A 57,658-nucleotide genomic window follows, 5' to 3' on the forward strand; every position below is an offset into this window, starting at 1 on the left:
CAATCGGGGGTCAGTGTACAAAGCCCTGTGGGATCTCTCCTGTCCTATCCTCCCATAGGAGTCTCGAAATTCCCCTGCCCTCTTATGATTATGGAGATAACGGAAATATCAAAGTTTCAGGGATATGCAAAAAGATGAGGTCAAAAGAAAACATCGGAACTCGTCTATCAAATAAGTCTGATGGTGAGAAAACAGTGCGCCATTTCCCATCCAGCCCTGACATATCAGGGAACGGACACTTATTAAGAGCAGTTCGAACGAATGAATAGCTTTTAAGGTGGATGTTTGCACTATCAAGAGATTATTTGCCACTCTTTATAGAAGGTGTGCAGCAGTTTTCGAGAAACTCAAAAAGGGCAAAGTTCGGAGGGGGACGGCGAGACTCCTGTGGGGGAAGCATGACAGGTGAGACCCCGGAAGACGAAGTCTGAGGAGGCTCAGCGCATGCCCACGGAAAGCGAGTCGCCCCCCGCAGGACTTTTTCACACAATAAAGTCTCGAAATAGCGTGCTTTAAGATCACTCCTCTGAAAAAGCGGAGAAAAACATAAAAATAAAAACCCCTGAAGCTTGTGATGACTGGCTTCAGGGGTAACCCGTTCGGTACTCTTATTGTTCAGCGTAGGCTTTCACTTCTTGTTGCCTGGGTTTATTGGGCACCTGATGATGATGACGACACCTAGGCTCATAGGACTCTGACGCCCCTACTAAAATAATCGGATCATCGTAGGACGCAGGATTCCCGTCAATTAATCGCTGTGTACGGCTTGCTGGAGAACCACAGACAGGACAAATCGCATTTAGCTTCGTTACCATTTCACTCAAAGCCATCAGCTCAGGGACTTTGCCAAAAGGCTCGCCGCGGAAATCCGTATCAAGACCAGCGACGATCACGCGAATTCCACGATCAGCTAAGCATTCAACGACTTCCAAAATATTTTCATCAAAAAACTGCACTTCATCAATCCCGACAATGTCGATGGTATCGTCCACGTTGTGGAGAATCTCAAGTGCTGCATCCACGGGTCTTGCCAGTACAGAGGTTCCGTTGTGAGACACGATGGAATCCTCTTTATAACGATTATCAAGGGCAGGTTTAAATACGCGAACTGTCAAATTTCCGTATGTAGCACGCCGGACTCTTCGAATTAACTCCTCAGATTTTCCACTAAACATACTTCCACAAATGACCTCAACCCAACCACTCTGTTTCATCACATACACGATTCCAGTCGCTCCCTTCCCATTCAAAAAAACAAATCATTAAAAGCGTAAGCGCCTTGAGCAGCCAGGCGCTGAAACCGGACAGGCACCCGGCAGACACGACAAGCATAAGACAAGCAGCATAGTGAAGGGAATCTCCTTCACAGAGCTGCTTGTCTTATGACCTCGAATGTCCAGGCGGCATGTCCTTCTTTGCAGCCCTCAGACTACAAAAAAACAGGCAAACCATAAAGACAATTTGCCTGTTTTTGCTCAAAATTATGAAGCTTTCATCCTAATGGACGTTGGCTCATTATTATGAAAGGTTATATTTTTTCTTAAAGCGATCCACACGGCCACCAGCTTTGTCAGCTTTCTGTTTACCTGTGTAGAACGGATGAGACGCAGAACTAATCTCTACGCGGATTAATGGATACGTGTTTCCATCTTCCCACTCAATCGTTTCTTCGGAATTTTTAGTAGATCCGGTTAGAAACTTAAAATTAGAACTTGTGTCAAGGAAAACGACATCGCGATATTCTGGATGAATTCCTGATTTCATGTTCTTCCACTCCTTTTTGCCCTGAATCCTTTAGATACAGAGTTATTGTAAGAGCCGTCGAAGGTTAGTAGTAACACCTTTTACTGAAACTCACATAGAAAGATTATAACAGGGTCAACCTCTCAATGCAAGATTGGGAGGGTAAATATTTCAGGTGATCAGCAAGACAATGATTACCGTCGATTGCCGACCCTGCCCTTCATATCTTTATCCATTAATTCGAAAAATTCTTCGTTATTTTTGGAGGATTTCAAGCGGCGCAGGAAGCGGTCCATAAAGTCATGAGATTCAGACATCGTTTGTCTGATGGCCCAGATTTTATCAAGGCTTGCTTTGGAGAGCAGCAGTTCTTCTTTTCTTGTACCTGAGCGGCGGATATCGATCGCCGGGAAGATTCTGCGTTCGGCAAGACTGCGGTCAAGGTGCAGTTCCATGTTTCCTGTTCCTTTAAATTCTTCATAGATGACGTCATCCATCCGGGAGCCAGTTTCTACTAGCGCTGTCGCTAGAATGGTCAGACTGCCGCCTTCTTCAATATTTCTTGCTGCACCGAAGAATCGTTTCGGACGGTGGAAAGCTGCCGGGTCAATCCCGCCGGATAACGTCCGTCCGCTTGGCGGGATCACCAGATTGTATGCCCGAGCCAGACGTGTAATGCTGTCCATTAAAACAATCACGTCACGCTTATGTTCGACCAGGCGCATCGCCCTCTCAAGCACAAGTTCTGATACTTTAATATGATTTTCCGGAACTTCATCAAAAGTGGAGCTGACTACATCCACATCCGGCGCAACAGAACGTTCAATGTCCGTCACTTCCTCCGGCCGCTCATCGACGAGCAGGATGATCAGCTTGGCATCAGGATGGTTCGTGGAAATACTGTGAGCCATCTGTTTTAACAGAACGGTTTTCCCTGCTTTAGGCGGGGCCACAATCAGTCCACGCTGCCCATATCCAACGGGAGCCATCAAATCCATAATCCGGGTAGATAACTGCTTGCTTTCTGTTTCCAGTTTCATCTGACGGTCAGGATATAAAGGTGTAAGCGCTGGAAAGTGAACGCGCTCTTTCGCTGAATCCGGGTCCTCCCCATTCACAGCGTCGACATGAAGCAAACCATAATATCGTTCATTTTCTTTAGGCGGACGTACCTTACCTGATACTTTGTCGCCATTTCTTAAGTCAAAACGGCGGATTTGCGAAGCGGAAATGTAGATATCCTCCGCACTAGGAGAATAGTTAATCGGGCGCAGGAAGCCAAATCCTTCTGAAGGGATGATTTCTAAAATCCCATCCATAAATAGAAAGCCATCTTTTTCTGCCTGAGCTTTTAAGATCGCAAAGATTAATTCGCGTTTGGTCAGCTTCGCATAATAAGATACTTTGTACTGCCGTGCTTTGGTGTACAAATTCTTTAGTGTCATCGTCTCTAAACTGGAAATTGTTAATTCTGCCACAAAATCACCACTTTTTTAATTTTTCTGTAGAGCCTGAAACAGGCGGGCGTAGTCCAAGGTAAGCTTTGGAAATTAAATTTTAAATCGTTGTTTGACTTCTCTAAGTGAATTTCATTCCGTGAAGGTATAGGGAAGCTTCGGAAGTTGGATGTTAGCAGCTTACGGAGGTTTACAACATTTTTCTTTGTTTTAAACATCATTCTATGAAACATACTTCATTGTACAACTAGTAATCGTCTGGATTCAATCATTATTTTGAATTTTTTTCAGGCAGGGCTGATGGGGAAAGGTAGATTAAGAGGAAGCCGGGGTTTCCGGCTTCCCTGGTAAATTGTAGTTACACCACAACTTCTGGCATTGTCTGCAGGGTGGGGTCTCCACATTTACCCTGCACAAGATCAAGATAGAACTTCATCGAATAAGAGGCCATAACAGCCTTTGACTCCGGGTTAAAGAGCAGCAAGTAGAGCAGCTTGACTGCTGCAGAAGGTGATCCCCAAGCAAGAAGCTGAGGAATTCTTCGTTGAATGGTACAAGCATGCCCATAATCTTACTGCCTAAACATGTGAATCAGAAGCGAATCGGCCATCAGAAATCAGCTTACGAGTTCTGGAACTGTTCCACTTCTTCCTCTGACATTTCCTCGTACCAGACTTTAGCTCCTAGCTCTACTAGCTTATTGGTAATATTTTCATACCCACGTTCGATATGCTCGACACCGGTAATTTCAGTAACACCTTTTGCCATTAAACCAGCGATCACAAGTGCTGCTCCGGCACGAAGATCTGTAGCCTTCACTTTAGCACCTTCCAAAGTCGATGGCCCCGACACAATCGCCGCTCCTCCTTCAACCTTAATCGAAGCGTTCATCCGGCGCAGTTCGTCGATATGCTTGAAGCGTGCCTGATAAATCGAATCGGTTACCACCCCGGTGCCTTCCGCTTTCGTTAACAGACTGGTAAACGGCTGCTGAAGATCTGTAGGAAAACCTGGGTACACGAGTGTCTTTATATCGACGCTTCGGAGCGCATTGCCCGGCTTCACATACAATTGTTCATCATTTTCCTCAATCGTAACGCCCATTTCCCGAAGCTTGGCAAGCAGCGACTCCAGGTGCTGGGGGATCACGTTATCAATAATCATTTCCTCGCCCTGAGCAGCGGCCATAATCGTATAGGTTCCCGCTTCAATCCGGTCAGGAATAATCGTATGAAGACAGCCGCTCAGCTGGTCGACTCCCTCAATCCGGATCACATCGGTACCTGCGCCTTTAATCTTCGCACCCATGCTCGTCAATAAAGTGGCAACGTCAATGATTTCAGGCTCTTTGGCCGCATTCTCAATCACGGTTTTCCCTTTGGCCCGAACAGCCGCCAGCATAATGTTAATCGTTGCTCCTACGCTGACAACATCGAGATAAATCCTTGCGCCGCGCAGTTCTTCTGCACGAAGATAAATGGCTCCTTGCTCATTGGTCACTTCGGCACCGAGGGCTTCAAATCCCTTAATATGCTGATCAATTGGACGGGGTCCTAAGTGACAGCCGCCAGGAAGCCCGATGACCGCTTTATTAAACCGGCCGAGCATGGCTCCCATAAAGTAATAGGAAGCTCGGAGCTTTTTCACTTTTCCGTTTGGCAGAGGCATAGAAATCATGTGCGATGGATCGATTTTGATCGTTCGTCCATCTTTTTCCACCTTTCCTCCAATTTCTGAAAGGAGATCGGATAATATGCCAACATCTGATATATTCGGCAGTCCTTCGATCGTGACTGGAGAATCAGCTAATATGGCTGCCGGCAATAATGCTACAGCACTATTTTTGGCACCGCTGACCCTCACTTGGCCGCGAAGTCGAGTACCGCCTTCAACTAATAGTTTTCGCATGAGAAACTCCTCGCTTTAAAGGTAAAGAATTTGCCTTTAGCATGTGCAATTTTTGCCAATTCAAACAAAATTTATTGCTGTTTATTCCAGTCATTTAAAAATTTCTCAATTCCCTGATCGGTCAGCGGGTGTTTAACCAGCTGATCAAACACTTTGAATGGAACAGTGGCAATATGAGCTCCTGCTAAGGCAGCTTCTGTAACATGGACAGGGTGACGAACAGACGCGGCAATGATTTCGGTATCAATTTGATGCGCATCAAAAATAGCGGAAATCTCGGAAATCAAATCCACACCGTTGTGGCCAATATCATCAAGACGGCCAAGGAATGGAGAGACATAAGAGGCTCCTGCACGCGCCGCAAGCAGCGCCTGATTAGAAGAGAAAACCAGCGTGACATTCGTTTTAATATTTAAATCACTAAAGGCTTTCACTGCTTTCAGACCTTCCATCGTCATCGGAACTTTCACGGTGATATTAGGTGCAATCGCCGCCAATTCTTTCCCTTCTCTAATCATTCCCTCTGAGTCCTCAGAAATAACTTCTGCACTAACTGATCCTTCGACTTCATCCGTAATTTCTTTCAAACGTTCGTGAAAAGAAACTCCTTCTTTAGCTACCAGGCTGGGATTCGTCGTAACTCCTGCCAGAATACCAAGTGAATTTGCCTCACGAATGTCCTCAATGTTCGCCGTATCAATGAAAAATTTCATAGAAAAAATTCCCCTCTCCAATTAGAAAATAGTAAGTATAATCATGCCCTTTGTAAAATGATGACGTTTTCACACATGCTGAAAAGGAAACCGCTACGATGTAACGGCTTCCTTCTTACTGATTTATTATGCTTTCTGAGAAGAACCAAAGTCGCGCATTTTGCCAATAACTGTTTCTTTAATAGCGTCGCGTCCAGGTCCAAGATATTTACGAGGGTCGTACTGTTCAGGCTGGTCTGCCAATACTTGACGTACGGCTTTGCCTTGAGCCATTTGGTTTTCAGTGTTTACGTTAATCTTCGCTGTTCCAAAAGAAATAGCTTTCTTAACATCTGAAGTTGGAATTCCTGTTCCTCCGTGAAGAACAAGCGGCTTGTCTACAATACCCATGATTTCTTCCATGCGGTCGAATCCTAGGTTTGGTTCACCTTTATAAGGACCGTGGACAGAACCAAGTGCTGGTGCGAATACATCAACATTTGTTTCGTCTACGAGTTGTTTACATTCAGCAGGAATCGCGTAAGCTGCCTCAGCATCTTCTACGATCAAGTCATCTTCTTGTCCGCCTACACGGCCAAGCTCTGCTTCTACGGAAACTCCGTGAATGTGAGCAAGCTCTACTACTTTTTTAGTAAGAGCGATATTTTCTTCCAGTGGATCATGAGAAGCGTCAATCATTACAGAAGTAAATCCGGCATGAATCGCTTCAGCACACTTTTCAAAGCTTGATCCGTGATCCAGGTGAATCGCAACCGGTACAGTTGTACCATAGGATTTCATCAATGCTTTAACCATATCAACAACAACGTTAAAGCCACCCATATAGCGTCCAGCACCTTCAGATACACCAAGGATAACTGGGGATTGCTCTTCTTCAGCAGCCTGAAGAATCGCTTGAGCGTATTCTAAATTATTAAGGTTGAACTGTCCTACTCCGTAACGTTCTTCCTTAGCTTTTTCTAGCATTTCTTTCATTGATACCAACGGCATGAAAGATCCTCCTTTAAATGAAAACTATAAACTAGTATGAATTCTGTGAATTAATACCGTATATTTTTAAGCTACAGTATTAGAATACCAATACCCATCTATCGGCGCAACAGCCATAACTAGAGTTAACGCTTTCATTTAAAAAAAAGCTGAACAAAGGATAAAATCAGCTTCGAACTAGAATATTTGTTACCATTTCTCTCATTTTATGGATATCGAAAGGTTTAGAAATAATTTCACGAACAAACGGATAACGCGTATGTTCGATTATCGATTCCTCCGATGATCCTGTAATAATTAAGACTGGATTATGAAAGCCTTTCTCGTTAAAATAACTCAGCACTTCTTTGCCATCCATTACTGGCAGGTGGTAGTCCATTATGGTTAAGTCGGGGTGTTCCGTCTCCATAATTTCGCACGCTTGTTTACCTGTCTTTGCAGAGAAGATTTCATAACCTTCCCCTTTCATGATCTCTCCCAGTAACATCCGGATACCTGGCTGGTCATCCACAATCAGGATCCTGTTTGTCATGTTTTTACCTGCCTTTCATTTGCATTTTTGCTATATATTTCTATCTATTCCTATCCTATATCTCTATACCTCACTATTCGATAGGGACGGTTCGATTTCCTTCCTTCAGCGCGTATCTATTCGCAACTTTTGCAACAATCGAGATTATGCTAGGCTATTAATTGATTAGCATTCGTAAGAAAAGAGGAGAGTTCTATGTTAAAAATGCTACAAACCCAATTAACTGGACAATTTCAGCAAATAGCCCAGACAGAGGAGTTTCATATTGAAGATGCAGCTCGCAGCTTATCTCAAGCTCTCGTCGGAGATGGCCATATTTACGTCAAAGGATTTGGAGAAATGCAGGCAATTGAAGCTGAGGCACTTCATGGTCCTGAGCCGCTGCCCAAAGCGAAGGTCTATGATGATGACATAGAACTGACGTCGATTGACCGGGTGCTTGTTGCTGCTCGCACGGCAGAGCACCAGGAAGCCTGTGAGTTTGTCCGCACGGTTAAAGATAAAGGCGCGGATGTCATTGCGCTTGCCGCGTTAACGAAGGATGCTGAGAATCCTTTGCAGCAGGAAGCGGACTTTTTTATTGATACGAAGATTACGCGGCCGCTACTGCCGTTTGATATGAGGCGGGTTGGGTTTCCTACCGTGATGACGATGTTTTATGCTTATTTCGTGCTGCGATTGACGGTGGAAGAATTTATGGCGGATTATGAGTGATTTCCTATAAAGATTTTGTTTCACCTCAAATACTCAGTTTCGATATTTTAGTGTGAGTTTAGGGGCTGCGGGAAAAGGATCGCTTTCCGTGGGGCGGGCGCTGAGCCTCCTCGAGCAAAGCTCTGCGGGGTCTCAGCTGTCCCGCAATTCCCACCGGAGTCTCACCGTTTCCCTCCGCCCCTTAACCATAAAAGAATCTCGAAACCCCTTCAAGAAAAAGGGAACATTCTGATGTTAGCATGGAAATTTCATTTACCACCGATTCTATCAAAAACAAGTAGATCCGGAATTCAATTATTGGAGATGCAGTGTTTTAAAAAGAGAATCTAGTTAATAGGAGCTCTTGTCTGCCCATGGAAAGGTTCGTTCATCCATCTATGGAAGGATAGCTAGGAAACGACGAGACTCCCGCGGGAGAAGGAGCTAGGCGAGACCCCGCAGAGAGTGAAAACGAGCGAGGAGGTTTGCCAGTTCCCCCGCAGGAAAGCGAGTTGTTTCCTAGCTATCCTTAATCCTCCAACCGCAACGAACCTCATTCATACATAACCCCTTACAATGGCAGCGGCTGATAAAATATGAATGAAAAAGGCGCAAGGACTCATAACTGTCCTTGCGCCTTTTCCTATTTAATAATTTTTTTATTTCATTGCCGCACCAATAAAACCATGGAACAATTGCTGCGGGCGGGTTGGACGAGATTTGAATTCCGGGTGGAACTGGCTCGCTACGAACCAAGGATGATCCTCCACCTCAATAATTTCAATCAGACGACCATCCGGGCTGGTACCGGAAAATTTGAAGCCGCGCGCTTCCATCTGTTCGCGATAATGATTGTTAAACTCAAAACGGTGACGGTGACGTTCATAAATCACTTCTTCACCATACGCCTCCATTGCCTTTGAGCCTGGCTCAAGTCTGGAAGGATACACGCCTAAACGCAGCGTACCTCCCAAGTCGGAAATTTCTTTCTGCTCAGGCAGTAGGTCAATAATTGGATGCGGTGTTGACGGATCAATTTCCGCTGAATGAGCGTCTTTCAGCCCAAGTTCATTTCTGGCAAATTCAACCGTTGCCAACTGCATACCTAAACAAATGCCAAGGAAAGGTACTTGTTTTTCACGGGCATAGCGAATCGCTTCAATTTTACCTTCGATTCCGCGATCACCAAAGCCGCCGGGCACAAGAATGCCATCCACGTTCTTCAGATGTTCATGGACATTTCCTTCGTTTACATCTTCAGAATCTACCCATTTCACATCAATATCGGCATTATAGCTGTAGCCTGCATGCTTAAGTGCTTCGACAACAGAAATATAAGCATCAGGTAGTTCTACGTATTTACCGACAAGGGCAATGGTGACTTTTTCTTGAAGATTCTGCACTTGCTCTACTAATTTATTCCATTCCGTCATATCTGGTTCTGGACAATCTAAACCAAAGTGCTGACAAGTAAGCTCATCTAACTTTTGTTCCTGCAGTGTTAACGGAACATTGTAAAGTGTCTCGGAGTCGCGCGCTTCGATGACTGCATGCTTATTAATGTCGCAGAAAAGAGCGATTTTTTCTTTCATATCTTCAGAAATCGCCTGTTCCGTACGCAGAACAATCACATCAGGCTGGATCCCAAGCGAACGTAATTCTTTCACGCTGTGCTGAGTAGGTTTTGTTTTCATTTCCCCTGCTGCCTTCAAATAAGGGACCAGCGTGCAGTGTAGATACATGACGTGCTCGCGGCCGATGTCACTTTTGATTTGACGGATCGCTTCAAGGAACGGCAGCGATTCAATATCCCCTACCGTACCGCCAATTTCTGTGATGACAACGTCGGCATTGGTTTCATGACCGGCACGAAAGACGCGTTCTTTAATTTCATTCGTGATATGAGGAATAACTTGAACCGTTCCTCCTAAATAATCACCGCGACGTTCTTTTTTAATCACATTGGAATACACTTTACCTGTCGTAACATTGCTGAATTTATTTAAATTAATATCAATAAACCGCTCGTAGTGCCCAAGATCCAAATCTGTCTCAGCACCATCATCCGTTACAAACACTTCCCCATGCTGGTAAGGACTCATCGTCCCCGGATCCACATTAATATAAGGATCGAACTTCTGAATGGTTACCTTTAATCCTCGATTCTTAAGCAAACGTCCTAATGAAGCAGCCGTAATCCCTTTTCCAAGAGAGGAAACTACTCCTCCTGTAACAAAAATATACTTCGTCGCCACGATCATCCCTCTTTCCCTGTTCGTCTTTTTCATCATTTGCCAAAAAGGCTTTTTGTATTAAGGACTATATAAAAAAATAAAAAACGCTCCCCGCCTCGGGGAGCGTTTCACGATCATTCGATAATTGAAGAGCCCAAATAAAATTGTACTGATTTGACTTTTGAAAGTCAACCTCAGGATAAAATTTACTCTTCTTCCTCGTCATCATCATCGTCGTCGCCGATGAAACTAATATCGTCTTCCACGATTTCCTCTTCCTCTTCGTCAAGGTCATCGTCTTCATAGTCTCCATCGTAATCATCATCGTCGTCATCCAGATCAAGATCCTCATCGGTCAATTCAACATCTTCCTCAAGATCTTCTGAATCTTCATCATCGAAACCAGATACGCCAAGCTCATCTTCAAGCAATTTGGAAGGTTTCTTTTTCTTCTTCTTCTTTTTCTTCTTGCGATTCTTCGGAAGGTTAGCAATTTCCTCTTCCATCTGCTCGACAGGATACCAGCGCTTCAGTCCCCACTGGTTTGTTCCAATCGTCATAAAACCGCCATCAATATTCATATCGGTATAGAATTGAGCGATATAATTTTCTTTTTCCTTATTAGTAAAGCCCTTAAGATCAGCAATTCGATTAAACATATCGTTAAAATCAAGAGCTTTCTTCTCATCTTCAAGAACCAATGTTGCTAGTTCAATCATCGAAATTTCACTAATCTGCTGTTCGCTAAGTTCTTTTAAACTCACAACCCTGCACCCCTTTAAGTTCAAAAAATTTATTATATGAATACAAAAACATACGCATCACATTTAATCATACCACTCATTATATGGTCACAAAAACCAAAAATCAAATAAAGAAATGCGAAAAGGCCCGGTTAGACCCGACAAGCATAAGACAAGCGGCGGAGAGAGGTGCCCTTTCCTCTCTCAGGCGATTGACTTATGACTCGAGGGTCTGGGCCTTGCAGCTGGACAATAGAAATGCGAAAGCGCCTTGGGCAGACGCGACAAGCATAAGCAAAACCATGACGTGGCGCTCTTTGCCACAGAATGGGATTGCTTATGTCTCGAGCGTCTAGGCGCTGCAGCTGGACAATAGAAATGCGGAAGCGAGCGTTTAGATCCCTCGGGCTAAGCGAGCGAGCTGCAGAGGTGCGCCTTTCACCTCTTCAGATTGATCGTGAGAACCTAGCCGCAAGCCGCCTCCCGGTTACCCGTCAGTATAGCTCAATCGTCCTTCCGGCATACCCGGAAAACGCGACACTTGGTGTTCCTGGAAATATATCGTAAAATTAGAAGTGCGAGCTTTACGGTAAAGGAGAGAGCCGAATGAAGAAACCCTCAAACTGGATAGGTGCCATAATCGGTGCAATTGTCATCGTCATATGGTTAGTAACCAACTACGGCATGATTCACTCGGAGAAGCTGAGTGAAGCTGTCATTTCGGATAAAATTCATAATAAGGAAGGCTACTATATCGTGGTGGAAGACCACAAGCTTCACGTCAAGGATCCGAGCACATGGATGCTGCTGGAGACCGGCGAGGCGTATGAAGTGACGTACGAATGGTATGGGAAGATTGCGCCTTATGTAACAAATATAAATCAGCCCCACGATGAAGATCAGGTGGGCGGTGAACATTAGAAAAGCCCTGACTTACTGCTTTTCTTTATTTAGTCAGGGCTTTTACAGCGGAGCATGCAGGATGTCTACTCCTTGCTTACGATAGTGGCAGGCTTGGTGGTACAGGGTGGCTGATTTCTTATAGTTTCCTTTTTCCAGGAAGACTTCAGCCAATAATTCCAGTGCTTCTAAACATTCCTCACGGTGATCATGTTCGTAAAAGTAAGGGAGGATTTCGTTTTCAATTTTATTCAAGCAGGCAAGGGAATCAATGGTCCCGCTTACGACCGCTTCCAGGATGTACAGGCGGTAGTTCTGCTTCATGTCTGCCGTGTAATCCAGGCCTTCCTGAATATTGATGGCTGCCTCCTCAAAATGATCCAGCCCCTGGTGAATTTTGGCGAGATGATAGCAGGCAGACACGTATTCTTCCCCTCTGCCATGCAAGTACTCAAGCGCCTGGTAAAGCAGGCTGAGAGCCTCCCTTGTGTTCCCTTTTTCTGCGGTCAGCAGTCCCAGTAAATAATAGGCCTTCCCAATCCATTCCTCTTCGACCCCTTTATCCTCAAGCGAAATGATCTTATTTAAATGGGCGAAAGCCAGTTCATCTTCTCCCAGTTTGTGATAGCAGCGGGCAAGCAGCAGTTTGCATTTCAGCACGCAGCGCTGGCTGAGGCTGTCCTGGTAGTACTTCAAGGCACCTTCCACATGAGAAATAGCTTTTACAGGAAGACCAATCTTCAAATAACACCGCCCTGTATAATAAAGCAGTTCAGGATCCTGTTCATCCAGGGTTCGGTCCGTTTGATTTTCTGCGGAAAGAAAATAGTCCAGTGCGCGCCGGTGTTCGTTGACCATGTCATAGTAAAAACCGAGCATTTTATATGCCAAGAAGCGGCGGTCTCCTTTCCAGAGCGGCAGCCATTGCTTAAGATTTTCTGCTCCCAAATGGACTTTAGCTTCCTTACGCTCGGCAACTTCATAGCGGAAACGAAATAAATAAAAATAATCGTTCAAGTCTTCATAGATCGGATGCGGAAAACTATCCGCTAGCTCCCGGTATACCCGGCCAGCCTTATCCATCAAGTCATGCTTCATGAAATGATACCAGTGAAACAATTCTTTCTTTAAAACCTCACATCTTTCGCCGTTTCGTTCCCCCGGAGCAATTTCCAGCCGCTCCCCCAGCAAATCAAGAATTTCCTGACTCGGTTCCAGGGTTTCATTTTCGACTTTACTCAAATAGGAAACGGAGCAAATCCCTTCCGCCAGGGATTCCTGTGTTACACCCTTTTGGTTTCTCACGTATTTAATAATACGTCCGGAAACTCCCATTTTAGGCTCTCCTTTAATAAGAATTTCCTCCCCTATACGTAAGTTCTCTTTTTCTATATTATCCCATATCGGAGTTGTCGAATTCCACTGCATCCCGTCGAAACATATGAAATTTTCCACAAAAAAACCCCTAATTCCCTATGAGCATAAGGAATTGGGGCGAAAATAGAAAAGGGGGACAGCGGTACCTGTCCCTTTGTCCCTTACATATTGCGGCGGTATTGGCCGCCTACTTCGTATAATGCGTTGGTAATTTGGCCGAGGCTGGCTACTTTAACGGTTTCCATTAGTTCTGCAAACACATTTCCGCCGCTTTGGGCAACTTCTTGTAAACGACGAAGTGCCTGCCCGCTTTCGCTTTCATTCGCCTGCTGGAAGCTACGTAGTTCTTTAATTTGATGTTCTTTCTCTTCCTTGCCGGCTCGGGCAATTTCCATGGCATCTATTTCTTCTTCTGAAGGTGGGTTCGGATTCAGGTACGTATTTACACCAACAATCGGTAAGTCTCCTGAATGCTTCTTGCCTTCATAATAAAGTGATTCTTCCTGGATTTTGCCGCGCTGATACTGGCGTTCCATGGCGCCGAGCACCCCGCCGCGATCATTGATGCTTTCAAACTCCTGCAGGACCGCTTCTTCGACAAGATCGGTCAGTTCGCGGATAATGTACGAACCTTGCAAGGAATTTTCATTTTTCGTTAAACCGAACTCTTTGCTGATGATCATTTGGATCGCCATCGCCCGTCTTACGGATTCCTCCGTCGGTGTGGTGATCGCTTCATCATAGGAGTTGGTGTGCAGCGAGTTACAGTTATCCTGGATGGCAATTAATGCCTGCAAGGTGGTCCGGATGTCATTGAAATCAATTTCCTGAGCGTGCAGGGAACGGCCGGACGTCTGAATATGGTATTTCAGTTTCTGGCTGCGTTCATTCGCTCCGTATTTATTTTTCATCACGATCGCCCAGATGCGGCGCGCTACACGGCCAAGTACGGTATATTCCGGATCCAGTCCATTCGAGAAGAAGAACGAAAGATTCGGTGCAAATTTATTAATATCCATACCGCGGCTCAAGTAGTACTCCACATATGTGAAGCCATTCGCCAGTGTAAAGGCAAGCTGAGTAATCGGATTCGCTCCTGCTTCGGCAATGTGATAGCCGGAGATCGAAACGGAATAGTAGTTTCGCACTTGATAATCGATGAAATACTGTTGAATATCTCCCATCATCCGCAGGGCGAATTCTGTCGAGAAAATACACGTGTTCTGGCCTTGATCCTCTTTCAGAATATCGGCCTGCACGGTACCGCGCACCACATGAATGGTTTCTTCTTTAATTTTCGCGGCTTCTTCAGCGTTTGGCTTGCGGTTGTTCTCCTGCTCGAATTTCTCCAGCTGCTGATCAATCGCGGTATTGAAATACATCGCGAGAATAATCGGTGCTGGGCCGTTGATCGTCATCGAGACTGATGTTTTCGGATCGACCAAGTCAAAGCCATCGTAAAGCTTTTTCATATCCTCGAGGGTACAAATGTTCACTCCGCTTTCGCCGACTTTCCCGTAAATATCCGGACGTTCATCCGGGTCTTCACCATAAAGCGTCACAGAGTCGAAGGCGGTACTCAACCGCTTCGCTTCATCCCCTTTGGAAAGGTAGTGGAACCTGCGATTGGTCTGTTCTGGTGTCCCTTCGCCGGCAAACTGACGCTTCGGATCTTCTCCTTTTCGCTTAAACGGAAATACACCCGCTGTGAAAGGAAAGGCTCCTGGCACGTTTTCTTTCAACAGCCATGTTAAGCGGTCGCCCCAGTCGGAGTATTTCGGCAGCGCTACTTTAGGAACCTTTAAACCGGACAGGCTTTCTGTGACGATGTCCATTGTGATCTCTTTATCTCTCACTTTAAAGGTGTACGTGTCGCCGCTGTAACGGTTGTGCAAGTCTTCCCAATCGGCTAATTTATCAGCCGCTTCCCGGTCCAGTGACTTCTCGTAATCCTCAACCAGACGTTCAATGCTCGCTTTCGCTTCTCCCTGCTCTAGCTGCTCTAGCGTCCCCTTCAGCTGGTAAAGTTTGCGCGCCTTATCGGCCTGGTTCTCTGTATGTTTATGATAATCTCTGACCGCCAGGGAAATGTCTCGTAAGTACTGCTGGCGTTCATTCGGAATAATCACATTCTGCTTTTCTACTTTACTGACCCGCTCGAATGAGGTATCATCCTGCCAGTCAAATTGGTCATTCAGCTTATCAACAATCGCTGCAAACAGCGTGTTCGTGCCTGGATCATTAAACTGACTGGCAATCGTTCCGTAAACCGGAAACTTGCTGGTATCTTCGTGGAAAAGCATGTGACTGCGTTCATATTGCTTCCGTACTTGATTCATCGCATCCTGTGAGCCTTTCTGCTCGAATTTATTAATTACAATAAAGTCGGCAAAATCGATCATATCGATTTTCTCAAGCTGCGACGGTGCTCCGAACTCTGCGGTCATCACATACATAGACAAGTCAGTAATATCGGTGATGGCAGCATCCCCCTGGCCGATTCCGCTCGTTTCGACAATAACGAAATCAAAGCCGGCCGCTTTCGTTACCTGGATCGCTTCTTCAATCGCGGTGGAAAGCTCTGAGCGGGCATCGCGGGTCGCTAATGAACGCATATATACACGCGGATTGAAAATCGCATTCATGCGGATGCGGTCGCCAAGCAGCGCCCCGCCTGTTTTCTTTTTCGTCGGATCGACGGACAGGATGGCAATCTTTTTATCCGGAATTTCATGAATAAACCGGCGGATCAGTTCATCGGTGAGGGAGCTTTTCCCCGCTCCGCCTGTACCGGTAATCCCGAGTACTGGGATTTGTTTCTCCGTCGTTTTCGCAACCGCCGATTCAAAGGCAGCCACGGCTTCGCGATCTTCTTTCGGTGTATTCTCGACATAGGTAATAAACCTTGCCACGGCCTGGTGGTTGCCGTTGGACAATTCTTCGACCCCTTTTTCCACATCCAGCGGCGGGATGAAATCGCACTCTTCGATCATGAGATTGATCATCCCCTGCAGACCGAGGGAACGTCCGTCTTCCGGCGAGAATACGCGGGCGACACCATAGTTATGAAGCTCTTTAATTTCACGAGGGATAATAACCCCGCCTCCGCCTCCGTAAACACGGATATGGCTTGCTCCTCTTTCCTTCAACAGATCGACCATGTATTTGAAATATTCTACATGTCCGCCTTGATAAGAAGAAATCGCAATGCCCTGCGCGTCTTCTTGAATCGCGGCATTGACTACGTCCTCCACGGAGCGGTTATGGCCGAGGTGGATCACTTCTGCTCCCGTTGACTGCAGAATACGCCGCATAATATTGATGGATGCGTCATGACCATCGAACAAGCTCGATGACGTCACGAACCGCACCGGATGCTTCGGTGTATACAAAGTAGGCTGTTCCATGTGTAGCCTCCTCCTTTATTAGGACAATTCTTTTACCTCTTTACTTAATCCATGAAGCAAGAGCTGCGTTTGTCTGTCTATATAGCTGTCCAGCGTGAACGTACGATTGAGAATCCACCGTCTGAATCCCCACATCTGTCCCTGGACGAAAATATTATTGGCAATTAAGGTCACGTCTGCTTCAGAAATGGGTTCTGTCACACTGTTTACGATCACTTGTTCCAGCATCGCTACCATATCGCGCTCTTTCTGAAGCACATAATCCTGGGCGTCTTTCGACAGCGATTTCACTTCCTGATACATAACCAGAACTTCATCCTGCATGTCATCCATCAGCTGGAAGTAAGAGCGGATCGCCTCCACGAGACTTTCGACGCTCGTCTGATTCGGGTCGATCGACGCTTCCATCCGTTCCTTCACGCGCTGGTAAATCGAATCGCATACGAGAAAGAGCACATCTTCTTTCTTTCGGATGTACTCATAAAGCGTCCCAATACTGAATCCAGAAGCTTTCGCGATTTCTCTGGTGGTCGTCTTATGAAACCCCTTCTCCTTAAAGAGGGCGACCGCTCCTTTAATCATTTGATTCCGTCGTTTCCACACGAGCGCTTCATCCTTTATAGAAGAAGGAACTTGGTTATTCGGCATCGTCATTCTCCCTCCTCATCCAATCCTGAAACCAGGAGCGTGCGAGCTCGTATGGATCGGCCTCCGGGTTCTGAAAGGCCGTCTGCTTCTGGTCATCCCGCTCTAATTTCCCTTGCACATCACGCCAGATTTCTTCGCGGATTAATTCATACACTTCTAGCTTAAGCTGCTGCTTCCGCCGGTCTTCTCCCTGGCTTGTCTGGTACAAGTAAGTATGATGATCAGCCATCGCCTGCCACACGTCTTCCATTCCCTGATTTTCCGTGGAAATCGTTGAAACAATCGGCGGCTCCCAACCTTTAGGATTAACGATCATCATGTATTCTTCCAGGGTGGTTTTCAGCTTTTCCACGCCGGGAAGATCCGCTTTATTAATAATAAACAAGTCGGCAATTTCCATAATTCCTGCTTTAAAAATTTGCAGCACGTCTCCGCTGTTAGGGGTAAGGACCAGGCCTGTGGTATCGACGACTTTCATAATATCGAGTTCCGACTGGCCGACCCCGACGGTTTCCACAAGAATCACGTCAAACCCGTACGCATCACAGACCCGGATCGCATCCTTCGTTGCACGGGCAAGACCTCCGAGGCTGCCGCGGGTCGCCATGCTGCGAATGAAAATGCCTGGATCGGTAAAGTGCTGATTCATACGCGTCCGGTCCCCAAGCAGAGATCCACCACTGAAAGGACTCGTCGGATCAACGGCAATGACCGCAACGGTTAAGTTCTGGGAACGCAGGAAAGTCAGCAGCCGATTAATGAGTGAGCTTTTCCCGGCACCAGGCGAACCGGTAATTCCGATATGATGGGCCTGCTTTTTGATCGAGAAAATATCACTCATGAGCTCCAGCTTCTGCTGTTCATCACTCTCAACCACGGTGATGGCCCGGGCGAGGGCGCGCATATCCTGTTTCTGAATCCGTTCAGCGAGCGGGTGCATAGTCGATCGTCCCTTCGATTACTGGGTTACCATCCGGCCGATGACCAGCCGCTGGATCTCATTTGTACCTTCATAAATTTGCGTAATCTTCGCATCGCGCATGTAGCGTTCTACCGGATAATCCTTGGTATAGCCATATCCGCCATGAACCTGCACCGCTTCGGTTGTAATTCTCATCGCAGAATCGCCGGCGAAAAGCTTAGCCATTGCTGATGCTTTGGCATAAGGCAGGCCTTCTGATTCCAAATAAGCTGCCTGGTAGGTTAACAGACGTGCCGCTTCGATTTCGGTCGCCATATCGGCAATCTTAAAGGAAACCCCTTGGTGCTTGGCAATCGGTTTGCCGAATTGTTCCCGCTCTTTTGCGTAGCCAACCGACGCATCAAGTGCGCCTTGAGCGATTCCTACCGCCTGAGCAGCAATGCCGTTACGGCCGCCATCCAGTGTCATCATCGCAATTTTAAAGCCCTGGCCTTCTTCGCCAAGCAGATTTTCTTTCGGGATTTTACAATTTTCAAAGATGAGCTCGGTCGTTGGGGACGAGCGTATGCCCAGCTTCTTCTCTTTCTTGCCGAAGGTGAAGCCTTCTGTTCCTTTTTCCACGATAAAAGCACTCACACCGCGGCTTCCAGCACTTGGATCGGTCTTTGCAAACACAATATAAAGATCACCGACGCCGCCGTTCGTAATCCAAACTTTATTGCCATTCAAAATGTAATGATCGCCGTCAAGTTTCGCCTGCGTGCGCATGGAAGAAACGTCACTGCCGGCACCTGGCTCAGACAGCGCATAACCGCCGAGTTTTTCGCCGGAAGCGAGCTGGGCGAGAAATGTTTTCTTCTGCTCTTCATTTCCGAATTTATAAATCGGCCAGCTGGCAAGAGAAATATGTGCGGATAATGTAACGCCGGTAGACGCACATACGCGTGACAATTCTTCCACCGCGATCACGTAGCTGACGAAGTCTGAACCGATTCCCCCGTACTCTTCCGGCCAAGGAATCCCGGTTAGTCCGAGCTCCGCCATTTTATCGAAGATGCCCCGGTCGAACCGCTCCTCTTCATCCCGCTCTGCTGCGGTTGGTTCCACTTCATTCTTGGCAAAATCTCTGACCATTTTTCTAAGCATTTCTTGTTCTTCTGAAAGTTTAAAATCCATCTGCTGCTCCTCCTTAATCGTTCAACACGTGGTTGCTGATCACTATCCGCTGTATTTCGCTCGTACCTTCATAGATTTCGCAAACTTTCGCATCGCGGAAAAACCGTTCAACCGCATAATCCTCGGTGTAGCCGTATCCTCCGTGAACCTGGACCGCTTCAATGGCTGTATTAACCGCTGTTTTGGAAGCGAAAAGCTTGGCAATCGAAGCTTGTTTGCCGCATTTCTCCTGGTTGCCCTGCATGGCCGCTGCCTGGTAGACAAGCAATTTAGACGCTTCCACAGCAGTCGCCATATCGGCAAGCTTAAAGGAAATACCCTGCAGTTTCGCTATCGGCTTTCCGAATTGCTCGCGTTCTTTTGCGTAAGCGGCCGCGTGTTCAAAGGCGGCTTCTGCAATACCGAGAGACTGGGCGGCGATGCCGATGCGGCCGATATTCAAGTTCGACAGGGCGATCTTAAAGCCCTCTCCTTCGTTCCCCAGCATCTGCGAGGCAGGAACTTCACACTGGTCAAAATTAAGCGAAACCGTACTTGACCCGTGCAGTCCCATTTTCTTCTCTGGTTTACCGATCGAGAAGCCTGGCGTATTACGCTCTAGAATAAAGGCACTGACTCCTTTACCGTTCTTCTCGTCCCGGTCCGTTCTGGCAAATACGATAAACGTATCTGCTTCTCCCCCGTTGGTAATAAATACTTTTGAGCCGTTGAGGATATAAGAATCTCCCTGCTTCTGTGCTCTCGTTTTTAAGCTGCCGGCGTCTGAACCTGCACTTGGCTCCGTCAAAGCGAAGGCCCCTAAATATTCACCGCTGGCAAGCTTCGGGATGTACTTCTTCTTTTGCTCTTCGGTGCCGAAGTAAAGGATTGGATTCGTTCCAACAGATGTGTGGACAGACAAGATAACGCCTAATGTAGCACTGACTTTGGAAATTTCGTGAATCGCGATAATGTAGGAGGTGTAGTCCATTTCGGCCCCGCCGTACTCTTCCGGAATCGGGATCCCCATGAGCCCCAGTTCTCCCATCCTTCTCACCAATTCAATCGGAAACCGGTCTTCCGCTTCCATCCGTGCTACTGCCGGTGCGACTTCTTTTTCGGCAAAATCCTGAACCATTTTCCTCATCATCTGCTGTTCATCCGTAAACTGTAAATTCATCGTTGTTCTCTCCTCTACCGGTTATTCGTAGCTGTAAAAACCGCGTCCTGATTTTTTACCAAGCCAGCCTGCTTTCACATATTTCCTAAGTAACGGACAGGGACGGTATTTACTGTCGCCAAATCCTTCATGCAGAACTTCCATAATATATAAACACGTATCCAGTCCAATGAAATCGGCTAACGTCAGCGGTCCCATCGGATGGTTCATGCCCAGTTTCATAACGGTATCTACGTCTTCAGGAGACGCAACGCCTTCATAGACTGTATAAATCGCTTCATTAATCATCGGCATCAGAATCCGGTTAGATACAAACCCTGGGAAGTCCTCTACTTCAACGGGAGATTTATTTAATTGCTTCGTCATATCCTCGATCGCCTGATAGGTTTCATCACTCGTCTGGATGGCCCGGATGATTTCCACCAGCTTCATGACCGGCACCGGATTCATAAAGTGCATCCCAATCACCTGAGACGGGCGATTCGTAGCGGCCGCAATTTCAGTGATCGGCAGCGACGAAGTATTAGATGCCAAGATGGCATGCTTAGGAGTGATTTTATCTAATTGCTGAAAAACCTTCGTTTTCACATCCATATTCTCGACGACGGCTTCAATAACGAGATCACAATCGGAAGCGTCTTCCAGATTCGTGGTGCCTGATAAACGGTTAAAAGCGGCCGTCTGATCTTCTGCACTCATTTTGCCTTTTTCTGCGGCTCGGGCCAGCCGCTTTTCAATACCGGATAACCCTTTATCCAGGGCATCCTGCTGTAAATCATTCAATTTCACTTGGATTCCTGATTGAGCAAACACCTGGGCGATTCCCGCACCCATTTGCCCTGCTCCAATCACCATTACTGTGTTGATCGACATATCTATCCCTCTCCTTCTACTGCTTCGCTACTTCGATTAAAACCGCATCTCCCTGGCCGCCGCCTGAACAAATCGCAGCAATACCGAGACCACCGCCGCGGCGTTTCAGTTCATAAGCAAGAGTAAGTAAAATTCGCGCACCACTCGCCCCAATTGGGTGACCAAGCGCAACCGCTCCGCCATTTACATTCACCTTCTCCGGATCAATGCCGGCAATCTTTCCGCTGGCGAGTGAAACGGCTGCAAAGGCTTCATTTACTTCAAACAGATCAATATCGTCAATCGATTTGCCCGCTTTTTTCAACAGTTTATTGATCACAAGTCCTGGAGTCTGCGGGAAATCCTGAGCTTCGACGGCTACTTCATCATGAGCAAGAATGGTTGCTAGAGTATCGGCACCTAGCTGCTTCGCCTTCTCATCAGACATTAATAGCATGGCACAGGCTCCGTCATTCACTCCTGGAGCATTTCCAGCCGTAATCGTTCCATTCGGATCGAAAACCGGACGCAATTTAGCAAGCGCTTCCACAGAAGTGTCCTTTCTCGGCGCTTCATCCGTGTCTACAACTTCTGGATCCCCTTTACGCTTTGGCACTTCGACAGAAACAATTTCTTCTGCAAGTTTGCCGTCTTCGATCGCTTTAACGGCACGCTGGTGGCTTCTATAAGACCATTCATCCTGGGCTTCGCGTGTGAGTTCGAATTGTTCTGCTGTGCGGTTTCCGTAATTGCCCATGTGAACATTCTCGAACGAACAGGTTAAGCCGTCATGAACCATCATATCCTTTACGGCAGCATCCCCCATGCGTAATCCCCAGCGTGCTTTCGGCATAAAGTAAGGAGCATTGCTCATGCTTTCCATACCGCCGGCGACGATAACCTCTTCATCTCCCAGACGAATGAACTGATCGGCCATCGTTACACTTCTCATTCCTGAGGCACATACTTTGTTGACCGTTTCTGTTTTAATATCCCATGGAATGCCGGCTGCACGCGCTGCCTGCCTTGATGGCAGCTGGCCTTGGCCGCCTTGCAGAACGCTTCCCATAATCACTTCATTCAGATCTTCCGCTTTAAAATTGGCGCGTTCCAACGTCGCTTTAATCGCAATTCCGCCAAGCTGAGCCGCCGTTAATGGCGCTAGACCGCCGCCAAATTTACCGAATGGTGTACGAGCACCGGATACTATCACTGTTTTACGCATGTTTGATTTCCTCCTCATTTGATAACGCTTTCAAAAATGACGATTGAACGCTCGCTCAATTTCGCCCCATAAAGAAAGTGTACATAAAATGCTGTACACTTTCCACAATTTTCGTACTACATTTACTTTTTTTCATCATTATTTACGCTGTTTTCTCTTGTTTCTCTGGAAACACGGACTTTGCTAAGATTTCCGCAATGTCCATCGTACTGACTTTCTCCTCGACTTCCTTCGCCTTCGTTCCATCCGACAGCATCGTCAGACAGAATGGGCAGCCGCTGGAAATCATCGTCGGGTTCACCTCAAGCGCCTGTTCGGTTCGAGCGACGTTGACACGGTTGCCAGATTTCTCTTCCATCCACATCATTCCACCACCGGCTCCGCAGCACATGCCGTTTTGGCGATTCCGTTTCATTTCCACCACTTGTACGCCAGGAATCATTTCAAGCACCTCACGCGGCGGCTGATAAACTTCGTTATAGCGGCCCAGATAACAGCTGTCATGGTACGTAATCGTTTCATTGACCTCTGCTTCCGGCTTCAATATGCCGTCTTTCAGCCACTGAGCCAGCATTTCGGTGTGGTGGTACACCTCTGCTTCTAATCCGAAATCAGGGTATTCATTTTTGAAAATGTTGTACGCATGTGGATCGATCGTAATAATCTTCTTCACATCATGCTTTTCAAATTCTTTCATATTCTTTTCTGCAAGCTCCTGGAACAAGAATTCATTCCCCATACGGCGGGCCGTGTCACCGGAGTTCTGTTCTTTATTGCCGAGAATCGCAAACTTGATCCCTGCTTTGTTCATCAATTTAGCGAAAGCAAGCGCGATTTTCTGGCTGCGGTTATCATACGATCCCATGGAGCTTACCCAGAATAAGTATTCAAATTCTTCGCCGGACTTCTTCAATTCCTTCACTGTCGGAATCTGTACGTCCTCGTCGATCTCACGCCAGTTCTCTCGTTCTTTCTTAGAAAGTCCCCAAGGGTTGCCCTGACGTTCGATATTCATCATGGCCCGCTGGCCATCGGGATCCATCTTCCCTTCCGTTAACACCAGGTAACGGCGAAGGTCGATGATTTTATCGACGTGTTCATTCATGACCGGACACTGATCTTCACAGTTTCGGCAAGTGGTACACGCCCACAGCTCTTCTTCCGTGATCACATCGCCAATTAAATCCTTGTTGTTCACTTCTTCAATGGCGGCGGCCGTTTCACTAATTCCTTGCGAGCGGGACATTTGGGCGAGCTGGTTGCCTTCTGTGCCGGAAAACGCATAGGAAGGTACCCACGGATATTCGCCCGTAACTGCAGCCCCTTTTTCCGTTAAATGGTCACGCAGCTTAATAATTAAGTCCATTGGCGACAGCATTTTGCCTGATCCTGTGGCCGGACACACGTTGGTACAGCGTCCGCATTCTACGCAGGCATAGAAATCGATCATCTGCTTCTGATTAAATTCTTCAATCTTGCCCACACCAAACGAAACATCCTCTTCTTCCGCTTCCTCATCAATCTCAAAATCAATCGTTTTCAGCTTACCAGGCGGATCGTCGCGGCTTAAGAAGACGTTCGCCGGAGCTGCGATCAAGTGCGCATGCTTGGACTGCGGCACATACACTAAGAAAGTGAGCAAGATCAGCAAGTGAATCCACCAGCATACAAAGAAAATGGTAACAGCGGCAGCGGTCGGCAGCCATGAGAAAGCGCTTGCAATTAAGCTCGCAATCGGTTCTGTCCAGCCCCCTGCTTCTCCGTGCCAGATGATGCCCATACCATTCCCTACCAGCACACTGACCATCAGTCCGCCAATAAACAATAGAACAAGTCCTGCTTTAAATCCACGCTTCAGCCGGACGAGCTTCTCCACATAACGGCGGTAAAAAGCCCAGACCACAGCAACTAAGATCATGAAAGCAACTAATTCCTGGAAAAAGGTAAAACCCGGATATAAGAAGCCAAGTGGTAAATGGCTGTCTGGGGCTAGTCCTCTCCAAATAAAATCAATGGCCCCGAACTGAACGAGCAGAAATCCATAAAACATCATCACGTGAATGGCACCGGACTTCTTATCCTTCAACAGTTTCTTCTGACCAAAAACATAGACTCCTATTTTATTTAATCGTTTCTTAATTTCCCCATCAAACTCGACTTTCCGTCCCAATTGAATGTAAGCAATACGCGTCCGCACGATTCGAACGAATAAGTACAATCCGTAAACGGTTACACCAAGGAACAAAATCCAGTTTGCTAACAGCAACGGATTCATTGCCTCTCCCCCTCTTTGTTGTAATCGCAGCTGCGATTCGTGCTATTTTGGCTCAGAAACTGGAAAATTTTCTGAATCTTATAGTTTAACTATAAATTATGAATGAGCATTCAGTCAACATATTTTCACCTTTTCCCTGTTCAAAACCAAGGTTTAGGGAAAACTAACGTAACATTTAACGGAGGTGAAAGCGTTGATCGGACTGTTTGCAGCACTCATCAGCATCTTTATCCTTATTTTACTGGTTATTTTAGATTTTAAAATGGGTAAAAAAGCCCACAAAAAGCAAGCCCGCTTTCTTACTTTCGACAAAGCCAAAGGAGATTATAAGTTATACAAGAACGGTGCGCCGCTGTTTGAGGACTTATTTCAGGATCTCACGGATGCCCGGAAGCAGATTGACGTGCTCTTTTATTTAATTGCGGATGATGAAATCAGCTTGCAGTTTATTGATATTTTAAAGAAAAAAGCCAAACAGGGATTAACAGTCCGATTGATGGTCGACCGGCTGGGCGGCTATAAAATCAAGCCCGCGATGATCCAGAAAATGCGAGAGGCCGGGGTTCAGTTTAGCTTTGCCAGCAAACTGGGATTTCCGTATTTCTTTTATAAAGTAAACCGGAGGAATCACCGGAAAATCCTCATCATTGATGGAAAAATAGGTTATGCCGGGGGCTTTAACATTGGGAAGAATTATCTTGGGGAAAATCCGAAGTTCGGCGAGTGGCGTGACTATCATTTGCGACTCATCGGTCCTGCCGTGAGCCATCTTCATACCATTCTGCTCGACGACTGGCTGGTGGAAACCGGGGAAAAAATAGAGCCGCTGCCCATCTCTGATCACCTCGGGGATAAGGAAATACGATTTGTTGCCACCGACGGAACCCGGCTGGAGCATGAATTTATAGCCATGATTCAGCAGGCGGAAACAGAAATCTATATCGGTACGCCTTACTTTATTCCCACGGAAAAAATGATGACGGAATTGATACAGGCCATCCACCGCGGGGTCCATCTGCACATTATGGTGCCGTTGAAAGCCGATCACCCGCTGGTCAAGCCTGCAGCTACCCCGTATTTACAGCGGATCTGCCAGGAAGGCGGCACCGTGTCGATGTTTGACGATGGGTTTTACCATGCCAAAGTGATGATTATTGACGAGAAACTCGCCGATATTGGCACCGCTAATTTCGACCTGCGCAGCTTATTCTTGAATAAAGAAGTGAACACGCTCGTGTACGATCCTGCATTTATTAAAGAATTAAAAGCAATGTTTCTGGAAGATACCCTTAACGCCATCGCTTTAGACGAAGAATGGCTGGCTAAACGGTCCCTCACTACGAAAATAAGCGGTAAGATTGCCATTCTGCTTCGGCCGTTACTCTAACGTTATTTAAATACCTGGGTGACCATCGGTATCATCCATGCAAACACTTTGAAGCCTAAGTAAATGCCTACAATTCCGGCAACTCCAGCGAATGCGGGCGGCGCCGGGATTGGCAATTTAAAGGCGGCAAAGACCAGCCCTACTATAAAACCTGTAATTAAAGCTAATATAATTTCTTTCATCATCACTATTCGTCTCCTCTTTTCTCTCTTTATCTTACTGCTTCTGCCTGGGTTTAGTATATGGCAGCCTGCTCTATTTTAGCAGAAGTCCACCCTCTTGAGCTTGAGATGGAACCAAGAAAAAGAACGCCCCTGCCCTAGTCAGCAAAGACGCCCTTTTGTTATTCTATGCAGCTACATTTGCTCTGGTGCAGACACGCCAATTATTGTCAGCGCGTTGACCAAAGTTGTGCGCACAGCCTTCATCAATGCAATTCTTGCGGCAGTCCGCTCAGGATGATCCGCATCGAGAACTTTTTCTGCGTTATAGAAGCTGTGAAGGTTGGAAGCTAAATCAAAAGCATATTGAGTGATCCGGTGCGGTACCCGTTTCTCAGCAGCGTCAGCCACGAGCTGCGGGAATTCACCGAGCCGCTTCAGCAGGTCTTCCTCTTTCTCAGAGGACAGCAAACTGCCGTCAAACTCAAGGTCTTTATTCAAGCCTTTTTCTTCGGCCTGCTTCAGCATCGTACAAATTCTTGCATGGGCATATTGAACATAATAGACAGGATTTTCATTAGAATTTGACCGGGCAAGATCCATGTCAAAGTCGAGATGAGAATCACTGGAGCGCATGGAGAAGAAATAACGCATAGCATCAATGCCGACTTCCTCCATCAGCTCACGCAGCGTGACCGCTTTTCCAGTCCGCTTGCTCATTTTCACTTTTTCACCGTCCTGGAACAGGTTCACCATTTGAATGATTTCCACTTCCAGCGTACCTTCCTGATAACCTAGCGCCTGGATCGCCGCTTTCATCCGTGGAATATACCCGTGGTGGTCGGCTCCCCAAATGTTAATCAGCGTGTCAAAGCCGCGGTCCAGCTTGTTCTTATGATACGCAATATCCGGCGTTAAATAAGTGTACGTGCCGTCATTCTTGATCAGAACACGGTCTTTATCGTCGCCAAATTTCGTCGTCTCAAACCAGGTCGCATCGTCTTTCTCATACACGTAATCCTTCGATTTCAGAACGTTTAAAGCACTTTGAATTTTATCGCCTTCATAAAGGGACGTTTCAGAGAACCACTCGTCAAACGGCACTCGGAATTCTTCAAGGTCCGTCTTAATTTTGTTCAGTTCATATTTCAATCCATACTCACGGAAGAACTTCAAACGGTCTTCTTCTGACGCATCCACCCACTTGTCCCCGTCTTCCTGGGCAAGCTTCTTCCCAAGCTCAATAATATCTTTGCCGTGATAGCCGTCATCCGGCATGTCCCAGTCTTTGCCAAGCGCCTGCATATAACGCGCTTCCACGGAAAAAGCTAAATTAGCCATTTGATTTCCTGCATCATTAATATAATACTCCCTGGACACTTCATACCCAGCAGCTTCGAGCACGTTACATAACGAATCGCCAACGGCAGCCCCGCGCGCGTGCCCTAAGTGCAGCGTCCCTGTAGGATTTGCGGAGACAAATTCCACTTGAATCTTATGACCCTTTCCTGTTTCCGTCCGGCCATAAGCCGCTCCATCCTCAAGAATAGCCGGAACAAGATCCGTTAAATAATGATTGTTCATATAAAAATTAATAAAACCCGGACCAGCAATTTCGATTTTATCAATCGAAGCTTTAGAGTGGTCAAATTCCTCAACAAGCTCGTCAGCAATCACCCGCGGGTTCTTCTTCGCGACACGAGCCAGCTGCATAGCCATATTCGTCGCGTAATCTCCATGAGCTTTGTCCTTCGGCTGCTCAAGAACGACTTCCGGCATCTCCTCTTCACTGGCAAGGCCTGCCGCAAGTACCGAACGGACAATTTCATCCTTCAACTTCTGCTCCGTCTTTTCTACAATGTTCATGTTTTACTTTCCTCCTTAAACGTCAGCGTCAAGCGGTGGGCTTGAGTTACTTCGTGGTTTAATGTCATTTGATAACTAATAAACAAACGTCCTTGATTCCCCTCATTAAGCGATTGGAAGTCAATCTCGTTGGTGACAGTTTTCATATGAAAATCTCCGTACGTATGGTGGTAGATGTTCTCCGTTTCGATCTGCGGCTGAAATACCTGGCGCATCGCTACGCCGCCGGTCCGTTTTATACTCACGTGACTCGGTTTTATAGTAATCATCGTGTTCACAGGATCTCCCTCGTCTGGGTGTTCTGTAAATGTGAGTACCTGGGTTTCTCCGCGCTGATAAAACTGACCCGGCTCAAAGATGTTCATTTTCTCATTCCGATCTGCTTCTCTGATCTCCGTTACGAGTTGCACCTGGACGTCTGTGGCATGGCTGCTCGTCATTTTATCGCTCCTTTATCTATCGGATGGCGTACACTTTAACTTATTTATTATAAGAACTCCTACTCAAAAACTCAAGAGGAACTCTATTCCATTACGATGTTAACTGATTTACCTGCTGATGAATATCCTGAATCTCACTCACATGGCCCGGTATACTGTAAGCCGCATACAACACCGCTATAGCTGCTATTATTGTCACATACCAGCCATAAGAAACGTAGCTTTTAAACGGACGACGGTCACGGTAGAAAATAAATAATAAAAAGGGCAGAATCAGTCCGATGACAGTCAGGTCCTGTCTCCAATGCTCACGTTCGACAGACATCGCGAGAAAATAACGCAGCACGTCCGCCTGCTTTCCTTTCATATCGATGGTGCGGGTATCTTTACTGAACACTCCCTGCTCGATCGTCAGCGTCTGATCTTCTACACTGTACGTATTGCCGGAAGGGTTCCATTCCTCTGCAAAAGTTACATAAAGCAGTCCTGCCATAATTACGGCATAGACGGCGATTAATCCTATCATTTTATTCGTCACTTGCAAGCGCTCCTTTACTTCTGTTCAAGAAGAAAAGCCACTATGAGAGCAATCACAGTGGCTTTTCGTACCATTTCTCTATTCTATCATTTATTTAACAAAGCCCAAAAGCATTTCGCGCACAAATTTACTAGCAGCGATTTGCGTCTGCTCTGTAGGGTCATAGGCTGGGGCCACTTCCACGAGATCTGAACCAATGACATTCAGATCAGAAGCCGCGATCGCATGAATGCTTGAGAGTAGTTCTTTGGAAGAAATACCGCCTGCTTCAGCTGTACCGGTTCCTGGAGCGTAAGCAGGATCGAGCACATCAATATCAATCGTCACGTACACCGGACGGCCGGCAAGTTTCGGAAGGATCTCCTGCAGCGGTTGCAGCACTTCATATTTCGCCATATACATGCCGCTTTCTTTAGCATACTGAAATTCTTCCCTCATCCCCGAGCGGATCCCAAAGGAGTAAACATTCTCCGGACCCAGCAGCCCGCACGCTTTGCGGATCGGGGTGGAATGGGAAAGAACTTCTCCTTCATATTCTTCCCGGAGATCAGCGTGAGCATCGATATGAATGACCGCCACATCCGGATATTTACGATGGATCGCTTTTAGCACCGGCCAGGTAACCAGATGCTCCCCGCCGAGGCCGAGCGGATATTTGCCTTTGGCAAGCAGCTCGTCCATGTATCCTTCGATGATGTCGAGACTGCGTGCCGCATTTCCGAAAGGCAGCATCATATCCCCCGCATCAAAATAGTTCACTTCCTCCAGGTGACGATCCAAATACGGACTGTATTCCTCAAGACCGATCGAGGCTTCGCGAATGCGATTCGGACCAAGGCGGGAACCGGGACGAAAGCTCGCCGTCCAGTCCATCGGCATACCATAAATGACAGCATCCGCCGGCTCTTCTTCCGGCCGGCTCATAATAAATACTTTACCGGAGTAACCATGATCAAATACCATTGTCCGTCCCCCTTCAGCCTTGTAATAAATCTTTCACAAATTTCGGCAGGGCAAAAGCAGCAGTCTGCAGCTCTTCTGTATAATAGCGCGTCTCCATTTCATGGAAACGTTCTGCCGGAACTTGCAATGGATCATAAATTTTACTTCCCATCGTAAACGTCCACAGACCGCTCGGATAAGTGGGAATATTCGCCGTATATACTTTCGTGATCGGGAAAGTCGCTTGAACATCTCCATAAGCTTGTTGAAGCAGATCGGATTTAAACCAAGGGTTGTCCGTCTGTGCCACAAAAATCCCGTCTTCTTTTAAAGCTTTGGCAATCCCCTCATAAAAACCTTTAGTAAACAGATTCACAGCAGGACCAACCGGTTCCGTGGAATCCACCATAATCACATCATATTCCCGCTCGCTTTTTGCAATGTGCATAAAGCCGTCGTCGACTTTCACTTCGACCCGCTCATCTTCCAAAGCACCGGCAATACTCGGCAGATACTGCTTCGAATACTCGATTACTTTGCCATCGATTTCTACAAGAGTCGCTTTTTCCACACTGGGATGCTTCAGCACCTCGCGAATCACGCCTCCGTCACCGCCGCCCACGACCAGCACCTGTTTCGGGCTCGGGTGAGTAAACAGCGGAATGTGCGCGAGCATTTCGTGATAGACAAACTCATCCTTCTCAGTCGTCATCACCATATCATCCAGAACGAGCATATTCCCCCATTCTTCCGTTTCGAGCATTTCTAAACTTTGAAAATCTGTTTGTTCTTTATGCAAAGACCGGTTCACTTTCGCTGTAATTCCAAAGTGATCGGTCTGTTTTTCTGTAAACCAAGTACCCATTTATTCGTTCTCCTTTCATTTCCTAAGCCATTTCTCCTTGCCGCTATAACCAGCAATACGTTTATTTTACTAATGATTTACCCATAATAATAGCAATCTTTATGAATTCTTAACAGGCAGGAGCATAGCAACATGATATTATTTATTCGTTTTTCATTAAAATGGGCAAAAAGAAGCGTCAAACTAGCTGTGTTTACGGCTATTTTAGCTGCGCTTGCCGTTATTGGGATTCTTGGTCTTGCCATCAGCCAGGGGCCGCCATCCCTTATGACCGAACAGAACACCCTTTATTATAGTAAGGACGGATCAGTGATTGGAGAGGACCACGGAGCCGAAGAACGGTACTGGATTAAGAAAGATGAGATGCCTCAGTCCATTATTGACGCTACGGTCTCTATTGAAGACCATCGCTTCTATGATCACTTCGGCTTCGATTTCCGTCGGATTGCTTCTGCCGGTCTGAAAGATATTAAAACGATGAGCATGGCGGAAGGAGCAAGCACCATCACCCAGCAATACGCGAAGAACCTCTACCTTTCCCAGGAAAAAACGTGGAAACGTAAGCTATCCGAAGCACTCTTTGCGGTTCGTCTGGAACTCTTTTATTCCAAAGATGAAATTCTGGAAGGCTACTTAAATACGATCTATTACGGTCATGGTGCATACGGAATCGAGGCCGCAAGCCGGTCCTATTTTGACAAGCATGCCAAGAACTTGACGTTAGCCGAGGCGACCATGCTTGCCGGTATTCCTAAAGGACCAAGCTACTATTCACCGCTAGTAAACGAAGAAAATGCGACCTCACGCCAAGCTAAGGTGCTGTCAGAAATGGAGAAAAACGGGTACATTACGGCCTCTGAAGAACAGCAGGCTCAGGCGGTCACCCTCGCCTATTCAGATAAGGAAGCGGAAGTGGCCCACAGCGAAGTGGCCCCTTATTTCCAAGACCAGGTTGTCCAGGAAGCCGCTAACCTTCTTCATATCTCCCGGGAAGAGCTGCGAACCGGCGGCTACCATATCCACACCTCTCTGATTAAAGAACATCAGCAGGATTTGGACAAAGCGATACGCGAAGATATTAACCCGAATGACGACGTCCAGACAGCGGCCGTCGTTATGGATAGCAATACCGGAGCGGTCACGGCTCTTGCCGGCGGACGCGATTACGCGGCAAGCTCCTATAACCGGGCGACGCAGGCGAAGCGAATGGTCGGATCGACAATTAAGCCATTCTTATATTATGCGGCCTTAGGTAAAGGCTACTCGCCGGTCACAATGAAGGAAAGCAAGCCCACAACTTTCGAACTGAAAAACGGCAAGATGTATGCGCCGGCCAATTATAACGACTATTATGCAGACAAGCCGATTACCATGGCCCAGGCGCTTGCTTTGTCAGACAATATCTACGCCGTGAAAACGAATATGGAAATCGGTCCAAAGAACCTGGTTAAAACTCTGCACACCTTTGGCATCAACGGCAAGCTGCCAGCTGTTCCCTCACTCGCACTCGGAACAGCCTCCATATCGCTTTACGATATGGTCAATGGCTACGGCCGGCTGATCTCGGGCACCGAATCGATTCATGCCCATACGGTAGACAAAATTACCGACCGTCACGGAAACGTGTTGTATGAATACAAGCCAACATACAAAGAAGACGACAAAATCGATCCCGATAACGCCTTCGAGGTCACTCATATGATGACAGGCATGTTTGACACCGCCTTAAATGGATACATGAGCGTCACCGGATCTACAATTGCCGACCGCCTGACCCGCATGTACGGTGGAAAATCCGGCACAACCGATTATGACAGCTGGATGATCGGCTTCAGCCCGCAGTATGTCACAGGCGTCTGGACCGGCTATGATGACGGCAGTAAGAAACTGACGAAAACCGCCGATCACCAGATTCCGAAAGAAGTGTGGGCCGACACGATGGAAGACATCCATAAGTCACTCCCAAACGCCGCCTTCACTCCAACGCCTGGTGTGAAAGGAGTCTATATTGATCCAGACACCGGCAAACTGTCCGGTCCCAACTGCCCGAAAGAGCGGCTCGTTTACCTGAAGAAAAAAGACATCCCGAAAGAAACGTGCGGCGGCGATGACAGTAAGCTGAAGGATGAAGTAGAAAAAGAATTTAAAGATAATCGCTGGTTTAAAAGTATGGTGGATTGGTTCTTTTAGAGTGGAAGGGCGTCATATCGGGTGGCGATATGGCGCTGAATATGACGGGCAGGTTTTCTGGCGCCTTGGTGTAATTGCGCGTGCTGTTGGAGGCTGGGCACCTGGGGGGTGCGATGGGCTGCAGCTTGTGATTTTGGGCGATAGGCTTCAGCTTGTGTGCGATAGCCCGGGTTGCTCGAGGCGATATGACGCTTCCCCGCCATTGCCCGGGTTGCTCGAGGCGATATTGTGCTTCCGTGCGATAGACTGACGATGGCAGATGTTAGCGTGCGAAAAAGCGGGGTGCAGAGGGCGATAGAACTGATTTTTCGTACGATAGAATGGCAAATATGCGATAGATTCTCACTTTCTGCCGATAGAACCGCGATTAGGGACAATAGATTTAATTTTTTCGGCGATAGATCCTTTTTTAGAGAAGATAGAAGCTTGTTAACGACCGATAGAGTACATCGCTGCCCAATTCCAGGGGTGTCCTGCCCTCCAATCAGGCTCCCTTTCTCCTTGCTATAATAAAACAGAGAAAACGACCGGCATAAACCGGTCGTTTTCTCCGTCCTAGTACACATGTAGCTTCCATGTGATACTTAATATAGTACCTTTCTTGTACCACCGTCAAGATTCATATTCAAAAAATTCCAAAATCACTTGTGAACTTTTTGTGAACACATTAGATAATATCAATATCCGCTATATCCTCAAGCCGCAATATGACCTCTTCTTTCGTTTCCCAGTTGGTGCCGAAAATTTTGCGGTCGAGTTTGCTGATGTATTCCATCTTCACCTTCACTACTTCATATTCAAAGCCGTTATAGACCTTGAGCCGCACAGTTAAATCATCATGCAAGGCCCGCTGCAGCATAAAGTCAATTTCCACTGCCTTCTGTTCATCCAATATCCCTTGCTCTACCCGCTCGTCTTCTTTCCAAAGCTTTTTAATCATTTCCACATGTTCAGGCAGCATTAAAGACGTCCACTTAATCGATCCGCGATCACGATGTTTGCTATCCACTTGTTATCCACTCCTTAACGGGAACGTTTGTTCTTATTCTATCATAAATGTTCTCCGAGTAAACTGGAATTTTTTAGTTTGAGCAATAATCGTCTGCATGGAATCCTCACTTCTGAGTGTTTTTGAAAAAAGGAGTAAGCGTATCAGCGTACGTTAGATTTAATTTGTGCATGGCTCTTGTGCAGGCAATGTACAACAAACTTTTATCTAAATCAGTATGGTAGCTGGCCGCGTCAACAAAAGGAACGATAACTTGATCAAACTCCAGTCCTTTAGACATAGGAGCCGATGTGATGATAATGCCTTCATGGAACTCCTCACTATCGAAACTCAGCAAAACTATATCTTGGCTTACGCGATTTACAGCCTGGTACATTTCACTTGCCTGAGTTTGTGTCTTACAGATGATCCCTAATGAATTGTGATCCGATTGCAAGAAATCAATCATTAATTTTCTTATTTCTTCAAATTCGCTCGTCCTGCTCTTACAATTTAAAATTTGGGGTTCCTCGCCATGCCGTTCAATTGGAATCAGTTTATTATTATCATTTAATTGTTGAGCAAAGTTTGTAATTTCAATTGTTGAACGGTAGCTTTTTAATAACTCAACTGTTTCTGCGGTTGGAAACACCTTTTTCATCTCAGCTATAGACGTCGAGGAATACGGATTTACCGACTGATTGCGATCACCCAAAATGGTTTTCTTAGACCTAAATAGCTTAGACAAAACAACGTATTGCATCGGAGTATAATCCTGCATTTCATCTACTAATAGATGCTTTACATAATCATAGGACTCCAGTCCATTAAAATAGGATTTTAAATACATTAGGGGAAAGACATCTGCGTACTCCATTATTTTTCCGGATTTATATTTGAAGAGGTGTGGTTTTCCAATATAGTGATAAAAATCTTTGTACAATGAAAGTAGATCTTGATACTTAAACATTGATTTTATAGCAGATTTTATTTTTCTAGAGGTAGCAGGGGATACTTTCCTCCCCTTACGATCTCTGTTTCCAGCAATCGAAGCAACCTTTTCTAATCTTTGTTGAATAGGCATCCTTTCATATGTGTGATAAGTCCTTACTAAGTCCTCCTTTGAAATAAATACAGAATCGATTGTTACATCTTCTGGTGAAAAGTATTCAGCATCCATATAATTGATAAAACCATCCAGCTCATGTAAAAAGTCTATGGATGCCTTATACTTTATACGATCTATAAAATCCTGATCCCCAGCATCCATCAAATCCGTTATTTGTTGATGAAACGACTGTATTTTTCCCATGCCGGAGAGCTGTTTATGAGCTAATTCCTCTATATGAACTTCCCTAATATTTTCTTCGCCCAGTTCAGGTAAAACATTGGAAATATAATTAGAAAAAACCTTATTCGGGGAAATGATTAAAATATTCTTCGAGGTTAACGTATCTTTGAATCGATACAACAAAAAGGCTATTCTGTGCAAAGCGACAGAGGTTTTCCCCGATCCTGCCACACCCTGGATGATGACCTCTTTAGAAGTTTCATTCCTGATCACAGCGTTTTGTTCTTTTTGAATCGAGGTGACAATATTTTTCATCTTCTCATCTGAAGTACCGCTAAGTTCTTTTAATAAAATGTCATCATTAATATTTAACGAGCTTTCAACCATATATTCCATAACACCTGCTTTAATACTATACTGCCTTTTTAAATGAACCTCTCCCTCTACTTTGCCTACTGGCGTGGAATAATCCGCCTTACCCATTCCGAAATCATAGAACACACTGGATACAGGAGCTCGCCAATCATAGATCAAATGATTTAAGTTATTCTCTTCCACAAAAGAATGTATTCCAATATAGATATTCTCTATTTCTGTTTGACCCTTTTCAACAAAGTCGACTCTTCCGAAATAAGGAGAATTCAATAACTTTTGAACCTTGCTGCGCTGAGCCATTTCCTTTTCACCAAAGTCGATCTTTAACGAAACATGTTCTCGATTAAATGCTTGTTCTGCTTGATCAAGCTTATTTTCCCATATAAATTTTTTAGCCTCTAATACGTCACTGTGAGAAGAAGAAATCCTATCCTCAAGGTCGAACAGTTTTTTACGAAGTTTACTCAAAACCACCCCAAGATACTGTCTTTCCTCTTCTTCCGTTTTGTTAAAGACCATACCGAATCCCCCTAAATTAAATGGTATAATTTATTTTAGAGAAAAAATTAAAAAAATATAGACTTATACTTGAGTGGGTAGTATTATATATTATAATTAACCCCCCCTTAAAAATATCTTAGTCAAAACAAGAAACCATTTAAGTCATAAATAAAAGGCTAACCAGAGTTCTGGTTAGCCTTTTTTGGTGTATATTATAGGGCTCTGACTTTCTCTTTTCGCATGGTAATCGATCTAAGACCTTAACCCGCTACTTTCTTTATTGAATGCCGAGAGAATCTTTTAATTCCTGATTTGTGTTTTCCCATAGTTCAGGTTTAAAGTCACGTAAATATTCACCTAGGATTTTTTTGGATTTATCATCCATGTGGTCAACTACGAATCGTCCTTTCAGTGATTTATCCATATGATTCACATGTTCAGGCATAGATTTATAGCCGCGGCGGATTTCCCGGTCTACGCGAATTTCACTGCCTGCCACACCATGGAAGCAAGGCTTTCCTTCTGTAAAGTCCACGGTTACCCAGACGATCCAGAACAATTTTCCGTTAGGCACTTCGGATTTTTCCGGGATGAATTTCACTCGTTTTTCAGCAGCACTGCGGGCATGCAGCGCTCCCATGTCTACGTACGCTTTTTCTTCTGTAGGATCGACAATGACCGGGGTCATGTTCTCCAGACTGATGGAGCCGACTCCGTAGCCTCCGTGTCCATCAGTGGAGTCATCTTTAATAATCGTAAATTGATTTTTCTTCTTATCTTTATCTTCTTTATTATCATTATTTTTAAATTGATCAAATTCTTTCATGATAAATGTCCTCCTTTGACCTTACTAGTGAATTTATTTTAACATAATCGGCTGCTTGATTTCACAGCTCAGCTTTCTGTTATATAAAAACTCTTGCTCTGCCAGAGTTAGAAGAATGAAGCAGATTTTCAAATCCCCCCTCCCGTTAACGAGGAGCTACATCATCAGGCTTTGAAAAAGATTAATGGTAATAATTAAAGTAGATAAAGAACCAGCAGACAGTAATGTTAGCATTTTCATCCGGTTTAATTTTGAAGGTTTTACAACCTCTCTAGAGACCGTAACCCATATAGCCATGGATATCATAACCAAGAGAAATAAAACTTCGTCAGACATATTTCACACCTCCATATCCAATCTTCATCACTGATGTACGATTAGAAATATCACAATTTTATTTAATAAAATTAACAGCTCAGTTAGTTAAAAAGCTAAACACGGCTTTGCTTATGAACTAAGGACTCTATTAAAAAAATGCCTCAGATACAGGAAGACTTGAAATCAAGATAGCTCTAGGAAATCATGCTCATTATCTGGGAGATATTAAACCATCTACTTACTCGTCAAATTATAATTAACCACAAAAGGAGTGAAGAGCATCCCTAATATAAATATTAATAAACCTATCAATATTGTAAAAAAATTACTTTCGAAAGGGGTTAAAAACAATCCGAATACAAGGAAAGGTACAACACTTAAAAGCGTTACTTTAAATCTCGAAAGAAAGTCAATTTTATGAGCACAACTACAATTTCTACATTTACAAAAACCATGAAGGAAATTTGCCTTTAAAATTTCACCCCACCTAAACTCGGTATGACAACAATCACAACTAGTCATAGAAAACACCAACTTTTAAAAAAATTTAAACCTAACCATTAATTTCCTTGGTCACATTCATATCAGATAAAACAATCGCCCCAAAATCAATACAACTTGAGATATCAAGATAATTGGAAAAATCCATATCGTTTCTTACGTAAGCTCTTAACTTTCTCTTCTACTAGAAATTACTTCTAAAATAATCTAATCCTAATACGAGTGAGTTGTGGTAAAGTTTCAAAATCTGGATATTATCCCGAATCCGAATCTCAATTAAACTCCCCCATACTTGAATACTTGATATCAAAATAACTTTTCAAAATAAAAATTATCTCGAAAGAAGGATTTCTAAGAAAAATGGCGAATATTGTTTAAGAACGATCTATGTAATTAAAAGGGGAGGTCGTGCTATGCCTATCGTAACTGTTCAAATGCTGGAAGGACGCACAGATAAACAAAAACAAGCGTTGATAGAAGAAGTGACCAGTGCCGTTACAAAAACAACGGGTGCAAAGGAAACGGCGGTTACTGTCGTGATTGAAGAAATGTCTAAAAGTAATTACGGAGTTGCTGGAAAAAGACTAATCGATTGAGCCGTACGGATATTCCACGCCCATCGGCTTGAAACTACATAGGCAGCAAAAACCCTGAGCATCCAGTGCTCAGGGTTTTTTGCCGCTTACGACTGAACGAAACCTAATTCATTTCCATCAGGATCACGAATCGTAAACTTGCGGCTGCCGTATGCCGTCTCCCCCAATTCCTCCACGACGTCTACTTGATCTTTAAGCTCTGACCACAAATCATCCACGTATTCTATGTAGAAATTAAATCGGCCGGGAGAAGGATAATCCGGATGCTCCATCAACGCAAAGATCGCTCCCTCTTCTTTCTGAAAATGGACGTAGTTCGGCTTGTCCGGCGGCCACACCGTATCCACTTTAAAGCCTAAATATGTTTCATACCAATCTATTGCTTTCTGCAGGTCCTTCACGTTCACTCTAACATGGTCAAGGCTTGTCTTCATTGAGATCCTCCTTACTTAATCAAACGTTTGTTTAAGGCACCATACTCCTCTGAAAGCAGCGAAAACACCACCGTATCGTGAAAATCTTTCCCATCAAAATCCGTCTGTCTCAGCCGGCCCTCTTCCGTAAATCCAAACTTTTTCAGCAGCTTTTTAGACGCTTCATTTCCAGCAAAGATATCCCCCACCAGCCGGTTTAATTCTAATTGTTCAAATGCGAATGGTAGAATTTCAGACAATACTTCACTCATCACCCCTTTTTGCTGATAGTCAGGATGAACGACCGCCGCCATTTCCCCTTTTCGATGCCAGAAATTGAGTTTGTGCAGGCGGAAGAAACCAAGTACCGCCTCTTCTTTCACTATGACCCAGGGGATTTCCTTTTCGTTATAAAATTGGTTGATCCGATTTTCCACATATTCATTCATTTCCTCTGAGGAGGATAGCGGCTTAGAAGTGATATATTTCATAGTTTCAAGGTCGCTCATAAAAGGAAACAATTCTTTCGCATCGTAGATATTTAAACCTCGCAATTGATAGTTTTCAGTCTGTAACACAGGAATTTGATCCCATTTCAATATTCTCTACCCCTTTTTATTGGAAGATTTGATTTCTCTTTATTGACAAAAGTAAATCCACTTTGTTTCACCGGTTGCTCTGTTTTATTGGCGTGGTGCTTTCTGCGGGCACGCAGCCGGTTCCGCCAGCTTCTGCGATCTACAAAGCGGACGCCTACTCGTTTCTGCTGGACATCTTTGATCCCCTCAACGATCAGCTGCATGGAAATAATTAAAATAACAAAGCCAAGCAGTACCGGGATAATCATCCATAACTGGCCGGTCATTAAAGAGGTTCTAGCCGAGCTGATTAATCCTGACCATTCATAGCTGTAGCTGCGCACAGGATCAGAGAAAAACGGATCAAACGTTTTAATGGTCCCACCGAAAAATAGCCCGAACACGCCTAAGTGAATAAAAACAAGCAACGTTTGAATAAACTGCTGGCCGAACACAATCCCAAGGCGTGAACCTAAATGGGGCAGTAAATGACGCCAGAGCATATGCCGGTTATTCCCCCCGAGCACCCTGGCCCCGAGAATAAATTCCTGCTGCATCAACAGCCGGATTTCATTTCCAATGAGCGTCGTGAGCAGCGGCAGAGCGAGGATGGTTAAGACTAATACTTCGAGGATGATCCGGTCGCCGAGTTCATATTGAAAGCCGTCGGGACTTTTCACTAGTATCGGATAAAGAATAACGAGCGCCATGACACTAAGGGGCAGATAATGAAGACTGTCCACCACCTTGTTTACTCGCTCCTGCCATTTATCTTTAAGCAGAAATGCATAAGGAATTGATAAAGCCAGTCCCCCCGCCACTCGTAAAAAAGCAATCAGCACAGCGAACAGAATCGTATATTTCGCCCCGGCCACCAGCTGATCCCAAATACTGAATCCTAATGGGTCGGTTCCCATGAACACATACTTTGGACTATGAGGCGGCGCACTAATCAGCCGATGATTCTCTCCATAAATGTATTCATATTTTTTCACGAGAACCTCAGCGTTCAGCGAATGGTACACACTGAAGGCTAGCATGCCAACTATTACGAGAAAGCCGATTGTGAATTTTGCGTTTTTAAAGTGAGCGATGGTTTCCTTAAAGCCTCGCCACATCAAGTCCCAAATCGGCCATTGGCGCCATCTCGACCAGAACCGTGCCGATTTAAATCGAACCGTTACCGTTTTCGATTCATTGCGCGTAATCAGCAGATCAATCCCCTGATAAATGAGAAAGAACGGCGTAAAGACCATCCACAGAATCACAGCAGTGACTAGCGGACGGAAATCTTCCATAATCATCGTGGTAATGCCGTGCATGTTAAAGACATACTCGACGACCAGCAAACTGGAAAGTGTGCTCCAGACAATGATTTTCGAATGGTAAAATAAGCTCCTTACCGTATTGCGGAACACGTGCACCAGCACGATGGAGCGGTGTTTAACCCCTTTACTTTGAGCAAATTGCACATAATGCTTAGTCATCTCTTCTTCCAGGAACAGTACCATGACTTTATAAAAGGAGATCAAAGGCAGTACGGCCAAGGTTACAATGGGAGCCAGATAAATTTGGTCGCCGCCCATCGTGGCAAATTGAGCAACAAGCACGCCGGTTTTTTTATAAATTGCTACAATGGCCAGCTGAATGATAAAGGCAATGAGCAAATCAGGAATTGTCTCCAGCAGATTAAGCAGGCGTTTGACCCCAGAGCGGATATAAGATGGCAGAAAGATCGTCCCAGCTCCGAGCAGAATTGCTAGTAGAAACCCCAGGGCAAGAGCGGCCAGCACTACCTGCATCGAATACACATATGGATCCCATAAATACGGAAGGATCGGAACCTCCCTGCTGTTCTCCACGTACACCCATTTTTCCGGACTGAGAAGACTGCCGATTAACGTTACTACTTCTCTCCCATAAGAAATTAAACTAAGCAGTCCGTTATTAGTAAAAAAGACAGGCAATGCGCTTACGAATACTATGCCGGCAAGTCCAAGTAAATAATATTGGATAAGACGAAGAATACGCCCCACGAAGTTACCTTCTTTCTACATGGAATTAGACTGCTTCTGATCAGTAAAAACAAAATCATCTTCTTTAGGGTCGCTAGCCTCAACGGCCGGATCCTTCCGAGCAGGGAGCAGCTTTCTTAACCAGTTCCCCCGCTCAATAGGCACGCCGACCCGCACCTGCTGGACTTCTTTAATCCCTTGAATCACAAGCTGCATGGCAAGAATCAATATCATAAATGCCACCAAGGCAGGTATAATCAGCCACCATCGCCCTGACATTAACGAGTCTTTGGCTGCCCCAATTAAACCAGACCATTCGTACGTGACGGAACGGGCAGGGTCTGCCATCATTCCGTAGCTCACAATCGTACCTCCAAAAAAGAGTTCAAATAATCCTAGGTGAATTAAGATAAGTAAGGTTTGAATAAACTGCTGCCCAAAGACAATTCCCATCCGGGCACTTAAATGCGGCAGGAGGTGTTTCCAAAGTAAATGCAGCGAACTGCCTCCAAGAATCTTCGTGCTCATCACAAATTCCTGCTTCATAATCAGTTTCATTTCATTTCCAAAAAGCACGACTACTAATGGAATCACAAGCAGGACTAGAATAATCCCCTCGTAGAGAACCCTGTCTGTTAAACTAGTCGTAAATCCACCCATCGGCATGTTCAAGACAGGGGCAAGCAATAGTAAAGCAATAATGGTTTGAGGCAGGAAATGCATGCCATCCACCAGCTTTTCTATTCCTCTCTGCAGTTTAGCCGGCAGGAAGAAAGCATACGGGATCGCTAGAATAAAACCAATCGCCATCCTTAGAAAAGCTACAATCAGAGCAAAGCCAATCGTATATTTCGCTCCTGCCAGCAGCTTGTCAAAAATACTAAAACCTAATACATCCGTCCCCATAAATATGTATTTTGGTGCATGAGGAGCAGCGGAGATAAGCTTACCTTCATCGTTGTAAATTTGATAATACTTGTCGATTAATGGGTCTGCCGTGATGGAATAAATAACACTTGTCAGAAATATCCCTATGATAACGATAAAACCAATCAGAAACTTTCCATTCTTAAAGTGGGCACCGATCTCTTTGAGAACATCTTTCATCCAGTTCCCTTTTAGTTTTACCGAACCCTTGCTCATAAAGCGGTTCATTTTAAAATCGACTTCCCCATCCGCACTTTTATCCTTAAACAGAAATAATTCTGTCCCTTGATAGAGTACAAAAAACGGTGTGAACAGCATAAATAGGATGAAGAAAGAAACGAGCGGTGTAAAATCCTCTCTAAAAGCGGTCGTGATTCCATTCATATTAAAGATATATTCAACGATCAGCAGACTGGAAAGACTGGACCAAATAATAATCTTCGAATGGTAGAAGACACTTTTTATCATATTTCGCAGCACATGCATATTTAAAATAAATCCCTTTTCAAGGCCCTTACTTCTCGCCATTTGCACGTAGGACTTAGTCATTTCTTCATCAATCAGCATCATCATTACTTTGTAGAGAGAAATCATCGGCAGTACAGCAATCGTTATAATCGGCAGCCAGTACACCCTTTCCTGCCCTACTGCAGCGAATTGAATCAGAATATGGGTCTGCTTATAAAACCAGACCACCGCTAGCTGCAGTGAAAAAGCCAGAAGTAAATCCGGAACAGATTCCAGGACGTTTAACAATCGACCGACCAAATTTTTTGCCCATCGCGGCAAAAAGAATGTCACTAACGCTAAAATAAAAGCAAAGACAAATCCGAGCAGAATCCCCGCAAAAAATACCGTCATCGAATACGAATAAGGGTGCCACAAATATTGTAAAACCGGAATAGGCTGCCCCTTAAAATGATAGACCCACTCACCTGGAGTAAGCACCTGGGTAAATAAGTGCTGCAAAGAAGTAATATAAGCAGGAACATTTAAGAACGTTCCATTTCTGAAAAGAGCCGGCGATGCACTAATAAATACAATACCGACCAATCCCAGGACATAGTAAAACAAAAACTTAATGACCTTCATTTTTTGACCCCCGATTACTTTCATCCCTCCAGGCAAACCTCTGCTGTCTCTTTTATGTGCGGGCTGAACCTGTTTTCTCTACCTATGTAAGCGTCTCTTTTTAATTTTCCTAATTATCAGACACTAATCTACAAAAAAAGATATACTGGATCATCAGTATATCTTACATCTCTATTACATTTTAATGAATTTGTCGTAACATTTCAATAAAATTCCAGCCCTCTTCAATATCTTCATCGCTATAGTTTTGTTTACTTTTGACCCGATACACCTTTTCGGTCACTTCTTCTTTTGGTAAATGTTCAAAGAAAAGCATGGTAGATACTAGCTCCAGGAACCGTGAGCTCTTCTCATTCATCGCCTGAATGTGATCGTCCAGAGGTGGCAGGTCCATCTGATAATGCTCAAGAAACTCCCTGCCCGCGTCTGCAACTTGATAGCGGTACTGGTAATAGCTTTTCTTCTCTTCTCTCGTCTCTACAATAAATCCAAGATTGCACATCTCTTCTATTCTTAACGTTAGCTCCTCTGAATAAGGGCCGTAAAAATGGAATTGATATTTTTCTTCAAATGGGATTTCACACTTTTTGAGTATGTAAATCATCTTCTGCAGCTTTTTCCGTCCGACAATTTCTTCAGAACTGGTAAAAAACTTCAGCAGCTTCGCATGATTTTCTAACATGGAGGCTCCACTCCTTATCCATACAATATTTCCATAATCCGTTTCTTCGTTTTACTGCGAGAGGACATTTCCTCTAATCGATCGAGAGGAAGATATAATTTATGATCCGTCCGTTTCTTCCCAGAAATCGATTCAACAATATCAGATAGCCGCGATAGTTCTTTCAGCTCCTGATTTGGCTTGAGCAGGTGAATCGGAAGCCTCTCCTCTTCCTCTCCCGGCCGGTAAAAATCGTACGGCAGGTCGGAACTGGAATCGACCACTAAATAATAATCCGGATTCAATCCTGCTTTCGTAAATAGCTGGTAGAGCTCCATCCATTCTTTCATCTGGGAATTCGGATTAAATTCAATGTATTTAAACAAACGCCGGTTTACAAAGCGATCGCAGAGATCACTAAGTACCGGATCATCCTCTTCCATCCATGCCTGAAAATAATACAGCGTAACGGCTTCATCCAGCGCTAAATACTCCTTAAGCGTCGGTTTGCCCGCGAAAAAAGACAAAAAATGAACCGGCTGGAGCTTGAACGTGTAGCCTTCATCGTACAGTTCTTTGGCACGGTGAAGAACTTTGGATAAAACCACTTCTGCACTTCGGGTGACCGGATGAAAATACACCTGCCAATACATTTGATAACGGCTCATAATGTAATCTTCTACCGCATGCATGCCGCTTTCTTTGATGACCACCTGATCTTCCATTGGTCTCATCACGCGCAAAATCCGCTCCATATCAAAATGTCCGTAGCTGACCCCGGTAAAATAAGCATCCCGCTGCAGGTAGTCCATCCTGTCCGCATCAATCTGACTCGAAATCAAACTAACAACCAGCTTATTGCTGTACGTTTTATTAATAACATCGGCCACTTTTTGCGGGAAACCAGCCTCCACTTTGGAAAGAATCTGGTTTACATGGGTGTCTCCAAGCAGAATGCGCTGAGTAAACTCCTCATGGTCCAGCTTAAATACCTTTTCAAATGAATGAGAGAAAGGCCCGTGTCCAAGATCATGAAGCAAAGCTGCACATAAACAAAGCAGCCGTTCGCGACTATCCCAGTTGGGCCGGTCTTTGAAATTCTCCAGGATCCTTCTAACGATTTCGTAGACACCTAAAGAATGGTTAAACCGGCTGTGCTCGGCCCCATGAAAGGTCAGGTAGGATGTTCCCAGCTGCTTAATCCTTCTCAGCCGCTGGAATTCAGGCGCGCCGATTAAGTCCCAAATCACTTGATCTCTTACGTGAACGTAGCGATGGACGGGGTCTTTAAATACTTTTTCTTCATGTAATTTTTCATCACGATAAGCCATCTGCTTGTCCTTTCTTCCTGCTATTTTTTCTATTATATACCTTATTTTCTGTCAAAAAAACATCTTGACAGCCAATTAAATTTTTCCCATTACTTGCTTCTTCGTTCTTGAGAGCCAATCGATAATTTTACAACTGCTGTGCCGTTCATGCAACAGCAAAGTTCTGGTATAATTATTTGAGGTTAATAAATGAGCCAAGTTGTGAACTATATCTCCACTTTTCCGAAATTGCTAAGGATCGTTGCCTTATGTGGAATAAAGGATGGATTGGAAACGATTCGCTTTCCTGTGGGGGAACTGGCGAGCCTCCTCGTTCGTTTCACTCTCTGTGGGGTCTCGCCTAGCACCTTCTCCCACGGGAGTCTCACCGTTTCCAATCCATCCTAATCATTAATTGATGAACGACCTTCCTTTGAAGTTATCTTAACTGAATCAATATATCCTACCCAGCTAGCCTACAAGCAACTATGCTTTTTTATGCACAGTCCAATAGTGAAAAGCTATACCCATATGGAGGTAGTGAATCCCGTTGTACAAAGGATGTATGATTTCGAGAAACATTATATGGCAAAGGGCGGAGGGGAACGATGAGACTCCTGCGGGATTATAGTGCAGGATGAGACCCCGGAAAGCATTGCTTGAGGAGGCTCATCGCGCGCCCGCGGAAAGCGAGTCGTTCCCCGGAGCCCTGTAATCTCGAAAAGTGTCTCGAAAGCTAGTCACTTTTCTCTAATAACCTGTAGATTCACCAATCTGCTTATTAACTAGAATAAATAAGACCAACCATATATCAACAGCGTCCGTTAATCGTGTTATGGAAAAAGGAGCAAATGCTATGCAAGAGATTCATCCGTTATTACAGCCAAAGAAATATCGTTTTATAGATCAGAGCACGCTGGGACCCGGCTTTTCAGCGCTGCAGTCTTTTGCCATGGATGATGCGTTATCCATTTCCGTCGGCGAGCAGATCAGCCCTACTGCGGCACGCTTGTGGGTCCATCACAACACCATCGTACTCGGTATTCCAGATGCCAGGCTGCCCTACATTGACAAAGGCATGGATTATTTACACGAAGCCGGTTATGAGGTCATCATCCGCAATTCAGGCGGACTCGCCGTTGTTCTTGATGAAGGCGTCATGAACCTGTCGCTGATTTTCCCAAATTCTAAGGATTTAAACATCCATGAAGGTTACGATGCGATGGTGGAATTTGTCCGCTTCTTATTCGCTGACTTAACTGACGAGATTGAAGCCTATGAAATTACACAGTCCTACTGTCCCGGCAAATATGACTTAAGTATTGGCGGAAAAAAATTCGCCGGCATTTCCCAGCGACGAGTGAAACAGGGATCAGCCGTGCAAATTTATTTAGATGTAACCGGCAGCGGTTATGAACGCGCCGCTCTGCTGAAACATTTTTACGAAATCAGCAAGCTCGGGGAGGAGACCCGGTTCGAATACCCGACGATTGATCCGAGTGTCATGGCGTCGCTGAATGAACTATTGGGAACCTCTTTAACCGTTGAAGATGTCAGAGAACGCATCCTTAAACAACTGAGCGAATTCTCTGAAGCGGTCGTGACTCACCCGCTGGAAGGGGAAGAAATTGAGTGGTTTACTAAACGATTAGACCAAATGATCGTGCGCAATGAAAAAGCACGGGAGAACCTGAAATAAGGCTCCTGTGCTTTTTTGTATAGATCATGTGAGTGGAATTGGTCGATTACAGAGGAGCGATTCACAGTTAACAATCTAACTCCATTCATGAACAACAAAGAACAGAATGAAAAATATAAACTATTCCAGCGTAGGAAATACGCGTAGACTTCTGCGGGAGGAAGGCATAGGTTTGACCCCGGAGTGCTTGCACAAGGAGGCTCACCAGCCGCCCGCGAAAAGCGGAGTGAATTTCCGGAGCGACCATTCAGGGTAAATTCTGCTTTTCTTAGAATGATTCGTTTTTATGAAATGGGTATTCATCCTGAAGGAATGTCTAGAAATCTTTCATTGTGGACAAAAAAATCCGAACGATGATGAAATAATGTCGTTAACATTTCACATCGTTCGGATTTAATAATCATTGTCCTAGGGTCTCTTTTAACTTTTTAAGAAACCGACTGGGCTGCCGTAATAATGGCAAGCTTGTAAACGTCATCCGCGTTACATCCACGGGATAGATCGTTGACCGGCTGATTCAGTCCTTGAAGAACGGGACCGACCGCATCAAAGTTCCCCATGCGCTGAGCGATTTTGTAGCCAATATTCCCCGCTTCAAGACTCGGGAAAATAAACGTGTTGGCTGCCCCCTTCAGCGGAGAATCGGGCGCTTTTTTCTCGGCAACTGACGGAACAAACGCAGCGTCAAATTGGAATTCACCATCAATGACTAGATTTGGATTCTGTTCTTTAGCGATGGCTAATGCTTCCGATACTTTCTCGGTTTCAGGAGATTTTGCAGAACCTTTGGTAGAAAAGCTCAGCATAGCGACCTTAGGGTCAATATCAAACAACTTAGCCGTATCAGCACTCGCAAGCGCAATTTCTGCAAGATCCTGGCTGTCAGGAGTCATATTGATCGCACAATCAGCGAACACGTACTTCTCTTCACCTCGTACCATTACAAATACGCCTGAGGTTTTTTTAATGCCTGGCTTTGTTTTAATAATTTGCAGTGCCGGGCGTACGGTGTCCGCTGTAGAATGAGCCGCACCGCTGACAAGACCATCGGCCTCGCCCATATAAACGAGCATCGTGCCAAAGTAATTCTCGTCCTTCAGGATGTCACGCGCCTGTTCTTCGGTAGCTTTACCTTTACGACGTTCCACAAAGGCAGCCGTCATGTCATCGGCTTTCGGATAATCTTCCGGATTCAGAATTTCAGCCGCTGATATATCCACTCCAGCTTCAGCTGCTTTCTGTTTCACTTTTTCCGCATTCCCAATTAGTACAGGAGTAAGTAATTCCTCTTTGCCCAGCTGACTGACCGCCGTAAGAATCCGCTCATCTAAACCTTCAGGGAATACGATTTTCTTGCCTTTTCCAGCTATTTTCGACGTAAGGGTATCAAATAAACTGCTCATGTTTTTCCCTCCATATTTTTATTCTGTACTATATAATAAGTCCTTTTGTGTTCAAATGAAAGTCATTCCGTTTAAACTTTTTCAGTTAAGCGATTACATGTACACTTTACCCTAAAAGTATGTTCACAATACTTTCAATTGGCTGAAATGATGATTTCCGGGAACTGTGTTATATTGGGGAAGGAAAAGATCCTATATATCATTCACATAAAAGGAGCGATCAAGCCATGCCAGAAGCAGTAATAACGATGGATGGTTGGTATTGTCTGCACGATTTCCGTTCCATTGACTGGACCTCTTGGAAATATGCAAGCAGCGAAGAACGTGAACAGGCAATTTATGAATTCCAGCAGCTCATCGGAAAATGGGAAGATACCGAACAATCTAAACTCGGCAGTCATGCTTTATATACCATTGTAGGTCAAAAAGCGGACTTCATGATGATGCTGGTCCGTCCGACGATGGAAGAACTGAATGAAATTGAAACAGCTTTTAATAAGACGAAACTGGCCGAATTCACAACGCCAGCCTATTCTTATGTCTCTGTTGTGGAACTGTCCAATTACATGGGCAATACCAATGAAGAGGATCCGGAAATTCAGGCACGTCTGAAACCGATTCTCCCGAAATGGAACCACATTTGCTTCTATCCAATGGATAAAAGACGCCAGGGCAATGACAATTGGTACGTTCTTGAGAAAGAAGATCGTGCGAAGCTAATGTATGCCCACGGAATGACCGGGCGCCAGTATGCTGGGAAGATCCGTCAGATCATTACAGGTTCCATCGGACTCGATGACTGGGAATGGGGCGTAACCTTATTCGCTCATGACGTTCTTCAGTTTAAAAAGCTTGTCTATGAAATGCGGTTTGACGAAGTAACCTCTCGTTACGGCGACTTCGGCTCCTTTTACGTAGGCAACCTCTTACAGCCTGACGCTGTGGAGCAATTTCTCCATGTGTAAAATAGCGAATTGAGGTTGATTTTTAATTTTTGATACAAAAAACAGACTTACACGGCGATTTACGAAACTCAGCCTTTCCGCCTATTTCAAAATTGGTTGGAAATAAGTCTGTCAGCCACTATTAAACCCGAACAAGGAAGAGAAGAACATTCCTTCCTTGTTCGGGTTTTTTCTGCCAATGTGATATGTTTTTTTCACGTTTACAGAGGAAATATTTTACGTTTCTTATTTTTCTTAATCAGACTTCTCTGATGAACAGACAGAAGGAAGTTAAAAATAAAAACTATTTCCTGAGCGGCCATTCAGAGTAAACCACTGCCCTTCCCCAAATTGTTCTTCTTTAGATTGGAGACTTTTCCTTATGTGCCAGCCTCTTTTTTTTATACAACTTTTCGATGAATAGTCATCAGTCCACCTAAACTAAAGATCACTAGACTGGCAATAACAGCAAAGAACATGGACGGCATGGAAACAAACACCCCGAAGGAATCCTCTGACTGCGGCATCATCATCAGAGCAGGCTGTGCCCATGGATAGAGCGGACCAAAGGTTTCCGAATTGATGACCAACAAGTTAGGAAGCGTTAAGATAACATTTAAGGCAAAAGGAGCCGCAAAGCTTGACCAAGAAATCGCTACCCATAAAGTAAGCGCCGCAAGCGGAAGAGAGGCGGCCCACCCCCCTGCTAAGCTTTTCAATATAAAACCCAGCGGAATCTCTCCTTCCGTTCCTCTGATAAACCCTGCTGCCACTACAAAAACCCCCAGCAGCAATTGATTGATTGTCACCAGTGCCATCACGATCATATATTTTGCCGCATAGATCCCTTTTCGATTTACCGGCAGACAAAACAGTTGTTTCCAGCCTCCGCCCTGATGCTCATAACGACAGACAAACCCTGAAAATATCCCGATCATTAATGGCAATAACAGCATCGCGTGCATGGACGTACCCATCGTATATAATAAGCGCCAGTCATGGCCGTCCAATCCCTCTGGTAAATGCAAAGAGAACGTGATCACCATGGCCAGCAGGGGACTGATCCATGGCAGCAGCCAGATTTTTGTCTTTTTGATTTTCATAAGTTCTGATACGATTAGTGATCCTGTCATCAGGCTATGTCCCTCCTTCTAAAATCCATGACTCCCACGCCTATAATAAGAAGACCTGCCAAAATTCCAAGTCCGACAAAAGGAAGGTGGTTTTCCCCGGGAGTCATCAAAGTCCACTTCCAAAACACCCAATCTGGAAGCTTCCCTGCCACAGAAAATACTGCGCCGAAAATACCGATGGATAGAGGCCCTGCCTGGTTTTTCACGACGATCGATAACCAATTCTGTATCGCTAAGACAGGCAGGCCAGCAAAGAGTGGATAAAAACTGTTTTTTAATAAAGCGACTAAAGGGGCGGATTCCCAGCTGAAGCCTAAACCTAAGCCTAAAGCGAGACTTCCAATCCATAGCAGCACACAGGAAACGGCAAGCATCATGCCCGCGACCAGGAATTTAGCCACAAACACATCGCGTCTGCGAACAGGAAGCGATAGCAGCTGTTTCCACGAGCTTTGCTTATGCTCCAAAGATGCAAGTTGTGAAGCTAAAATCGTCATTCCTAGAATTAAAGCAAGCGGCACAAACAAGTTAATATTTTGAATCAAAAACCCCCATACATCTGAATCCAGCCCGAGCAAATAATCATATCGCAATCCATAATTCACCGTCTGGAGAGCGATGACTCCAAACGGACCAAGAAAAACGAGAAACCAGAACCATTTCCTCTTGATCTTTAATAAATCAGCTCGCAGAATGGGGAGCATAGTCTTCCTCTCCTTCTTTGGTAAGATCGAGAAAAATATCTTCCAGTGACTGCTTCTTCTCTTCGATGCGGTAAACAGGGATCTGATTTTCGACTAAAGCCGCCACCATATCCGCTACATACTGATCGGTCCCCTCTTCCACATAAAGATGATCGCCTTTCCTCTCCACGATATACCCCCGGGATAATAACTTCGCCTTGGCTGCCGCTGTATCTTTCGTTCGCAGTCTAATTTGCGGCATAGCTTTACTTTTTAACTCTTCGATTGAATCTTGATAGATCATTTTCCCTTTCGTAATAATCCCTACCTGCGTAGCCATTTGCTCCATCTCGCTTAATAAATGACTGGACAGCATCACGGTCATGCCATATTGGTCAGGCATCGACTGAATGAGTTCCCGGATCTCCTGAATTCCGGATGGATCAAGGCCATTCGTCGGTTCATCTAAAATTAACAGATCAGGGTCTCCGAGCATCGCAGAGGCTATGCCTAAGCGCTGCTTCATTCCTAACGAGTACTCCTTTACCTTCCGATCCGCGTCTTTCGTTAAACGGACTATGGATAGCACATGATCCATCCTGCTTTTAGGCACTCCCAGCAGTTTTCGCAGCACCTCTAAATTTTCTTTCCCGCTCAAATGTTCATAATACGAAGGAGCTTCCACTAACGAGCCGATTTTTCGCAGCGTTTCTATTTTATGCTTTTGAAAGTCTTTCCCGAAAATTTCAATCTGCCCGGCAGTAGGCTTCATCAGCCCAAGGAGCATACGAATGGTTGTGGTCTTCCCTGCTCCATTTGGTCCTAAAAATCCATAAATCTCGCCTTTCTTAATGTTCAGTTGGACATCATCGACCACTTTTGTCTGCTTAAACTTCTTTGTTAATCCTGTCGTTTTAATAATGGATTCTCTCATTTCCTATCACCTCTATAGATAAGAATAAGCGGTCAAATTTAAAGCTACGCTCTCTTCTTGTTTAAATTTTGTTTAAACTTTGGGTGATCGCAGGATTACTCCACTTAAAAAGGACACCTTTCAAAATTCGCAGCTACAATCAAACTAAAAACGCCAGAATTTAAACATCCAGGCGTTTTTTGCATTCAATAATTAAAGGTAAAAGGATCCTTGTTTATCAATTGGTTTTTATAATTCTGTCCTTTAATTAAACGCAAGAAGGTCCGGGAAATTGCGAGACTCCTATGGGAGGATAGGACAGGTGAGATCCCACAGGGCAATTTGCCCGAGGAAGCTCACCGGCCGCCCATGGAAAGCGAGTGATTTCCCGGACCTTCAAACGCTGTCCAACATCCTCTAGACATCTCAAAACCAAGTCTTCTGATTAAATAGAGTTAAGTTAAACGGTCGGGAAGCGAGAAAAACTTCCACTGTAAGCATCCTCATTTATTCTGCCATCCTTCTTCCCACAGCAGGATTGGAGATCTTTATCTTCGTTCCGTCTGCATTCGTGTTCATCTCCCAGGCTAACTTCATGTCTTTTACCATTAAGTCCACGATCGTAAGACCTACGCCTGCCCCTTTGCTTTCGTGTTCCTGCTTCATTCCCGGACCGTGATCTTCAATTGTCAGGGAATCCGGCTCCAGCTTAACACCGACGAATTTGCCTTCTGAGGCGTAGCGGACCACATTCTGCAGTAAGTTATCAAGAATTCGCTCCATCCACTTCTCATCCACGTGCCAGTAGAGCGGCGCTTCCAGCGTTTCCACTTGCATGTCAAAGCCTTCTTGTTCAAAAACAGCGTACCAATGGGCAGCTACTGATCGAACAAAACGATTCATTTCTACAGATTGAGGATGAAAGGGATATTTCTTTCCCGTCAACAGCGTAATCGAGAATAAGTTATCAATTAAATTTCCTAAGTAATCAATTTTCTTATTTACTGATAGCAGCGCGTTTTTTCCTTTTTCACTGGTCACTTCTGGCGCTGCCTCTGACAATTGCGCCCTGATGGTGGTCAGAGGAGTTCTTAGATCATGAGAGAGATTAGCAATTAATTCTCTTCTTAAATTTTCTTCGCGAAGCTCTCTTCCTCTGCTTAGTTCAAGCTCCTCCACCATTTCATTAAAGCTGATTTCTAATTGACCTATTTCATCTTCATTCGATGGTTCAACCGGATGCGGCAGACCATTTTCACTTTTATGAGTCATCGCTTCCTTCAAACGAATTAACCGGCGGTGAACTTTCCTGAAAAAGAACCAGGAGAGGAAAATGAACACGACGAGAACTATAGCGAGTGCAGCAATAATAATATTCCCATAAATTTCGCTGAGCTTAGTTGCCGGAGGTCCCAGCAGATCTCGATCCAGCTGCACTACCATAAACCCTTCGTCGTGCCCCTTTCCAATAAAAGCTACGACAGTAAACGGATCACTATTATAATGCTGCTTCAAAAATTCCATGGCATCCGTTCTCGACCATCGCAGCGGAATTTCTTCCGGTACTTGAATGGTTTTCTGCGTAACGCCCTCCTTGTCGACCCAAAACATTCCTGCATCAGGATATTCATTATGAAGATCCGTAAGTGCTGACTGTATTTCCTTTTTACTACTGCCTTCTAATGCTTCTGCCGCTTCGTTCCATCGCTTTTCAAACGAGTCAAAGTTTCCATAAGGATCGTTAGGTTTTTCGATTTTGATACCCGGCAGATAAACCACTGCCGATATAAGCGGAACCATAATCGGAACAATTAAGACTGCTGCGAACATCAGCATCAAATATTTAAACTGAAGAGATTTAATCCACTTCATGCTTTCACCCGGTAGCCGATGCCGCGAATGGTCTCGATAATTTCAGGGTTCGAAGCATCCTTCTCCACCTTTTCCCGCAAGTGACGGATATGGACCATCAGGCTTTTATCCCCGGGCTGGTATGGTTGCTTCCAAATCGCTTCGTACAGCTGTTCTTTCGTTAAAATTTGGTTCACATGCCGCAGGAAATACTGAAATATGTAGAATTGCTTTCCTGTTAACACGATTTCCTTTCCTGTATCACGATTAATAATGATCTGGTGATCTCGTTTTATTTCCAGATGCCCGATACGCAAGGAACTTTCCGGACTTCGGTCGTATTTACGCAATTGAATTTCGATTCGCTTGAGTAATTCCTCCGGATGAAAGGGCTTTGTCATGTAATCGTCTGCAAACTCCAAGCCTTCCAGCTTGTCATCGATGCCGGTGCGGGCAGACAGCATAATGACCGGCGTCTTCGGCAGGCTTCGTTTAATCCTCCGCCCAATGGAAAACCCGTCCAACCCCGGCAGCATCACATCCAGCACTACTACTTCATACTCTGAAAGGTTCTCAGGAAGCTCTCCCCCATTCGTGAGCCAATGAGGATGATACCCTGCTTCTGTTAACTTTCTCGTGATCCATTCCCCAATTTCCTGATCATCCTCAAGGTATAAAACTTTCATCTGGCCGTCCCTCCTTTTCCCTCTTTATGTTACATGAAAGGGAAGATTGAAGTCATCAGCTTTTCCCATGTTCGTGATTTTTTATTCATATCTAGGAGGTGGACCAACATATAGTGTTAGAGAACAACCTTTCATGTCGGAAAAAAACGAGGTGACCGCATGGCTGTTGTACCCCACACCGAAGCAGATGTGAAACTTCTCGCCCGCTTAATGAGGGCTGAAGCAGAAGGGGACGGGAAACTAGGCATGCTTATGGTCGGAAATACAGGAGTGAATCGTGTACTAGGTCAATGTCTTGATTTCAAGGATATCGACACGATACGGCAGATGGTTTACCAAAGTCCCGGCGGGTTCGAAGCGACACAGAAGGGTTACTTTTACCAGGGCGCACGCAAGCAGGAAATAAGACTGGCCCGTAAAACGATTAAAGGGATGAAGTATCATCCGGCATCGAATGCCCTCTATTTCTTCAGACCTGAAGGCGCTTGCCGAGAACAGTGGTTTGGCCAATGGAACACGGGACGATTTAAATCCCATTGTTTCTATGCTCCCGTAAGATCCGAATGTCCGCGTGTTTATTAATTTGAATGAGGAGTGATTGAATTGGCACAGCAGAAACAACCGTCTGGCCAAAGCATGCCGGCACAAGGAATGTCGGGTCAAGGCATGCCTGGTCAAGGAATGTCCGGCCAAAATCCAAATCCGTACTACCCTGGCAACCCTTACTTACATTATTATCCTACCGCCCCTGCTGGTAACCCGGGAAATCCTTTTCAGCAGCAAGGCGGCATGCAGATGCCCCAGTCTTCAGGAGGGCAGTCTGGTATAAATCCGTCCGGTATGCTGCCATCTGAACAGTCTTATATTGAAAATATCCTTAGATTGAATCAAGGCAAAGTTGCCACGGTGTATATGACTTTCGAAGGCAGCGAAAAGTGGACCGATAAGGTATTTAAAGGAAAAATTGAAGCTGCCGGCCGAGATCACATCATCCTCAGTGACCCTGAAAACGGCAGGCGCTATCTGCTATTAATGGTTTACTTAGATTACATTACGTTTGACGGAGAAATTAACTACAATTATCCGTATGGCGGAGGCAATACTGGCGGCAGCATGGGGCAATATTCGCCTAGATAAATAAAGAAACCCGCTTCTGTCAGCGGGTTTTTGTCCTTTTGAACTATTTTGGGAGAAAGGAGAACCTATGCGACATCCTTATGAGAATTACTACTATGCCCAATTAGGTACTCTTTTACTAGCAGTCATCCTCGCAATTGTCGGGTTATTTCAGCTCGACAATCAGTGGATACTTTTAATCATGTTCTATATTCTGGCGGCAAGCTTCCTATTTGAAGCTCTAATTGAATACAAAAAGCAGCAGATGATATTATGTATCATCCAGCTGCTTCGTGCGTCCATCATATTCTTGTTTACTACCATTCTTTATTTCTAGACATGTTTGATCACAGCATACCCGAGCAGAATCCAGCCGACAAGGAAAGCAACGCCTCCCAGCGGAGTGATCATAGCAAAGGCCTTAATGCTGGTGGGAGCATAAATATACAGGCTTCCGGAGAAAAGGATAATTCCGATGAAGAATGCCCATCCGGCTCCTGTCATTAATCCTGACTGGATTTTGCTCATTAATAATGCAGTAACGAATAGAGCCATCGTATGGAACATCTGATAGTTGACCGCTTTTCCCCATATATCGAGGTTCTTATCTGAAATTTTCCCTTCGAGTCCGTGAGCCCCAAATGCTCCTAAAGCCACAGCAAGGAATCCGTTAATGGCAGCTGCCACTAGTATAAACTTCATCACTTCTCCCCCTCTTTAAAAGTCAAAAATCGAGGAACCATTCGCTTCCTCATGATCAATCGTTGTTTCTTTGTTCGTTTGAGAAGAACTCTGTTTGTCTGTCCCCATCATTTGACGAACTTCTTCTGCCGTCGGCTCCTGCACGGATCGATGACTAGTCTTCGTTTCTACTTTATTTTCATCTAATAATAGGTCAGCCAGCAAGCGTACAGAGCGGATGTGCTCCCGAAGCTGCTGATCATTCTCATGCGCAAGCATTGCTTCCTGGATTTCATTAGACATTTTCTTCAGGACGGTTTGGTTAGAAATAGCCATTCTGTCTTTCTCCTTTGCTTATCGTTTTATTCGCTGGTCGTGCTGATCTTTTCAGTACATATAAAAGCAGTGAGAAACCGTTCGTTCCGTATCACTTATACGTTCTTAAAACACTTGCTCTGTCGTAGTTTAACATGTTCTATGAAGGATTGTCTTATCATTGCGTTATTATTCACAAAATGATTAAAAATAGCAGGCTGCTCCTATCTATGCAAAGAGGATAGCACATAAGGATTTGTACCAATCAAGGGAAGAACAGCGATTTATCATGGATGACTGCTCCGGAAATACACTCCGCTTTTCGCGGGCGGCTGGTTTGCCTCCTCGTGCTGCGCACTCCGGGGTCAAACCTATGCCTTCCTCCCGCAGAAGTCTACGTGTATTTCCTACGCTGCAATGGTTGTTGAAAGCATAATAAACTCATTCGACATGCAGCAAAAAATCCGAACGATGAGGGAATCATCGTTCGGATTTAATA

At 45.1% G+C, this 57,658-nt stretch carries 53 protein-coding genes; 10 read left to right on the forward strand and 43 right to left on the reverse strand.

Annotated features, from left to right (window positions below):
- Window positions 1–608 precede the first annotated feature (608 nt).
- From Q7A53_RS19830 to Q7A53_RS19860, 7 genes are all read right to left on the reverse strand, one after another.
- Window positions 609–1,223 (reverse strand): thymidine kinase, encoded by a 615-nt coding sequence (locus Q7A53_RS19830; protein WP_411790946.1) that lies wholly within the window; start codon window positions 1,221–1,223, stop codon window positions 609–611.
- Window positions 1,224–1,518: 295 nt separating this feature from the next.
- Window positions 1,519–1,764 (reverse strand): type B 50S ribosomal protein L31, encoded by a 246-nt coding sequence (locus Q7A53_RS19835; RefSeq protein WP_411790947.1) that lies wholly within the window; start codon window positions 1,762–1,764, stop codon window positions 1,519–1,521.
- 173 nt (window positions 1,765–1,937) lie between these two features.
- On the reverse strand, window positions 1,938–3,221 hold the full coding sequence (rho, locus tag Q7A53_RS19840; RefSeq protein WP_411790948.1) for a transcription termination factor Rho: 1,284 nt from the start codon (window positions 3,219–3,221) through the stop codon (window positions 1,938–1,940).
- A gap of 600 nt (window positions 3,222–3,821) precedes the next feature.
- Entirely contained in the window at window positions 3,822–5,108 is a 1,287-nt protein-coding gene (locus tag Q7A53_RS19845) for a UDP-N-acetylglucosamine 1-carboxyvinyltransferase (protein WP_411790949.1), read from the reverse strand.
- Between the two features lie 71 nt (window positions 5,109–5,179).
- Window positions 5,180–5,821 carry a fructose-6-phosphate aldolase gene (gene fsa, locus Q7A53_RS19850; RefSeq protein WP_411790950.1) on the reverse strand — a complete coding sequence of 214 codons (642 nt, stop codon included), beginning with the start codon at window positions 5,819–5,821 and terminating at the stop codon, window positions 5,180–5,182.
- Between the two features lie 126 nt (window positions 5,822–5,947).
- Complete coding sequence (fba, locus tag Q7A53_RS19855; RefSeq protein ID WP_411790951.1) at window positions 5,948–6,811, reverse strand: class II fructose-1,6-bisphosphate aldolase; 864 nt, start codon at window positions 6,809–6,811, stop codon at window positions 5,948–5,950.
- Window positions 6,812–6,977: 166 nt separating this feature from the next.
- Window positions 6,978–7,343, reverse strand: a complete 366-nt coding sequence (locus Q7A53_RS19860; protein ID WP_411790952.1) for a response regulator — start codon at window positions 7,341–7,343, stop codon at window positions 6,978–6,980.
- A gap of 195 nt (window positions 7,344–7,538) precedes the next feature.
- Here Q7A53_RS19860 and Q7A53_RS19865 point away from each other — a divergent pair, with 195 nt between their 5' ends.
- A complete protein-coding gene (locus Q7A53_RS19865) occupies window positions 7,539–8,057 on the forward strand; it encodes a DUF2529 family protein (RefSeq protein ID WP_411790953.1) in 519 nt (172 codons plus the stop codon).
- Window positions 8,058–8,695: 638 nt separating this feature from the next.
- On the opposite strand, the gene Q7A53_RS19870 is transcribed toward Q7A53_RS19865, so the two are convergent.
- Both Q7A53_RS19870 and rpoE read right to left on the reverse strand, forming a co-directional pair.
- Window positions 8,696–10,297 (reverse strand): CTP synthase, encoded by a 1,602-nt coding sequence (locus tag Q7A53_RS19870; protein WP_411790954.1) that lies wholly within the window; start codon window positions 10,295–10,297, stop codon window positions 8,696–8,698.
- 179 nt (window positions 10,298–10,476) lie between these two features.
- Window positions 10,477–11,034 (reverse strand): DNA-directed RNA polymerase subunit delta, encoded by a 558-nt coding sequence (gene rpoE / locus Q7A53_RS19875; RefSeq protein ID WP_411790955.1) that lies wholly within the window; start codon window positions 11,032–11,034, stop codon window positions 10,477–10,479.
- A 585-nt stretch (window positions 11,035–11,619) separates the two neighbouring features.
- Between rpoE and Q7A53_RS19880 the strand changes: the two genes are divergently transcribed.
- On the forward strand, window positions 11,620–11,934 hold the full coding sequence (locus Q7A53_RS19880) for a hypothetical protein (RefSeq protein ID WP_411790956.1): 315 nt from the start codon (window positions 11,620–11,622) through the stop codon (window positions 11,932–11,934).
- A 42-nt stretch (window positions 11,935–11,976) separates the two neighbouring features.
- On the opposite strand, the gene Q7A53_RS19885 is transcribed toward Q7A53_RS19880, so the two are convergent.
- The 9 genes from Q7A53_RS19885 to Q7A53_RS19925 all read right to left on the reverse strand — a co-directional run bounded on the left by Q7A53_RS19885 (window position 11,977) and on the right by Q7A53_RS19925 (window position 24,954).
- Window positions 11,977–13,248, reverse strand: coding sequence for a helix-turn-helix domain-containing protein (locus Q7A53_RS19885; RefSeq protein ID WP_411790957.1), 1,272 nt, complete (start codon window positions 13,246–13,248; stop codon window positions 11,977–11,979).
- Between the two features lie 203 nt (window positions 13,249–13,451).
- Complete coding sequence (gene icmF / locus Q7A53_RS19890; protein WP_411790958.1) at window positions 13,452–16,697, reverse strand: fused isobutyryl-CoA mutase/GTPase IcmF; 3,246 nt, start codon at window positions 16,695–16,697, stop codon at window positions 13,452–13,454.
- A gap of 18 nt (window positions 16,698–16,715) precedes the next feature.
- Window positions 16,716–17,345, reverse strand: coding sequence for a TetR/AcrR family transcriptional regulator (locus Q7A53_RS19895; protein WP_411790959.1), 630 nt, complete (start codon window positions 17,343–17,345; stop codon window positions 16,716–16,718).
- Window positions 17,335–18,285 carry a methylmalonyl Co-A mutase-associated GTPase MeaB gene (gene meaB / locus Q7A53_RS19900; protein ID WP_411790960.1) on the reverse strand — a complete coding sequence of 317 codons (951 nt, stop codon included), beginning with the start codon at window positions 18,283–18,285 and terminating at the stop codon, window positions 17,335–17,337. Before meaB ends, Q7A53_RS19895 begins: the two co-directional genes overlap by 11 nt.
- 18 nt (window positions 18,286–18,303) lie before the next feature.
- The gene (locus Q7A53_RS19905; RefSeq protein ID WP_411790961.1) at window positions 18,304–19,443 is read right to left on the reverse strand and encodes an acyl-CoA dehydrogenase; all 1,140 of its coding nucleotides are present in this window, start codon (window positions 19,441–19,443) and stop codon (window positions 18,304–18,306) included.
- A 13-nt stretch (window positions 19,444–19,456) separates the two neighbouring features.
- Entirely contained in the window at window positions 19,457–20,602 is a 1,146-nt protein-coding gene (locus tag Q7A53_RS19910; protein ID WP_411790962.1) for an acyl-CoA dehydrogenase, read from the reverse strand.
- Window positions 20,603–20,623: 21 nt separating this feature from the next.
- A complete protein-coding gene (locus tag Q7A53_RS19915) occupies window positions 20,624–21,475 on the reverse strand; it encodes a 3-hydroxybutyryl-CoA dehydrogenase (protein ID WP_411790963.1) in 852 nt (283 codons plus the stop codon).
- A 16-nt stretch (window positions 21,476–21,491) separates the two neighbouring features.
- Window positions 21,492–22,679, reverse strand: coding sequence for an acetyl-CoA C-acetyltransferase (locus Q7A53_RS19920; RefSeq protein WP_411790964.1), 1,188 nt, complete (start codon window positions 22,677–22,679; stop codon window positions 21,492–21,494).
- A 142-nt stretch (window positions 22,680–22,821) separates the two neighbouring features.
- A complete protein-coding gene (locus Q7A53_RS19925; protein WP_411790965.1) occupies window positions 22,822–24,954 on the reverse strand; it encodes a (Fe-S)-binding protein in 2,133 nt (710 codons plus the stop codon).
- Between the two features lie 193 nt (window positions 24,955–25,147).
- Between Q7A53_RS19925 and cls the strand changes: the two genes are divergently transcribed.
- Window positions 25,148–26,341: a cardiolipin synthase gene (gene cls, locus Q7A53_RS19930; RefSeq protein ID WP_411790966.1), complete on the forward strand. Its 1,194-nt coding sequence runs from the start codon at window positions 25,148–25,150 to the stop codon at window positions 26,339–26,341.
- Between the two features lie 2 nt (window positions 26,342–26,343).
- Here the strand turns inward: cls and Q7A53_RS19935 are convergent, their stop codons facing one another.
- The 6 genes from Q7A53_RS19935 to speE form a co-directional block, all read right to left on the reverse strand.
- Complete coding sequence (locus Q7A53_RS19935) at window positions 26,344–26,523, reverse strand: XapX domain-containing protein (RefSeq protein ID WP_411790996.1); 180 nt, start codon at window positions 26,521–26,523, stop codon at window positions 26,344–26,346.
- A 174-nt stretch (window positions 26,524–26,697) separates the two neighbouring features.
- Complete coding sequence (gene argS, locus Q7A53_RS19940; protein ID WP_411790967.1) at window positions 26,698–28,368, reverse strand: arginine--tRNA ligase; 1,671 nt, start codon at window positions 28,366–28,368, stop codon at window positions 26,698–26,700.
- The gene (locus tag Q7A53_RS19945) at window positions 28,365–28,808 is read right to left on the reverse strand and encodes a YwiB family protein (protein WP_411790968.1); all 444 of its coding nucleotides are present in this window, start codon (window positions 28,806–28,808) and stop codon (window positions 28,365–28,367) included. Before Q7A53_RS19945 ends, argS begins: the two co-directional genes overlap by 4 nt.
- 91 nt (window positions 28,809–28,899) lie before the next feature.
- A complete protein-coding gene (locus Q7A53_RS19950; RefSeq protein ID WP_411790969.1) occupies window positions 28,900–29,346 on the reverse strand; it encodes a hypothetical protein in 447 nt (148 codons plus the stop codon).
- Between the two features lie 90 nt (window positions 29,347–29,436).
- Window positions 29,437–30,309: an agmatinase gene (speB, locus tag Q7A53_RS19955; protein WP_411790970.1), complete on the reverse strand. Its 873-nt coding sequence runs from the start codon at window positions 30,307–30,309 to the stop codon at window positions 29,437–29,439.
- 13 nt (window positions 30,310–30,322) lie between these two features.
- Window positions 30,323–31,153, reverse strand: a complete 831-nt coding sequence (speE, locus tag Q7A53_RS19960; protein ID WP_411790971.1) for a polyamine aminopropyltransferase — start codon at window positions 31,151–31,153, stop codon at window positions 30,323–30,325.
- Between the two features lie 132 nt (window positions 31,154–31,285).
- On the opposite strand from speE, the gene Q7A53_RS19965 reads away from it, so the two are divergent.
- Window positions 31,286–33,343 (forward strand): transglycosylase domain-containing protein, encoded by a 2,058-nt coding sequence (locus Q7A53_RS19965; protein ID WP_411790972.1) that lies wholly within the window; start codon window positions 31,286–31,288, stop codon window positions 33,341–33,343.
- A gap of 667 nt (window positions 33,344–34,010) precedes the next feature.
- Here Q7A53_RS19965 and Q7A53_RS19970 read toward each other — a convergent pair.
- The 5 genes from Q7A53_RS19970 to Q7A53_RS19990 form a co-directional block, all read right to left on the reverse strand.
- Window positions 34,011–34,352 carry a YolD-like family protein gene (locus tag Q7A53_RS19970; protein ID WP_411790973.1) on the reverse strand — a complete coding sequence of 114 codons (342 nt, stop codon included), beginning with the start codon at window positions 34,350–34,352 and terminating at the stop codon, window positions 34,011–34,013.
- Window positions 34,353–34,458: 106 nt separating this feature from the next.
- Window positions 34,459–36,516, reverse strand: a complete 2,058-nt coding sequence (locus tag Q7A53_RS19975) for a HelD family protein (RefSeq protein ID WP_411790974.1) — start codon at window positions 36,514–36,516, stop codon at window positions 34,459–34,461.
- Window positions 36,517–36,775: 259 nt separating this feature from the next.
- On the reverse strand, window positions 36,776–37,324 hold the full coding sequence (locus Q7A53_RS19980; RefSeq protein WP_411790975.1) for a YwhD family protein: 549 nt from the start codon (window positions 37,322–37,324) through the stop codon (window positions 36,776–36,778).
- 156 nt (window positions 37,325–37,480) lie between these two features.
- A complete protein-coding gene (locus Q7A53_RS19985; RefSeq protein ID WP_411790976.1) occupies window positions 37,481–37,660 on the reverse strand; it encodes a hypothetical protein in 180 nt (59 codons plus the stop codon).
- 216 nt (window positions 37,661–37,876) lie between these two features.
- Window positions 37,877–38,164, reverse strand: coding sequence for a TIGR04104 family putative zinc finger protein (locus tag Q7A53_RS19990; RefSeq protein ID WP_411790977.1), 288 nt, complete (start codon window positions 38,162–38,164; stop codon window positions 37,877–37,879).
- A 326-nt stretch (window positions 38,165–38,490) separates the two neighbouring features.
- Between Q7A53_RS19990 and Q7A53_RS19995 the strand changes: the two genes are divergently transcribed.
- Window positions 38,491–38,739 (forward strand): 2-hydroxymuconate tautomerase, encoded by a 249-nt coding sequence (locus Q7A53_RS19995; RefSeq protein WP_411790997.1) that lies wholly within the window; start codon window positions 38,491–38,493, stop codon window positions 38,737–38,739.
- 86 nt (window positions 38,740–38,825) lie between these two features.
- Here Q7A53_RS19995 and Q7A53_RS20000 read toward each other — a convergent pair whose 3' ends face one another.
- From Q7A53_RS20000 to Q7A53_RS20025, 6 genes are all read right to left on the reverse strand, one after another.
- Window positions 38,826–39,173 (reverse strand): VOC family protein, encoded by a 348-nt coding sequence (locus Q7A53_RS20000; protein WP_411790978.1) that lies wholly within the window; start codon window positions 39,171–39,173, stop codon window positions 38,826–38,828.
- Between the two features lie 11 nt (window positions 39,174–39,184).
- Window positions 39,185–39,751: a GNAT family N-acetyltransferase gene (locus tag Q7A53_RS20005; protein WP_411790979.1), complete on the reverse strand. Its 567-nt coding sequence runs from the start codon at window positions 39,749–39,751 to the stop codon at window positions 39,185–39,187.
- Window positions 39,748–41,766: an ABC transporter permease subunit gene (locus tag Q7A53_RS20010; RefSeq protein WP_411790980.1), complete on the reverse strand. Its 2,019-nt coding sequence runs from the start codon at window positions 41,764–41,766 to the stop codon at window positions 39,748–39,750. Before Q7A53_RS20010 ends, Q7A53_RS20005 begins: the two co-directional genes overlap by 4 nt.
- A 15-nt stretch (window positions 41,767–41,781) precedes the next feature.
- Window positions 41,782–43,788 (reverse strand): ABC transporter permease subunit, encoded by a 2,007-nt coding sequence (locus tag Q7A53_RS20015; protein WP_411790981.1) that lies wholly within the window; start codon window positions 43,786–43,788, stop codon window positions 41,782–41,784.
- Between the two features lie 157 nt (window positions 43,789–43,945).
- Window positions 43,946–44,446, reverse strand: a complete 501-nt coding sequence (locus Q7A53_RS20020; RefSeq protein ID WP_411790982.1) for a YwgA family protein — start codon at window positions 44,444–44,446, stop codon at window positions 43,946–43,948.
- Between the two features lie 14 nt (window positions 44,447–44,460).
- On the reverse strand, window positions 44,461–45,756 hold the full coding sequence (locus Q7A53_RS20025) for an HD domain-containing protein (protein WP_411790983.1): 1,296 nt from the start codon (window positions 45,754–45,756) through the stop codon (window positions 44,461–44,463).
- 835 nt (window positions 45,757–46,591) lie between these two features.
- On the opposite strand from Q7A53_RS20025, the gene Q7A53_RS20030 reads away from it, so the two are divergent.
- Entirely contained in the window at window positions 46,592–47,434 is an 843-nt protein-coding gene (locus Q7A53_RS20030) for a lipoate--protein ligase family protein (protein WP_411790984.1), read from the forward strand.
- 428 nt (window positions 47,435–47,862) lie between these two features.
- Here the strand turns inward: Q7A53_RS20030 and pta are convergent, their stop codons facing one another.
- Entirely contained in the window at window positions 47,863–48,837 is a 975-nt protein-coding gene (gene pta / locus Q7A53_RS20035; protein ID WP_411790985.1) for a phosphate acetyltransferase, read from the reverse strand.
- A 227-nt stretch (window positions 48,838–49,064) separates the two neighbouring features.
- Here pta and hemQ point away from each other — a divergent pair, with 227 nt between their 5' ends.
- Complete coding sequence (hemQ, locus tag Q7A53_RS20040; protein WP_411790986.1) at window positions 49,065–49,802, forward strand: hydrogen peroxide-dependent heme synthase; 738 nt, start codon at window positions 49,065–49,067, stop codon at window positions 49,800–49,802.
- A 380-nt stretch (window positions 49,803–50,182) separates the two neighbouring features.
- Here hemQ and Q7A53_RS20045 read toward each other — a convergent pair whose 3' ends face one another.
- The 5 genes from Q7A53_RS20045 to Q7A53_RS20065 all read right to left on the reverse strand — a co-directional run bounded on the left by Q7A53_RS20045 (window position 50,183) and on the right by Q7A53_RS20065 (window position 55,047).
- Window positions 50,183–50,914: an ABC transporter permease gene (locus Q7A53_RS20045; RefSeq protein WP_411790987.1), complete on the reverse strand. Its 732-nt coding sequence runs from the start codon at window positions 50,912–50,914 to the stop codon at window positions 50,183–50,185.
- Window positions 50,914–51,618, reverse strand: coding sequence for an ABC transporter permease (locus Q7A53_RS20050; protein WP_411790988.1), 705 nt, complete (start codon window positions 51,616–51,618; stop codon window positions 50,914–50,916). The genes Q7A53_RS20045 and Q7A53_RS20050 overlap by 1 nt, the downstream gene beginning before the upstream one ends.
- Window positions 51,596–52,531 (reverse strand): ABC transporter ATP-binding protein, encoded by a 936-nt coding sequence (locus Q7A53_RS20055; protein WP_411790989.1) that lies wholly within the window; start codon window positions 52,529–52,531, stop codon window positions 51,596–51,598. Before Q7A53_RS20055 ends, Q7A53_RS20050 begins: the two co-directional genes overlap by 23 nt.
- A 486-nt stretch (window positions 52,532–53,017) precedes the next feature.
- Entirely contained in the window at window positions 53,018–54,382 is a 1,365-nt protein-coding gene (locus tag Q7A53_RS20060; protein ID WP_411790990.1) for a sensor histidine kinase, read from the reverse strand.
- Window positions 54,379–55,047, reverse strand: coding sequence for a response regulator transcription factor (locus Q7A53_RS20065; RefSeq protein ID WP_411790991.1), 669 nt, complete (start codon window positions 55,045–55,047; stop codon window positions 54,379–54,381). Before Q7A53_RS20065 ends, Q7A53_RS20060 begins: the two co-directional genes overlap by 4 nt.
- A gap of 159 nt (window positions 55,048–55,206) precedes the next feature.
- On the opposite strand from Q7A53_RS20065, the gene Q7A53_RS20070 reads away from it, so the two are divergent.
- The 3 genes from Q7A53_RS20070 to Q7A53_RS20080 all read left to right on the forward strand — a co-directional run bounded on the left by Q7A53_RS20070 (window position 55,207) and on the right by Q7A53_RS20080 (window position 56,500).
- Window positions 55,207–55,629, forward strand: a complete 423-nt coding sequence (locus Q7A53_RS20070) for a cell wall hydrolase (RefSeq protein ID WP_411790992.1) — start codon at window positions 55,207–55,209, stop codon at window positions 55,627–55,629.
- A gap of 69 nt (window positions 55,630–55,698) precedes the next feature.
- Window positions 55,699–56,184, forward strand: coding sequence for a spore coat protein GerQ (gerQ, locus tag Q7A53_RS20075; protein ID WP_411790998.1), 486 nt, complete (start codon window positions 55,699–55,701; stop codon window positions 56,182–56,184).
- 67 nt (window positions 56,185–56,251) lie between these two features.
- The gene (locus tag Q7A53_RS20080; RefSeq protein WP_411790993.1) at window positions 56,252–56,500 is read left to right on the forward strand and encodes a hypothetical protein; all 249 of its coding nucleotides are present in this window, start codon (window positions 56,252–56,254) and stop codon (window positions 56,498–56,500) included.
- Here Q7A53_RS20080 and Q7A53_RS20085 read toward each other — a convergent pair.
- Together Q7A53_RS20085 and Q7A53_RS20090 are read right to left on the reverse strand one after the other, a co-directional pair.
- Window positions 56,497–56,865 (reverse strand): DUF423 domain-containing protein, encoded by a 369-nt coding sequence (locus Q7A53_RS20085; protein WP_411790994.1) that lies wholly within the window; start codon window positions 56,863–56,865, stop codon window positions 56,497–56,499. The genes Q7A53_RS20080 and Q7A53_RS20085 overlap by 4 nt on opposite strands.
- Before the next feature lie 15 nt (window positions 56,866–56,880).
- Window positions 56,881–57,180, reverse strand: coding sequence for a YwdI family protein (locus Q7A53_RS20090; RefSeq protein ID WP_411790995.1), 300 nt, complete (start codon window positions 57,178–57,180; stop codon window positions 56,881–56,883).
- Window positions 57,181–57,658 lie beyond the last annotated feature (478 nt).

Origin of the sequence: Halobacillus rhizosphaerae, from assembly GCF_046719735.1 — a bacterium.
Lineage (GTDB): Bacteria > Bacillota > Bacilli > Bacillales > Halobacillaceae > Halobacillus_B > Halobacillus_B rhizosphaerae.

What these genes read in the sequence shown, in the direction of transcription:
- Q7A53_RS19835 (WP_411790947.1), bottom strand. Translation starts at nt 1,764, where the DNA reads ATGAAATCAGGAATTCATCCAGAATATCGCGATGTCGTTTTCCTTGAC.
- Q7A53_RS19845 (WP_411790949.1), bottom strand. Translation starts at nt 5,108, where the DNA reads ATGCGAAAACTATTAGTTGAAGGCGGTACTCGACTTCGCGGCCAAGTG.
- fsa (WP_411790950.1), bottom strand. Translation starts at nt 5,821, where the DNA reads ATGAAATTTTTCATTGATACGGCGAACATTGAGGACATTCGTGAGGCA.
- fba (WP_411790951.1), bottom strand. Translation starts at nt 6,811, where the DNA reads ATGCCGTTGGTATCAATGAAAGAAATGCTAGAAAAAGCTAAGGAAGAA.
- Q7A53_RS19860 (WP_411790952.1), bottom strand. Translation starts at nt 7,343, where the DNA reads ATGACAAACAGGATCCTGATTGTGGATGACCAGCCAGGTATCCGGATG.
- Q7A53_RS19865 (WP_411790953.1), top strand. Translation starts at nt 7,539, where the DNA reads ATGTTAAAAATGCTACAAACCCAATTAACTGGACAATTTCAGCAAATA.
- Q7A53_RS19870 (WP_411790954.1), bottom strand. Translation starts at nt 10,297, where the DNA reads ATGATCGTGGCGACGAAGTATATTTTTGTTACAGGAGGAGTAGTTTCC.
- Q7A53_RS19880 (WP_411790956.1), top strand. Translation starts at nt 11,620, where the DNA reads ATGAAGAAACCCTCAAACTGGATAGGTGCCATAATCGGTGCAATTGTC.
- Q7A53_RS19885 (WP_411790957.1), bottom strand. Translation starts at nt 13,248, where the DNA reads ATGGGAGTTTCCGGACGTATTATTAAATACGTGAGAAACCAAAAGGGT.
- icmF (WP_411790958.1), bottom strand. Translation starts at nt 16,697, where the DNA reads ATGGAACAGCCTACTTTGTATACACCGAAGCATCCGGTGCGGTTCGTG.
- Q7A53_RS19895 (WP_411790959.1), bottom strand. Translation starts at nt 17,345, where the DNA reads ATGCCGAATAACCAAGTTCCTTCTTCTATAAAGGATGAAGCGCTCGTG.
- meaB (WP_411790960.1), bottom strand. Translation starts at nt 18,285, where the DNA reads ATGCACCCGCTCGCTGAACGGATTCAGAAACAGGATATGCGCGCCCTC.
- Q7A53_RS19905 (WP_411790961.1), bottom strand. Translation starts at nt 19,443, where the DNA reads ATGGATTTTAAACTTTCAGAAGAACAAGAAATGCTTAGAAAAATGGTC.
- Q7A53_RS19910 (WP_411790962.1), bottom strand. Translation starts at nt 20,602, where the DNA reads ATGAATTTACAGTTTACGGATGAACAGCAGATGATGAGGAAAATGGTT.
- Q7A53_RS19915 (WP_411790963.1), bottom strand. Translation starts at nt 21,475, where the DNA reads ATGTCGATCAACACAGTAATGGTGATTGGAGCAGGGCAAATGGGTGCG.
- Q7A53_RS19920 (WP_411790964.1), bottom strand. Translation starts at nt 22,679, where the DNA reads ATGCGTAAAACAGTGATAGTATCCGGTGCTCGTACACCATTCGGTAAA.
- Q7A53_RS19925 (WP_411790965.1), bottom strand. Translation starts at nt 24,954, where the DNA reads ATGAATCCGTTGCTGTTAGCAAACTGGATTTTGTTCCTTGGTGTAACC.
- Q7A53_RS19935 (WP_411790996.1), bottom strand. Translation starts at nt 26,523, where the DNA reads ATGAAAGAAATTATATTAGCTTTAATTACAGGTTTTATAGTAGGGCTG.
- argS (WP_411790967.1), bottom strand. Translation starts at nt 28,368, where the DNA reads ATGAACATTGTAGAAAAGACGGAGCAGAAGTTGAAGGATGAAATTGTC.
- Q7A53_RS19945 (WP_411790968.1), bottom strand. Translation starts at nt 28,808, where the DNA reads ATGACGAGCAGCCATGCCACAGACGTCCAGGTGCAACTCGTAACGGAG.
- speB (WP_411790970.1), bottom strand. Translation starts at nt 30,309, where the DNA reads ATGGTATTTGATCATGGTTACTCCGGTAAAGTATTTATTATGAGCCGG.
- speE (WP_411790971.1), bottom strand. Translation starts at nt 31,153, where the DNA reads ATGGGTACTTGGTTTACAGAAAAACAGACCGATCACTTTGGAATTACA.
- Q7A53_RS19965 (WP_411790972.1), top strand. Translation starts at nt 31,286, where the DNA reads ATGATATTATTTATTCGTTTTTCATTAAAATGGGCAAAAAGAAGCGTC.
- Q7A53_RS19975 (WP_411790974.1), bottom strand. Translation starts at nt 36,516, where the DNA reads ATGGTCTTTAACAAAACGGAAGAAGAGGAAAGACAGTATCTTGGGGTG.
- Q7A53_RS19980 (WP_411790975.1), bottom strand. Translation starts at nt 37,324, where the DNA reads ATGAAAGAATTTGATCAATTTAAAAATAATGATAATAAAGAAGATAAA.
- Q7A53_RS19985 (WP_411790976.1), bottom strand. Translation starts at nt 37,660, where the DNA reads ATGTCTGACGAAGTTTTATTTCTCTTGGTTATGATATCCATGGCTATA.
- Q7A53_RS19990 (WP_411790977.1), bottom strand. Translation starts at nt 38,164, where the DNA reads ATGACTAGTTGTGATTGTTGTCATACCGAGTTTAGGTGGGGTGAAATT.
- Q7A53_RS20000 (WP_411790978.1), bottom strand. Translation starts at nt 39,173, where the DNA reads ATGAAGACAAGCCTTGACCATGTTAGAGTGAACGTGAAGGACCTGCAG.
- Q7A53_RS20015 (WP_411790981.1), bottom strand. Translation starts at nt 43,788, where the DNA reads ATGAAAGTAATCGGGGGTCAAAAAATGAAGGTCATTAAGTTTTTGTTT.
- Q7A53_RS20020 (WP_411790982.1), bottom strand. Translation starts at nt 44,446, where the DNA reads ATGTTAGAAAATCATGCGAAGCTGCTGAAGTTTTTTACCAGTTCTGAA.
- Q7A53_RS20025 (WP_411790983.1), bottom strand. Translation starts at nt 45,756, where the DNA reads ATGGCTTATCGTGATGAAAAATTACATGAAGAAAAAGTATTTAAAGAC.
- Q7A53_RS20030 (WP_411790984.1), top strand. Translation starts at nt 46,592, where the DNA reads ATGCAAGAGATTCATCCGTTATTACAGCCAAAGAAATATCGTTTTATA.
- pta (WP_411790985.1), bottom strand. Translation starts at nt 48,837, where the DNA reads ATGAGCAGTTTATTTGATACCCTTACGTCGAAAATAGCTGGAAAAGGC.
- hemQ (WP_411790986.1), top strand. Translation starts at nt 49,065, where the DNA reads ATGCCAGAAGCAGTAATAACGATGGATGGTTGGTATTGTCTGCACGAT.
- Q7A53_RS20045 (WP_411790987.1), bottom strand. Translation starts at nt 50,914, where the DNA reads ATGACAGGATCACTAATCGTATCAGAACTTATGAAAATCAAAAAGACA.
- Q7A53_RS20050 (WP_411790988.1), bottom strand. Translation starts at nt 51,618, where the DNA reads ATGCTCCCCATTCTGCGAGCTGATTTATTAAAGATCAAGAGGAAATGG.
- Q7A53_RS20055 (WP_411790989.1), bottom strand. Translation starts at nt 52,531, where the DNA reads ATGAGAGAATCCATTATTAAAACGACAGGATTAACAAAGAAGTTTAAG.
- Q7A53_RS20060 (WP_411790990.1), bottom strand. Translation starts at nt 54,382, where the DNA reads ATGAAGTGGATTAAATCTCTTCAGTTTAAATATTTGATGCTGATGTTC.
- Q7A53_RS20065 (WP_411790991.1), bottom strand. Translation starts at nt 55,047, where the DNA reads ATGAAAGTTTTATACCTTGAGGATGATCAGGAAATTGGGGAATGGATC.
- Q7A53_RS20070 (WP_411790992.1), top strand. Translation starts at nt 55,207, where the DNA reads ATGGCTGTTGTACCCCACACCGAAGCAGATGTGAAACTTCTCGCCCGC.
- gerQ (WP_411790998.1), top strand. Translation starts at nt 55,699, where the DNA reads ATGTCGGGTCAAGGCATGCCTGGTCAAGGAATGTCCGGCCAAAATCCA.
- Q7A53_RS20080 (WP_411790993.1), top strand. Translation starts at nt 56,252, where the DNA reads ATGCGACATCCTTATGAGAATTACTACTATGCCCAATTAGGTACTCTT.
- Q7A53_RS20085 (WP_411790994.1), bottom strand. Translation starts at nt 56,865, where the DNA reads ATGAAGTTTATACTAGTGGCAGCTGCCATTAACGGATTCCTTGCTGTG.
- Q7A53_RS20090 (WP_411790995.1), bottom strand. Translation starts at nt 57,180, where the DNA reads ATGGCTATTTCTAACCAAACCGTCCTGAAGAAAATGTCTAATGAAATC.